50 protein-coding genes, 1 pseudogene and 1 riboswitch (2 of these 52 running past the window's edge) are annotated in these 56970 nt (G+C 67.0%); of the genes and pseudogenes, 23 read left to right on the plus strand and 28 right to left on the minus strand.

Going from position 1 to position 56970, the window contains the following annotated elements; translation table 11 throughout:
• The 4 genes from uvrC to B2J86_RS08255 form a co-directional block, all read right to left on the minus strand.
• Positions 1-1821 carry the 5' portion of an excinuclease ABC subunit UvrC gene (gene uvrC, locus B2J86_RS08240; protein ID WP_173025202.1) on the minus strand. It extends 144 nt beyond the left edge of the window, so 1821 of the gene's 1965 nt are visible here — the first part of the coding sequence; it begins with the start codon at positions 1819-1821; its stop codon lies beyond the left edge, outside the window.
• Between the two features lie 126 nt (positions 1822-1947).
• A complete protein-coding gene (locus B2J86_RS08245) occupies positions 1948-2943 on the minus strand; it encodes a tripartite tricarboxylate transporter substrate binding protein (protein ID WP_169635638.1) in 996 nt (331 codons plus the stop codon).
• A gap of 28 nt (positions 2944-2971) precedes the next feature.
• Positions 2972-3958 (minus strand): hydroxymethylglutaryl-CoA lyase, encoded by a 987-nt coding sequence (locus B2J86_RS08250; protein WP_173025203.1) that lies wholly within the window; start codon positions 3956-3958, stop codon positions 2972-2974.
• Positions 3955-5181, minus strand: coding sequence for a CaiB/BaiF CoA-transferase family protein (locus B2J86_RS08255; protein WP_169635636.1), 1227 nt, complete (start codon positions 5179-5181; stop codon positions 3955-3957). Before B2J86_RS08255 ends, B2J86_RS08250 begins: the two co-directional genes overlap by 4 nt.
• Positions 5182-5326: 145 nt before the next feature.
• On the opposite strand from B2J86_RS08255, the gene B2J86_RS08260 reads away from it, so the two are divergent.
• The 3 genes from B2J86_RS08260 (at position 5327) to efp (ending at position 8054) form a co-directional block, all read left to right on the plus strand.
• Positions 5327-6226 (plus strand): LysR family transcriptional regulator, encoded by a 900-nt coding sequence (locus tag B2J86_RS08260; RefSeq protein WP_169635635.1) that lies wholly within the window; start codon positions 5327-5329, stop codon positions 6224-6226.
• Entirely contained in the window at positions 6223-7359 is a 1137-nt protein-coding gene (earP, locus tag B2J86_RS08265) for an elongation factor P maturation arginine rhamnosyltransferase EarP (RefSeq protein WP_173025204.1), read from the plus strand. Before B2J86_RS08260 ends, earP begins: the two co-directional genes overlap by 4 nt.
• Before the next feature lie 140 nt (positions 7360-7499).
• Entirely contained in the window at positions 7500-8054 is a 555-nt protein-coding gene (gene efp, locus B2J86_RS08270; protein WP_169168279.1) for an elongation factor P, read from the plus strand.
• Positions 8055-8131: 77 nt separating this feature from the next.
• Here efp and B2J86_RS08275 read toward each other — a convergent pair.
• Positions 8132-10215, minus strand: a pseudogene (locus tag B2J86_RS08275) (FAD-dependent oxidoreductase).
• A 114-nt stretch (positions 10216-10329) separates the two neighbouring features.
• Positions 10330-11520: a PLP-dependent aminotransferase family protein gene (locus tag B2J86_RS08280; RefSeq protein WP_173025205.1), complete on the minus strand. Its 1191-nt coding sequence runs from the start codon at positions 11518-11520 to the stop codon at positions 10330-10332.
• Positions 11521-11667: 147 nt separating this feature from the next.
• On the opposite strand from B2J86_RS08280, the gene B2J86_RS08285 reads away from it, so the two are divergent.
• The 3 genes from B2J86_RS08285 (at position 11668) to B2J86_RS08295 (ending at position 13691) form a co-directional block, all read left to right on the plus strand.
• The gene (locus B2J86_RS08285) at positions 11668-12096 is read left to right on the plus strand and encodes a hypothetical protein (protein ID WP_169635632.1); all 429 of its coding nucleotides are present in this window, start codon (positions 11668-11670) and stop codon (positions 12094-12096) included.
• Positions 12097-12186: 90 nt separating this feature from the next.
• Positions 12187-12825, plus strand: a complete 639-nt coding sequence (gene nth / locus B2J86_RS08290) for an endonuclease III (RefSeq protein WP_173025206.1) — start codon at positions 12187-12189, stop codon at positions 12823-12825.
• 95 nt (positions 12826-12920) lie between these two features.
• Entirely contained in the window at positions 12921-13691 is a 771-nt protein-coding gene (locus tag B2J86_RS08295) for an alpha/beta fold hydrolase (RefSeq protein ID WP_173025207.1), read from the plus strand.
• Positions 13692-13766: 75 nt separating this feature from the next.
• Here B2J86_RS08295 and cynR read toward each other — a convergent pair whose 3' ends face one another.
• A complete protein-coding gene (gene cynR / locus B2J86_RS08300; RefSeq protein ID WP_169168274.1) occupies positions 13767-14678 on the minus strand; it encodes a transcriptional regulator CynR in 912 nt (303 codons plus the stop codon).
• Positions 14679-14827: 149 nt separating this feature from the next.
• On the opposite strand from cynR, the gene B2J86_RS08305 reads away from it, so the two are divergent.
• From B2J86_RS08305 to B2J86_RS08320, 4 genes are all read left to right on the plus strand, one after another.
• Positions 14828-16006, plus strand: a complete 1179-nt coding sequence (locus tag B2J86_RS08305; RefSeq protein WP_169635630.1) for a muconate cycloisomerase family protein — start codon at positions 14828-14830, stop codon at positions 16004-16006.
• 115 nt (positions 16007-16121) lie between these two features.
• Positions 16122-16397, plus strand: a complete 276-nt coding sequence (gene catC, locus B2J86_RS08310; protein WP_169168272.1) for a muconolactone Delta-isomerase — start codon at positions 16122-16124, stop codon at positions 16395-16397.
• A 41-nt stretch (positions 16398-16438) separates the two neighbouring features.
• Complete coding sequence (locus B2J86_RS08315; RefSeq protein WP_206042548.1) at positions 16439-17428, plus strand: tripartite tricarboxylate transporter substrate-binding protein; 990 nt, start codon at positions 16439-16441, stop codon at positions 17426-17428.
• Positions 17429-17471: 43 nt separating this feature from the next.
• Positions 17472-18386 (plus strand): dioxygenase, encoded by a 915-nt coding sequence (locus B2J86_RS08320; RefSeq protein ID WP_169635629.1) that lies wholly within the window; start codon positions 17472-17474, stop codon positions 18384-18386.
• A 197-nt stretch (positions 18387-18583) separates the two neighbouring features.
• On the opposite strand, the gene B2J86_RS08325 is transcribed toward B2J86_RS08320, so the two are convergent.
• Positions 18584-19378, minus strand: a complete 795-nt coding sequence (locus B2J86_RS08325) for an IclR family transcriptional regulator (RefSeq protein WP_169168271.1) — start codon at positions 19376-19378, stop codon at positions 18584-18586.
• Positions 19379-19493: 115 nt separating this feature from the next.
• Between B2J86_RS08325 and B2J86_RS08330 the strand changes: the two genes are divergently transcribed.
• From B2J86_RS08330 to B2J86_RS08350, 5 genes are read left to right on the plus strand one after another with little or no spacing between them, the layout of a single operon-like run.
• A complete protein-coding gene (locus B2J86_RS08330) occupies positions 19494-20942 on the plus strand; it encodes a carotenoid oxygenase family protein (protein ID WP_371736297.1) in 1449 nt (482 codons plus the stop codon).
• A gap of 3 nt (positions 20943-20945) precedes the next feature.
• On the plus strand, positions 20946-22718 hold the full coding sequence (locus tag B2J86_RS08335; RefSeq protein ID WP_173025209.1) for a class I adenylate-forming enzyme family protein: 1773 nt from the start codon (positions 20946-20948) through the stop codon (positions 22716-22718).
• 2 nt (positions 22719-22720) lie between these two features.
• Positions 22721-23566 (plus strand): alpha/beta fold hydrolase, encoded by an 846-nt coding sequence (locus B2J86_RS08340; protein WP_371736299.1) that lies wholly within the window; start codon positions 22721-22723, stop codon positions 23564-23566.
• Positions 23567-23586: 20 nt separating this feature from the next.
• Positions 23587-25056 (plus strand): carotenoid oxygenase family protein, encoded by a 1470-nt coding sequence (locus tag B2J86_RS08345; protein WP_173025210.1) that lies wholly within the window; start codon positions 23587-23589, stop codon positions 25054-25056.
• 21 nt (positions 25057-25077) lie between these two features.
• Entirely contained in the window at positions 25078-26334 is a 1257-nt protein-coding gene (locus tag B2J86_RS08350; RefSeq protein WP_254068007.1) for an acetyl-CoA acetyltransferase, read from the plus strand.
• A gap of 257 nt (positions 26335-26591) precedes the next feature.
• Here the strand turns inward: B2J86_RS08350 and B2J86_RS08355 are convergent, their stop codons facing one another.
• Both B2J86_RS08355 and B2J86_RS08360 read right to left on the minus strand, forming a co-directional pair.
• On the minus strand, positions 26592-27575 hold the full coding sequence (locus tag B2J86_RS08355) for an SDR family NAD(P)-dependent oxidoreductase (RefSeq protein WP_173025211.1): 984 nt from the start codon (positions 27573-27575) through the stop codon (positions 26592-26594).
• Between the two features lie 38 nt (positions 27576-27613).
• Positions 27614-28018 (minus strand): limonene-1,2-epoxide hydrolase family protein, encoded by a 405-nt coding sequence (locus B2J86_RS08360; RefSeq protein WP_169635624.1) that lies wholly within the window; start codon positions 28016-28018, stop codon positions 27614-27616.
• Between B2J86_RS08360 and B2J86_RS08365 the strand changes: the two genes are divergently transcribed.
• Positions 28004-28906 (plus strand): IclR family transcriptional regulator, encoded by a 903-nt coding sequence (locus B2J86_RS08365; protein ID WP_173025212.1) that lies wholly within the window; start codon positions 28004-28006, stop codon positions 28904-28906. The genes B2J86_RS08360 and B2J86_RS08365 overlap by 15 nt on opposite strands.
• Before the next feature lie 126 nt (positions 28907-29032).
• On the opposite strand, the gene B2J86_RS08370 is transcribed toward B2J86_RS08365, so the two are convergent.
• The 14 genes from B2J86_RS08370 to B2J86_RS08435 form a co-directional block, all read right to left on the minus strand.
• Positions 29033-30085, minus strand: coding sequence for a porin (locus B2J86_RS08370; protein WP_173025213.1), 1053 nt, complete (start codon positions 30083-30085; stop codon positions 29033-29035).
• 30 nt (positions 30086-30115) lie between these two features.
• Positions 30116-31093, minus strand: coding sequence for a tripartite tricarboxylate transporter substrate binding protein (locus tag B2J86_RS08375; RefSeq protein WP_173025214.1), 978 nt, complete (start codon positions 31091-31093; stop codon positions 30116-30118).
• 323 nt (positions 31094-31416) lie between these two features.
• Positions 31417-32553, minus strand: coding sequence for a nicotinate-nucleotide--dimethylbenzimidazole phosphoribosyltransferase (gene cobT / locus B2J86_RS08380; RefSeq protein ID WP_173025215.1), 1137 nt, complete (start codon positions 32551-32553; stop codon positions 31417-31419).
• Between the two features lie 9 nt (positions 32554-32562).
• Positions 32563-34077, minus strand: coding sequence for a cobyric acid synthase (locus B2J86_RS08385; RefSeq protein ID WP_371736302.1), 1515 nt, complete (start codon positions 34075-34077; stop codon positions 32563-32565).
• 52 nt (positions 34078-34129) lie between these two features.
• On the minus strand, positions 34130-35050 hold the full coding sequence (locus B2J86_RS08390) for a patatin-like phospholipase family protein (protein WP_169168259.1): 921 nt from the start codon (positions 35048-35050) through the stop codon (positions 34130-34132).
• A gap of 144 nt (positions 35051-35194) precedes the next feature.
• Positions 35195-36289: an aminotransferase class I/II-fold pyridoxal phosphate-dependent enzyme gene (locus tag B2J86_RS08395; protein WP_254068008.1), complete on the minus strand. Its 1095-nt coding sequence runs from the start codon at positions 36287-36289 to the stop codon at positions 35195-35197.
• A complete protein-coding gene (gene cbiB, locus B2J86_RS08400; RefSeq protein WP_173025216.1) occupies positions 36282-37325 on the minus strand; it encodes an adenosylcobinamide-phosphate synthase CbiB in 1044 nt (347 codons plus the stop codon). Before cbiB ends, B2J86_RS08395 begins: the two co-directional genes overlap by 8 nt.
• Before the next feature lie 39 nt (positions 37326-37364).
• Positions 37365-37934 (minus strand): cob(I)yrinic acid a,c-diamide adenosyltransferase, encoded by a 570-nt coding sequence (gene cobO / locus B2J86_RS08405; RefSeq protein ID WP_173025217.1) that lies wholly within the window; start codon positions 37932-37934, stop codon positions 37365-37367.
• Between the two features lie 61 nt (positions 37935-37995).
• Positions 37996-38778, minus strand: a complete 783-nt coding sequence (locus B2J86_RS08410; protein ID WP_173025218.1) for an ABC transporter ATP-binding protein — start codon at positions 38776-38778, stop codon at positions 37996-37998.
• 20 nt (positions 38779-38798) lie between these two features.
• Positions 38799-39872: an iron ABC transporter permease gene (locus B2J86_RS08415; protein WP_169168256.1), complete on the minus strand. Its 1074-nt coding sequence runs from the start codon at positions 39870-39872 to the stop codon at positions 38799-38801.
• Positions 39869-40777 (minus strand): ABC transporter substrate-binding protein, encoded by a 909-nt coding sequence (locus tag B2J86_RS08420; protein ID WP_173025219.1) that lies wholly within the window; start codon positions 40775-40777, stop codon positions 39869-39871. The genes B2J86_RS08415 and B2J86_RS08420 overlap by 4 nt, the downstream gene beginning before the upstream one ends.
• Positions 40777-41361: a bifunctional adenosylcobinamide kinase/adenosylcobinamide-phosphate guanylyltransferase gene (locus tag B2J86_RS08425; RefSeq protein ID WP_169168254.1), complete on the minus strand. Its 585-nt coding sequence runs from the start codon at positions 41359-41361 to the stop codon at positions 40777-40779. Before B2J86_RS08425 ends, B2J86_RS08420 begins: the two co-directional genes overlap by 1 nt.
• Positions 41358-42752: a cobyrinate a,c-diamide synthase gene (locus tag B2J86_RS08430; RefSeq protein WP_371736305.1), complete on the minus strand. Its 1395-nt coding sequence runs from the start codon at positions 42750-42752 to the stop codon at positions 41358-41360. The genes B2J86_RS08425 and B2J86_RS08430 overlap by 4 nt, the downstream gene beginning before the upstream one ends.
• On the minus strand, positions 42749-44632 hold the full coding sequence (locus tag B2J86_RS08435) for a TonB-dependent receptor domain-containing protein (protein WP_169635498.1): 1884 nt from the start codon (positions 44630-44632) through the stop codon (positions 42749-42751). Before B2J86_RS08435 ends, B2J86_RS08430 begins: the two co-directional genes overlap by 4 nt.
• A gap of 79 nt (positions 44633-44711) precedes the next feature.
• Positions 44712-44952: riboswitch (cobalamin riboswitch) on the minus strand.
• Positions 44953-44988: 36 nt separating this feature from the next.
• Between B2J86_RS08435 and B2J86_RS08440 the strand changes: the two genes are divergently transcribed.
• The 3 genes from B2J86_RS08440 (at position 44989) to B2J86_RS08450 (ending at position 46633) form a co-directional block, all read left to right on the plus strand.
• Positions 44989-45213 carry a DUF904 domain-containing protein gene (locus tag B2J86_RS08440; protein ID WP_169168314.1) on the plus strand — a complete coding sequence of 75 codons (225 nt, stop codon included), beginning with the start codon at positions 44989-44991 and terminating at the stop codon, positions 45211-45213.
• Positions 45210-45551, plus strand: coding sequence for a cell division protein ZapA (locus tag B2J86_RS08445; RefSeq protein WP_169168251.1), 342 nt, complete (start codon positions 45210-45212; stop codon positions 45549-45551). The genes B2J86_RS08440 and B2J86_RS08445 overlap by 4 nt, the downstream gene beginning before the upstream one ends.
• Positions 45552-45817: 266 nt before the next feature.
• Positions 45818-46633 carry a sulfite exporter TauE/SafE family protein gene (locus B2J86_RS08450; protein ID WP_169168250.1) on the plus strand — a complete coding sequence of 272 codons (816 nt, stop codon included), beginning with the start codon at positions 45818-45820 and terminating at the stop codon, positions 46631-46633.
• On the opposite strand, the gene B2J86_RS08455 is transcribed toward B2J86_RS08450, so the two are convergent.
• From B2J86_RS08455 to hemN, 4 genes are all read right to left on the minus strand, one after another.
• Positions 46620-49091: an EAL domain-containing protein gene (locus B2J86_RS08455; protein WP_371736308.1), complete on the minus strand. Its 2472-nt coding sequence runs from the start codon at positions 49089-49091 to the stop codon at positions 46620-46622. The two genes, B2J86_RS08450 and B2J86_RS08455, sit on opposite strands and share 14 nt — an antisense overlap.
• Complete coding sequence (locus B2J86_RS08460; RefSeq protein WP_371736310.1) at positions 49088-50386, minus strand: HD-GYP domain-containing protein; 1299 nt, start codon at positions 50384-50386, stop codon at positions 49088-49090. Before B2J86_RS08460 ends, B2J86_RS08455 begins: the two co-directional genes overlap by 4 nt.
• 114 nt (positions 50387-50500) lie before the next feature.
• Positions 50501-51235 (minus strand): sulfite exporter TauE/SafE family protein, encoded by a 735-nt coding sequence (locus B2J86_RS08465; RefSeq protein WP_169635495.1) that lies wholly within the window; start codon positions 51233-51235, stop codon positions 50501-50503.
• 5 nt (positions 51236-51240) lie between these two features.
• On the minus strand, positions 51241-52623 hold the full coding sequence (gene hemN / locus B2J86_RS08470) for an oxygen-independent coproporphyrinogen III oxidase (protein ID WP_169168247.1): 1383 nt from the start codon (positions 52621-52623) through the stop codon (positions 51241-51243).
• A 263-nt stretch (positions 52624-52886) separates the two neighbouring features.
• Between hemN and B2J86_RS08475 the strand changes: the two genes are divergently transcribed.
• The 4 genes from B2J86_RS08475 to B2J86_RS08490 all read left to right on the plus strand — a co-directional run.
• Positions 52887-53549: a helix-turn-helix domain-containing protein gene (locus B2J86_RS08475; RefSeq protein ID WP_254068016.1), complete on the plus strand. Its 663-nt coding sequence runs from the start codon at positions 52887-52889 to the stop codon at positions 53547-53549.
• 158 nt (positions 53550-53707) lie between these two features.
• Complete coding sequence (locus B2J86_RS08480; protein WP_169168246.1) at positions 53708-54025, plus strand: SWIB/MDM2 domain-containing protein; 318 nt, start codon at positions 53708-53710, stop codon at positions 54023-54025.
• 318 nt (positions 54026-54343) lie between these two features.
• Positions 54344-56503: a TonB-dependent siderophore receptor gene (locus B2J86_RS08485; protein ID WP_254068017.1), complete on the plus strand. Its 2160-nt coding sequence runs from the start codon at positions 54344-54346 to the stop codon at positions 56501-56503.
• A 29-nt stretch (positions 56504-56532) separates the two neighbouring features.
• A protein-coding gene (locus B2J86_RS08490; RefSeq protein ID WP_173025223.1) for a Fe2+-dependent dioxygenase crosses the window boundary here: on the plus strand, positions 56533-56970 show its 5' portion. Its footprint extends 252 nt past the window's final position; only the first 438 of its 690 coding nucleotides appear in the window; its start codon is at positions 56533-56535; the stop codon falls past the right edge of the window.

The following is a 56970-nucleotide window of genomic DNA, read 5'->3' on the forward strand; positions in this document are numbered from 1 at the left end:
GGCGATCTCTTCGAGTTGGCCACCGCCCACGCGCACCTTGGCGCGCTGCGCGCGCATGCCGGTGATGGCGAAGCGGTGCGCCTCGTCGCGGATCTGCGCCACCAGCATCAGCGCGGCCGAGTCCTTGCCCAAGTAGACCTTTTCGCGCCCGTCGGCAAACACCAGCTCCTCGAGGCCCACCTTGCGGCCCTCGCCCTTTTCGACGCCGACGATGCGCGACAGGTCCAGGCCCAGCGCAGTGAACACTTCGCGCGCCATGCTGACCTGGCCCTTGCCGCCATCGACCAGCACCAGGTCGGGCAGGCGCGCCTGGCCCGGTGCCGGTTCGGCGCCGCCGGCCTCGCGTTGCGCCTCGGCCACCTTGCTGTAGCGGCGCGTGAGCACCTGGCGCATGGCAGCGTAGTCGTCGCCGCCGGTGATGCCTTCGATCCTGTACCGGCGGTATTCGCTGCTCTGCATCTTGTGCTGCGCAAACACCACGCACGACGCCTGCGTGGCCTCGCCGGCGGTGTGCGAGATGTCGAAGCACTCGATGCGCAGCGCGTCGAGGTCTTCCTGCGGCAGGTCGAGCGCCTCGGCCAGGGCGCGCGTGCGCGCCTGCTGCGAGCCCTCCTCGGAGAGCAGGCGCGCGAGCTGCAGGCCGGCGTTCTGCTGCGCCATGTCGAGCCAGGCGCGGCGCTGCCCGCGCGGCTGGTGCACGGCGTGCACGCGCACGCCGCTTTGCTCGCCCAAGGCGTCGAGCAGCGCGCGGTCCACGGGCTCGCTGGTGACCAGCGTGGGCGGCACCGGCACGGCGATGTAGTGCTGGGCGATGAAGGCTTCGAGCACCTGCGCCTCCACGCTGCGCGCGGCCGCAGCCTCTGCCGCGTCCGTGCCGTCGTCCGGCCCCTCGGGATGGAACACGGCCGCGGCATCCTCGACATGCACCGGAAAGTACGCGCGGTCGCCCAGGTGGCGGCCGCCGCGCACCATGGCCAGGTTGACGCAGGCGCGCCCGCCGCGCACCTGCACGGCCAGGATGTCCACGTCCTTGTCCGAGGCGGTTTCGATCGACTGCTGATGCAGCACGCGCGAGAGCGCCGTGATCTGGTTGCGCAGCTCGGCCGCCTGCTCGAATTCGAGCCGGTCCGAGTGCGCCATCATGCGCGCCTCGATCTGCTGCAGCAGCGCCTGCGTCTCGCCACGCAGCAGCGCTTCGGCGTGTGCCACGTCCTGCGCGTAGGCCTCGCGCGAAATCAGGCCCACGCAGGGCGCGGTGCAGCGCTTGATCTGGTAGAGCAGGCAGGGCCGCGTGCGGTTGGCAAACACCGTGTCCTCGCAGGTGCGCAGGCGAAACACCTTCTGCAGCAGCAGGATGGTTTCCTTCACGGCCCAGGCGCTCGGGTAGGGGCCGAAGTAGCGTTGCCGCTTGTCGATGCCGCCGCGGTAATAGGCCAGGCGCGGATAGGCCTGCCCCGGCGCATCGCCCGTGCCGTCCCGGGCGGCCACGCCGGTGATCTTCAGGTACGGGTAGCTCTTGTCGTCGCGAAACAGGATGTTGTAGCGCGGCTGCAGCGACTTGATGAGGTTGTTTTCGAGCAGCAGCGCCTCGGCCTCGGAGCGCACCACGGTGGTCTCCATGCGCGCGATCTTGCCGACCATGTGGCCGGTGCGCGTGCCACCGTGGCTCTTCTGGAAATAGCTGGACACGCGCCGCTTGAGGTTGAGCGCCTTGCCCACATACAAGAGCGCGCCCTGGGCGTCGAAATAGCGGTACACGCCTGGCAGCGGCGGCAGCGCGGCCACCTGTGCCAGGAGTTCGTCGGAATGCACGTCGGACATGGTGCGTATTGTGGCCGCGTGCCCGCAGCCCATGCGCGGACCAAGTCCATCAGCTATTGAATCAATAGCTGCAAGCGCTTGTGTGGCAAGCGCTGCAGGCTTAAAAGACCCGAAATCCCGGCCGCATCAGTCGGCTTCGATCTTCGACGCCTTGACCACCGTGGTCCAGCGCGCCAAGTCGGACTTGACCTTGTCGCCCAGTTGTTGCGGGTTCTGGTAGTCGGCCGTGGCGCCCTGCTCCTGCACCTTTTGCTTGAACGCCGGCTGGTTCACCACCTTGCCGATGTCGGCGGTGAGCTTGTCGATCACCGGCTTGGGCGTGGCCGCCGGCGCGAACACGGCAAACCACGAGGTCGCATCGACCTGCGGGTAACCGGCCTCGGCCGTGGTCGGCACCTCGGGCAGGCTGGGCAGGCGCTCCTTGCTGGTGACGGCCAGCACGCGCAGCTTGCCCGACTGGATGTGCGGCATGAAGGGCGGCGCCGTGCCGAAGGTCAGGTCCACCTGGCCACCCAGCAGATCCTGCAGGGCCGGGCCGGTGCCCTTGTAGGGCACGTGCATCATCTTCACGCCCGCCTGTTGCTCGAGCATGGCGCCGGTGACGTGCTGCAGCGAGCCATTGCCCGACGAGGCATAGTTGAGCTTGCCCGGGTGCGCCTTGGCGTAGGCCACGAGCTCGGCCATGGTCTTGATTGGCAGGTCGGCGCGCAGCACGATAATCTGCGGCGCCGAGATCACATTGGCCACGGGCACAAAGTCTTTTTGCTCCCAGGGCGGGGTCTGCTTGCTGACGATCGGCGAAATCACGTGGTAGCCCGAGTACTGCATCAGCAGCGTGTAGCCGTCGGGCTCGGCGCGCTTGACGACCGAAGCCGCGATGTTGCCGTTGCCGCCGCCCTTGTTGTCGGCCACCACCGACTGGCCGATCACGGGGCCGAGCGCCTGCGCCAGCATGCGCGCCGACAGGTCGGTGGTGCCGCCCGCGGCCGTGGGCACTACCATGGTGATGGGCTTGGCCGGGTAGGCCGCCGGCTGCGCCCAGGCGCCGCTGCTGGCCAGGGCCGCGCCGCCGCCGAGCACCGCGAACATCAGGGTGTTGAATTGTTTTCGGGTGGTTTTCATGGTTTGTCTCCTGGTTAAGGTCAAAAAATCAGGTCGCGCTGCGCGCCAGCGCGCGCTCGCGGATCTCGGCAAAGCCCGCGGGCACGGCGTGCAGGTCCAGGCGCCGGCCGGCTTTGACGATCTGGCTCGGAATGTCGTGGCCGATGAGGGCCGGCAGCCGCGCCGCCGCGGCGATCACCAGAGCCTCGTCCAGCCCGGTGTCAAAGTCCATCAGCGCCAGCGCATGGGCCACCTCCTCGGTGCACACGTTGCCGGTGGCACCGGGCGCATAGGGGCAGCCGCCGAGGCCGCCCAGCGAGGTGTCGAACAGCGTCGCGCCGGCATCGATCGCAGCCAGCACATTGGCCAGGCCCATGCCGCGTGTGTTGTGGAAATGCAGGGTGAAGCGCACTTCGGGCCAGCGCGCGCGCGCCGCCGCCGTGAGCGCGGCCACCTGCGCGGGGTAGGCCATGCCCGTGGTGTCGCACAGGGTGACACCGGTCACGCCCAGGTCCACGAAACGCTGGACCCAGGCAAACACCTCGCTCTGCGCAACGTCGCCCTCCATCGGGCAGCCGAACACGCACGACAGCGAAATATTGAGCGCCACCGGCGCGCCCTGCGCGGCGGCCACCACCTGCGCCAGCGCCGCGAACGACTGCTCGCGCGTCATGCGCAGGTTCGCCAGGTTGTGCGTGGCGCTGGTCGACATGACGAGGTTGAGCTCATCGGTGCGCGCCTCGATCGCGCGCTCGGCGCCGCGCACATTGGGCACCAGCGCGCTGTAGACCGTGCCCGGCCGGCGCTCGATCTCGCGCATCACGATTTCCGCATCGCGCAGCGCGGGGATGGCGCTGGGCGAGACAAAGGCCGTGACCTCGATCTTCGACAAGCCGGCCTGCGACAGCGCGTTCACGAGCGCAATCTTGTCGGACGTGGGCACGAAGGCCTGCTCCATCTGCAGGCCGTCGCGCGTTCCCACTTCCTGCAGGTGGATGCGCCGCCGCGCCCCCTGCCACACCGTGCTTGCGGTCATGCCACCACCCCCTTTTCGCGCAACAGCGCAATCTGTGCGGGCGTGAGCCCGGCTTCCTGGAGCACCGCATCGGTGTCGTCGCCCAGGTGCGGCGCGCTGCTGCGGATGCGGCCCGGCGTGGCCGAGAGCTTGGGCACGATACCCGGCACCTCGATGCGGTGGCCGTCGCGCGTGGTCTGCTGCAGCAGCATGCCGCGGGCGCGGTAGTGCGGGTCCTCGGCAATGTCCTTGGCCGTGTAGACCTTGCCGGCGGGCACGCGCGCGGCACCGAGTGCGTCCAGCACCTGCTGCACCGTGCGCGGCGCGCTCCAGGCGCCGATGGCGGCGTCGAGCTCTGCCACGCGGGCCACGCGGCCAGCGTTGTCGGCCAGGTCGGCGGCAGCGCCCAGGTCGGGGCGGCCAATGGCCTCCATCAGGCGTTTGAAGATGCTGTCGCCGTTGCCGGCGATCAGCACCCAGCCGTCACTGCACGGGTAGGCGTTGGACGGCGCGATGCCCGGCAGCGCGCTGCCCGCGGCCTCGCGCACCGCGCCAAAGGCGCTGTACTCGGGGATCAGGCTCTCCATCACGTTGAACACCGCCTCGTGCAGCGCCACGTCGATCACCTGGCCCTGCCCGCCGTTGACCCTGCGGTGGTAGAGCGCCGTGAGCACGCCGATGGTGCCGTGCAGCGCCGCCAGCGTGTCGCCGATCGACACACCCACGCGCACCGGCACGCGGCCCGGCTCGCCCGTGAGGTGGCGCAGGCCGCCCATGGCCTCGCCGATGGCACCAAAGCCTGGCAGGTCGCGGTAGGGGCCGGTCTGGCCGTAGCCCGAGATGCGCAGCATCACCAAGCCCGGGTTGAGCTGGTGCAGCGCCTCGGGCGACATGCCCCAGGCTTCGAGCGTGCCGGGGCGGAAGTTCTCGATCAGCACATCGGCCTCGGCGATCAGCTGGCGCGCGATGGCCTGGCCCTCGGGCTGGCGCAGGTCCAGCGCCAGCGAGCGCTTGTTGCGCGACTGCACCTGCCACCAGACGGAGGTGCCGTCCTGGATCAGCCGCCAGTTGCGCAGCGGGTCGCCCCCGCCCGGGGCCTCGATCTTGACCACGTCGGCGCCGAACTCGCCCAGCGTCTTGCCGCAAAAAGGGCCGGCGATGAGCTGGCCCATCTCGACCACGCGCACGCCCTGCAGCGCCGATGGCGCCACGGCGCCCGCACCTGCCTGTGGCTGGGAATCCATGGAATGTGTCTCCTGTCATGCTGGGGCGCCGCACGGGCCCCGGTTCGTCTGGCGGGGCATGTTGCCGGCATCGCCGCCAAACGCAAAACGCTGTTGCACGACGCTGCCATCGCAAACCGGCATGGCCAGCCGCTACCATGCGCGCATGAAACTCGACCCGCTCTCCCTGCGCCTGTTCGTCGCGGTGATGGAAGAAAACACCATCGCTCGCGCCAGCGCGCGCGAGCACATCGCCGCCTCGGCGGCCAGCCGGCGCCTGTCCGAACTCGAAGGCGCCCTGCGCGTGGAGCTGTTCACGCGCAGCAACCGGGGTGTGGAGCCGACGGCCGCCGCCTACGCACTGCTGAACCTCGCGCGCGGCGTGCTCAACGACATGGACGGCATCGCCAGCCAGATGCGCGACTACGCCTCGGGCACGCGCGGCCATGTGCGCGTGGTGGCCAACATCTCGGCCATCACGCAGTTCCTGCCCAGCGAGCTGCAAAGCTTTCTCGCGCGCCACCCGCAGGTGGACGTGCGCCTGCAGGAGCAGATCAGCAGCGCCATTGCCCACTCGGTGGCCGAGAATGCCGCCGACGTCGGCATCCTCAACGACGGCAGCTACGGCGAGCGCGTCACCCTGCTGCCCTACCGCAGCGATGAGCTGGTGCTGGTCGTGCCGGCGCAGCATGCGCTGGCGCGGCGCAAGGCGGTGCGCCTGGCCGAGGTGCTGCACCACGACTTTGTCGGCATGCACCCGGGCAGCGCCATCAACCACCAGCTCATGCGCGCCGCCGGCGAAGCCGGGCTGCCGCTCAAGCTGCGCATCCAGGTCACGGGCTACGACGCGCTGTGCCTGATGGTGGCCTGCGGCCTGGGCATCGGCGTGATGCCGCGCGGCAGCGCGCAGCTGTACCGGGGCGCACTCGCCGTGCGCACGGTGACGCTGGCCGAGCCCTGGGCGCACCGCCAGCTGGCGCTGTGCGTGCGCTCGTGCGAGTCGCTCTCGAGCGTGGCCCGCCTGCTGGTCGAACACCTGCGCGCACCGGCCGGAGCCGCGCCATGAACGCGGCCGCACCGCTGCGCTGGGACATCTTCTGCCAGGTCATCGACAACTATGGCGACATTGGCGTGTGCTGGCGCCTGGCCGCCGACCTGGCCGGCCGCGGGCAGCGCGTGCGGCTGTGGGTCGACAACGCCAGCGCCCTGGCCTGGATGGCACCCGGCGGCGCGCCCGGCGTGCAGGTCATGCCCTGGCCCACCCAGGCGCCGGCCGGCGGGCTCGGCGACGTGGTGGTCGAGGCGTTTGGCTGCGAGATCGCGCCCGCGGTGGTCGCCGCCATCGCGCAGCGGGCGCAAGCTCCCGGCGCGCCACCGGTGTGGATCAACCTCGAATACCTGTCGGCCGAGGGCTACGTCGAGCGCTGCCACGCGCTGCCCTCGCCGGTGCTCAGCGGGCCGGGCGCCGGCCTGGTCAAGCATTTTTTCTACCCCGGCTTCACGGCCGGCACGGGCGGCCTGCTGCGCGAGCCCGACCTGGCCGAGCGCCAGGCCCGCTTTGACCGCAGCGCCTGGCGCGCGCAGCACGGCCTGGCCCCCGCGGCGCTGGCGGTGTCGCTGTTCTGCTATGAGCCGGCCGCCCTACCCGCCTTGCTGGCGCTGCTGGCGCAAACCGAGGCTGAGACGGAGCAGCCCGTGCATCTGCTGACCACGCCGGGGCGCGCGGCGGCCGCGGTGCGTGCTCTGGTGGGCAGCGGTGAAGCAGATGAAAATATCCATGGAATCGGCCTCCAGCCCAATACCTTCAAGCGCGAGAAGCTATCGATTTCATACCTTCCCAGTGTGCCGCAGGCGCAGTTCGACCAGCTGCTGTGGGGCTGCAACCTCAACTTCGTGCGCGGCGAGGATTCGCTGGTGCGCGCGCTCTGGGCCGGCCGGCCCTTCGTCTGGCAGATCTACCCGCAAAGCGACCTCGCGCACCAGGGCAAGCTGCACGCCTTTCTCGATTGGCTGCAGGCACCGCCCTCGCTGCGCTGCTTCCATGTGGTCTGGAACGGCCTGGACAGCGGTGCGCTGCCGGCGCTCGACCCCGCCACGCTGGCGCAGTGGGCCGCCTGCACGCAGGCCGCGCGGGCACGTTTGCTGACCCAGGACAACCTGGTGACCCAGCTGCTGGGCTTTGTCGCCAAAAAACGTTAAAATCCAAGGCTTTGCGCCCCACAGGTCCGGCACGCACGTGCCCCTCTGGGCGCATCACCGCCGCGGAACATGCGCCGGCACGGGTGGCCCGCCAGGCCACTGGCCGGCACATTGAGCGGCCTCACCACAGGCAACATGCTATGAAAATCGCTCAAGAAATCCGCGCCGGCAACGTCATCATGCACGGCAAGGACCCCATGGTCGTCCTCAAGACCGAATACTCGCGCGGCGGCCGCAACTCCGCCACCGTGCGCATGAAGCTCAAGAGCCTGATCGCCAACTTCAACACCGAAGTGGTGTTCAAGGCCGACGACAAGATGGACCAGATCGTGCTCGACAAGAAAGAGTGCACCTACTCCTACTTTGCCGACCCCATGTATGTCTGCATGGACACCGAGTACAACCAGTACGAAGTCGAAGCCGAAAACATGGGCGACGCCCTGAACTACCTCGAAGACGGCATGGCCGTCGAAGTGGTGTTCTACGACGGCAAGGCCATCTCGGTCGAACTGCCCACCAGCGTCGAGCGCGAAATCACCTGGACCGAGCCGGCCGTCAAGGGCGACACGTCCGGCAAGGTGCTCAAGCCCGCCAAGATCGCCACCGGCTTTGAAGTGCCGGTGCCGCTGTTCGTTTCGCAAGGCGACAAGATCGAAATCGACACCCGCACGGGCGAGTACCGCAAGCGCGTCTAACACCGCTTTACGGCCCCGCAAAAAAGGCTTCCCTCGGGAAGCCTTTTTCGTTCGCGGCCGCAGCCGAGCCTGCGCCCCTACAGGCGCGCCGCCAGCCGCGCCGCCTGGTCGATCGCACGATTGGCGTCGAGCTCGCCGGCTTCGAGCGCGCCGCCGACCAGATGCACGCAGCGGCCCTGCGCCTGCAGGGCGTCGGCCAATTCGCGCAGCGGCACCTGGCCGGCACACAACACCACGCTGTCGCAGGCGATCCAGGCCGAGGCTTCGCGTTTTTCGCCGTAGGACACGAGCAGCCCTTCGTCGGCGATGCGCTCGTAGTTCACGCCGCCCACCATCTCCACCAGCTTCCTCTTCAGCGTGGTGCGGTGGATCCAGCCCGTGGTCTTGCCCAGGCCCGCGCCGAGCTTGCCTTTCTTGCGCCGCAGCAGCGTGACCTGGCGCGCGGGCGGCGTGGCCTGCGGGCCGGCGGGCGCCAGGCCACCGCGTGCCAGCGCCGGGTCGGTGATGCCCCATTCGGCCTGCCAGGCCGGCAGGTCGAGCGTGGTCGAATGGCCGCCCTCGACCAGGAATTCGGCGACGTCGAAGCCGATGCCGCCCGCGCCGATGACGGCCACGCGCTCGCCCACGGGTTGGCCATGGCGCAGCACGTCGATGTAGCTGAGCACCTTGGGGTGCTCCTGGCCGGGGATGTGCGGGTCGCGCGGGCTCACGCCGGTGGCCACGACGACTTCGTCGAAGCCCGCGAGGTCGGGCGCCTGCACGCGCCGGTTCAGGTGCAGGGCGACGCCCGTGTCCTGCACGCGCATGGCCAAGTAGCGCAGCATTTCGTGGAACTCTTCCTTGCCCGGCACCACCTTGGCCATGTTGAGCTGGCCGCCGATCTCGGGTGCTGCTTCGAACAGGTGCACCTCGTGCCCGCGCTCGGCCGCCACCGTGGCCGCGGTCAGGCCCGCCGGGCCGGCGCCGACCACGGCAATGCGCTTGCGCGCCGCAGCCGTTGGGATCGGGCGGTAGACCAGCTCGGTCTCGTGGCAGGCGCGCGGGTTCACCAGGCAGCTGCTGACCCGGTTCTGGAACACCTGGTCCAGGCAGGCCTGGTTGCAGGCAATGCAGGTGTTGATGCGGTCGGCGCGGCCCTGAATCGCTTTCTTCACGAAGGCCGGGTCGGCCAGCAGCGGCCGCGCCATCGACACCAGGTCGGCGCAGCCGTCGGCGAGCACCTGCTCGGCCACTTCGGGCGTGTTGATGCGGTTCGAGGCGACCAGCGGCGTGGCGATGCCGGCCGCCGCAAACTCGGCCTTCATCTTCTGCGTGACCCAGGCGAACGCGGCGCGCGGCACGCTGGTGGCGATGGTGGGGATGCGCGCCTCGTGCCAGCCGATGCCGGTGTTGACGATGCTCGCGCCGCCCCGGGCCACGGCCTTGCCCAGCGTGACGATCTCGTCCCAGGCACTGCCGCCGGGCACCAGGTCGATCATCGAGAGGCGGTAGATGAGGATGAAGTCCGGTCCCACGGCCTCGCGCGTGCGCGCCAGAATTTCGAGGGGCAGACGCATGCGGTGGCTGTAGTCGCCACCCCAGTCGTCCGTGCGCAGGTTGGTGGCCTGCGACAGGAACTGGTTGATCAGGTAGCCCTCGGAGCCCATGATCTCGACGCCGTCGTAGCCCGCCTCGCGCGCCTTGGCGGCGCAGTTCACAAACGCCCGGATCTGCCGCTCCACGCCACGGCTGGAGAGCGCGAACGGCGTGAACGGCGAAATCGGCGACTGCAGGCGCGAGGGCGCCACGGCCAGCGGGTGGTAGGCGTAGCGCCCCGTGTGCAGGATCTGCAGCGCGATCTTGCCGCCGGCCGCGTGCACCGCGCGCGTCACCGCCTGGTGGCGCCGCGCCCGCCCGAGGTGGCCAGCGTGCCGGCAAACAGCTTGGCCCAGCCCCCGATGTTGGGCGCAAAGCCGCCGGTGACGATCAGCCCCACCTGCCCTTCGGCGCGCTCGCGAAAGTACGCCGCCATGCGCGTGAGGTCGCGCCCGTCCTCCAGCCCCGTATGCATGGAGCCCATGAGCACGCGGTTCTTCAGCTGGGTGAAGCCCAGGTCCAGCGGCGCGAGCAGGTGCGGGTACAGGGCCTGGCCGCTGGGGGCCGTGGTTGACGCAAAGGGCATGGAGGCACTCGCAGGTTTCGGCAGGCTCAAGCGATGCCGCTCAGCCCACGGTGATCGCGACCAGGGTGGGCCGGTGCGCACGCCGGGCGGCCAGCTGCCCGCGTGCATGCGCGGTCACAGGGCCCGCGCCAGCCGCGCCGCGCCCTCGCGGATCTTGTCCACATCGGCCGTGGCGAACGACAAGCGCAGTGTGGCGTGGTCGGGCTGGGCGCAGAAGAACGGTGTGCCGGGCACGAAGGCCACGCCCTCGTCGATGGAGCGCTTGGCGAACACATTGCCATCCGCCACTTTGCCGCCCGCGCCCGTGAGGCGCGCCCACACGAACAGCCCGCCCTGGGGCTGCACGAATTCGATGGCGTCGCCGAGTTCCTTGCGCAGCGCGTCGCCCATGGCCTGTGCGCGCTCGGCATAGACCGCACGCACCTTGGCCAGCGTGGCGGGCATGCGGCCGGCCTTGAGGTATTGCGCGGCCGTGGCCTGTGCGAAGGTGCTGGTGTGCGCATCGCTGAACTGCTTGCACATGGTGGCCTTGGCCAGCAGCTCGGCCGGCGCCACCATCCAGCCCACGCGCAGGCCGGGCGAGAGCACCTTGCTCAAGGACCCGCAGTGCACCAGCAGATCGCGGCTGCCCGGCACGTTGGCCGAGAGGTTGAGCAGGCTCGGTGGCGGGGCGTCGCCGAAGTACAGGTCGCCGTAGGGGTCGTCTTCTACGATCAGCGTCTGGTGCTTGACGGCCATCTCCAGCACCTGCTTGCGGCGCGCGAGGCTCAGTGTGGCGCCGCTCGGGTTGCCGAAGGTCGGGATCAGGTAGACGAACTTGGGCTTGTGCTCGGCGATGAGCTGTTCCAGCGCGCCGGTCTGGACGCCGTCGGCGTCGATCGGCGCGCTGATCAGCTCGGCGCCGTACAGGCGAAAGCACTGGATGGTGGCCAGGAAGGTCGGACCTTCGACGATCACCTTGTCGCCGGGGCTGATCAGCGTCTTGCCCAGCAGGTCCAGCGCCTGCTGGCTGCCGGTGGTGACGATCAGGTTCTCGGGCGCGAGGTCTTTGGCGCCCTTGCTGGCCATGAAGGCGGCCAACTGCTCGCGCAGCGGCTGGTAGCCCTCGGTGGCGCCGTACTGCAGTGCCCCGCCGGGCTCTTCGCCGAGCGCCTGATTGACCGCCGCGCGGATGCCGTCCACATCGAACAGGGCACTGTCCGGAAATCCCCCGGCAAAGCTGATGATGCCGGGCTTGCCGAGCAGCTTGAAGAGTTCGCGGATGGCGGAGGTTTCGACTTTGTTCAGGCGATCGGCGAATTGCATGTGCGAGGCTTTCTATCAAGACAAAAGCGGGGCGTGGCCCCAATGGCCAACATTGTCAGCCAATTCCTGCACCCGTTCGCGCCCAACGCCGACGCACCCCGGCCGCGCTTGCGCGCACGCTGGCGGCAGCACAGTGAAGGAGCCACGATGAAATTCCCCCTGATGTACCGCGTGCTGCACGCCGGCGTAATTGCGTCGGCCGCGTTGGCACTGTTTCCGGCGGGCGCGCAAACGCCTGCGCCCGCAGAGCCAGCACCCGCCGCCACCCCGGCGGCCGGATCCATGCCCGCCGCACCCCGCGCACACGGGCCACGCCCCCGGGGCGAACGCCCCATGCACCGCCGCCACCACCACCGGGATGGCGTCGAACCCGCCAATGCCGACCGCCTCGCGGGCAGCCAGAGAAGCAGCATGACGGACTACGAACGCAATGCCCTGGCGCGCTGCGATGTCTTCAAAACGCAAGACGACCGGCGTGCGTGCGTGGAGCGCATGCACCAGCCGGCGCAGGGCAGTGTATCGGGCGGTGGATTGCTGCGCGAATACACCTATGAGGAGCCTGTCGACAGGCCTTGAGGTCCGGCGGACGCGCAAGCCTCGGTTGACCATGGGCGGGCCGGGTCAAGCTGCGCAACAATCGGGGACCTACCAGACGCCTCCCGCCCGATGAAACCTGCGCTGATCGAACCCTTCCTCGCCACCCTCAAGGCGGCCAACCCCCTGCCCAACACCGAGCTCGAGTACACCACCGTCTTCGAGTTGCTGGCCGCTGTGCTGCTCTCGGCGCAGGCCACCGACGTGGGCGTGAACAAGGCCACGCGCAGGCTGTTTCGGGTGGCGGGCACGCCGCAGGCCATCCTCGACCTGGGGCTCGAAGGGCTGGAGGGCTACATCAAGACCATCGGCCTGTACCGCAGCAAGGCGCGGCACCTGATGCAGACCTGCCGCATCCTCGTCGAGCGCCACGGCGGCCAGGTGCCGCACACGCGCGAAGAGCTCGAAGCCTTGCCCGGCGTGGGCCGCAAGACGGCCAACGTGGTGCTCAACGTGGCGTTCGGCCAGCCCACCATGGCGGTGGACACGCACATCTTCCGCGTCAGCAACCGCACGGGCCTGGCGCCGGGCAAAACGCCGCTGGCGGTGGAGCAGCAGCTGCTCAAGCGCGTGCCGGCGCAGTACGCAGTCGACTCGCACCACTGGCTGATCCTGCTGGGCCGCTATGTCTGCCAGGCGCGCAAGCCGCGCTGCTGGGAATGCCGGGTCGCGCCGTACTGCGACTACCGGCCCAAGACCCCCGCGCCCTGAACTGCGCGTTTCGGAAAGACACCAGGCCAGCGCGCGGCGGCGGCGCGTGGGCACAATACCGGCCTTTTTTCACCCCCGCCAAGAAAGCACCCGACATGCCGCAACTCCATTTCATTCAGCAGGGCCAGGGGCCCGTTGTCGTCCTGAGCCACGCCCTGGGCTGTGACCTGCAGATGTGGGATGGCGTGGCCGCGGCGCTGCAAGACCGCTACACCGTACTGCGCTACGACCACCGGGGCCACGGCCGCTCGCCTGCGACCGACGGCACCTTCACCATGGACGACCTGGCCGATGACGCTGCCGCGCTGATCCGCCAGCACGCCGCGGGCCCGGTGCACTTCGTCGGCCTGTCGATGGGCGGCATGGCGGCGCAGGCGCTGGCCGCGCGCCATCCGGGCCTGGTGCGCAGCATCACCGTCGCCAACTCCGCCAGCCACTACGACGACGCCGCCAAGACCGGCTGGGCGGCGCGCGTGGACACGGTGCTGGCGCAGGGCATGGAGAGCATCGCCGACGGCGCCCTGCAGCGCTGGTTCACGCCCGAATTCCGCGCAGACGCCCACGGCGGCAGCGCGCGCGTGGCGGCGCTGCGCGCGGTGCTGGTGGGCACCGCCCCAGCGCCCTACGCTGCCGCCTGCGAGGCGGTGGCCCGTATCGATCTGGAGGCGGGCAACCGCCTCATCGCCTGCCCTGCGCTGGTGATCGCCGGCGCGCGCGACGAGGCCACGCCACCCGCGATGTCCGAAGCCATCGCGCGCTCGATTGCGGGCGCCCAGCTGGCCACGCTCGACGCCGCCCACCTGAGCGCGGTGGAGCAACCCCAGGCCTTTGCAGACACCGTGGCGCGGTTTTTTGAACGCCTCTGAGAACTCCTGAAAGAAGAGCTGCCAGCGCTTAAGCCATAAGCGCTGGAGCCTGATTTGACCTAAATTCCGGCGCCGCTATTTCGGCGCTGCGGCCGGCACGCGGTCAGCCGGCAGGTGGTCGGCCGGCCGCAGCAGCGCCGCAAACTCCAGCGCGGCCTGCGAGCGCCCGGCTCCGCGCCGCCACAGGATGCCGGCGTGCCGCAGCATCTGCGGTGAATGCAGCTGCACGGCGTCCATGTCCGTCGCCTGGCGCGCGGCGCGCTCGGGCACGATGCAGGCCAGGTCGCCCCAGCGGCAGACCTCGATCAGGCCTTCGACCGACTCCATCTCCACCCGCACCTGCGGTGCCACGCCGGCCTGGCGCAGGCTGTCGTCGATGAGGCGGCGTGTGGCAAAGGCGCGTGGCAGCATGGCCAGCGGCACCTGCTCGAGTGCCTTGAGCGCGAGCGTGCGCCGGCCGGCCAGCGGGTGGGCGCGGTTCACCACGAGCTGCATGCGCTCGGCAAACAGCGGCTCGGTCTCGATGTCCGCGCGCTCGGTCGGGTAGAACGCGATGCCCACGTCCAGCCGCCCCTCGACCAGCAGTTCCTCGATCGGGCCCGCGCGCAGGTCGCGCACCACCACGTTGACGCGGGGATAGGCGCTGCTGAACGCCGCCACCGCAGCGGGCACCAGCGTGTGCAGGAAGGTCGGGATGACGCCCACCGTCAAGCTGCCCGACTGCAGCCCCGCCATGTCGGCCAGCGCCATGCGGCCAGCCTCGATTTCCTGCAGCGCACGCGCCGCGTAGACGCGGAACGCCGCCCCGGCCTGCGACAGCTTGAGGCCGCGCCCGAGCCGGTCGAACAGCTTGCTGCCCAGCTCGTCTTCGAGCTGGCGCAGGCCGTGCGACAGGGTCGACTGTGTGACAAACAGGTTTTGCGCCGACAGCGTGAGGTGCTGTGTCTCGGCAATGTCCAGAAAGTAGCGCAACTGGCGAATTTCCATGGCGAAGGCCCCTTCTTTCGTTCGATGGTATCGAATGATAAGTGGCAAATAAATCATTGGAGCGTTCTGTGGATTGCCCCTAATCTCGTGTTTTATCGGCCTCCCGTGCAGGGAAGGCCACTGCCACCACCCCACCGAAGGCCCCCACGATGCAAAGCCGTTTCACCATAGAGCGCCTGCAGGCACGGATCCTGGACATCCCCACGATCCGGCCACACAAGCTCTCGTTTGGCTCCATCAGCCGCCAGAGTCCGGTCATCGTGCAGCTGTGGCTCAAGGACGGCGCCTGCGGCTTCGGCGAGGCCGCCACCATCGGCGGCCCCTCGTGGAACGAGGAATCGCCCGAAAGCATCCTGCACGCCATCGACAACTACCTGGCCCCCGCCCTCCTTGGCCAGCACGGCGGCGGCTTCGAAGCGGCGCTGGCACGCATGGGCCAGGCCTGCAAGGGCAATGCCTTCGCCAAGAGCGCCGTCGAGATGGCGCTGATCGATGCCGTCTCGCGCACGCTCGGCCTGCCCGCCTGGCAGCTGCTCGGCGGCAAGGTGCACCAGAGCCTGCCCCTGGCCTGGACGCTGGCCAGCGGCGACGTCGAACGCGACCTGCAGGAAGCGCAACTGCGCCTGGAGCAGAAACGCCACCGCATCTTCAAGATGAAGATCGGCGCACGCGCCCCCGAGGCCGACGTGGCCCACGTCACGCAGATCGCGCGCGGCCTGCAGGGCAAAGCCACGCTCACGGTCGACGTGAACCAGGCCTGGGACGGCAACACCGCGCGCCGCTACCTGCCGCAACTGGTCGAGGCCGGCGTGACGTTGATCGAGCAGCCCGTGGCGCAGTGGAATGTCGAAGCGCTCAAGAACCTCACCGCCACGCTGCACGGCGCCTTCATCATGGCCGACGAGACCGTGTGCACGCCGCAGGACGCCATGATGCTGGCGCGCGAACGGGCCAGCCACGTCTTCTCGCTCAAGGTGGCCAAGCACGGCGGCCTGCTGCGCACGCGCAAGGTGGCGGCCATTGCCGAGGCGGCCGACATCGGCTGGTACGGCGGCACGATGCTCGAGACCTCGCTGGGCAGCGCCGCATCGGCGCATGTCTTTTCGACGCTCGGCGCTGCGCACCACGGCTGCGAGCTGTTCGGGCCGCAGCTGCTGGTCGACGACATCGTCGAGCGGCAGATGCCGATTGTCGATTTCGAACTGCAGCTGCCCGACGGCCCGGGCTTTGGCGTCGAGATCTCGCTGCCCCAGCTTGAACGCTTCGACCGCGCCCGCCAGGGCCTCACCGCCGTGCACGTCGACATGGCCGCACACACCCCCGTTTAATTCCTTTTCTAAATCAAGCGTGAACGCGAAGGCGAAGCGCAGACAGTACAGACGTACGGCAAGCGAAGCCGACAAAGTGCACGTTTGATTTAGCAATGGAACAAGGAGAAAACCGATGCTGTTTCTAGTTCGTATGGACGTGAACATTCCGCGCGATCTGCCCGTGGAAGAAGCCAATGAGATCAAGGCCCGCGAAAAGGCCTATTCGCAAGACCTGCAGCGCGACGGCCGCTGGAAGAGCATCTGGCGCGTGGTCGGCGAATACGCCAACTACAGCATCTTCGATGTCTCGTCGAACGACGAGCTGCACCAGCTTCTCCAAGGCCTGCCGCTGTTCCCGTTCATGAAGATCGACGTGACGCCGCTGGCGACACACCCCTCGGCCATCTGAGCCTTTCTGCAACCACTACTACTAGACCAAGAGACACAACCATGATGACGAAACGACAGACGCTGGCCCTGCTGGCTTCGGGCCTGGCCCTGACCGCCCTCCCCACGGCGCATGCCCAGGCCCCCGCAGACAACTGGCCCAGCAAGCCGATCCGCTGGGTCGTGCCCTTCCCGCCGGGCGGCGCCATGGACGCGATCGCGCGCACGCTGGGCGAGAAGGCCGGCAAGGCGCTGGGCCAGCCCTTCGTCATCGAGAACAAGCCTGGCGCGGGCGGCAACATCGGCGCCGACTACGTGGCCAAGCAGCCCGGCGACGGCTACACGATGATGATCACCTCGATCGGCATGGCCACGAACAAGCCGCTGTACGGCAAGCTCAGCTACGACCCCGTCAAGGACTTCGCTCCGGTGAGCCTGCTGGCGGTCGTGCCCAACGTGCTGGTCACCAACAACACGCAGCCCCAGGTGAAAACCGTGGCCGACGTGATCGCCGCCGCGCGCAAGGAACCCGGCAAGCTGACCTATGCCTCGGCCGGCAACGGCACCTCGATCCACCTCGCGGGCGAGGTCTTCACCTCGCTGGCCAAGGTCGAGATGCTGCACATCCCCTACAAGGGCAGCGGCCCGGCCGTGTCCGACCTGCTGGGCGGCCAGATCAACTACATGTTCGACAGCATCACTTCGGCGCGCCCGCACATCGAGTCGGGCAAGCTGCGCGCCCTCGGCGTGACCACGGCCAAGCGGTCGAGCGCCCTGCCCAACGTGCCCACCATCGCCGAAGCCGGCCTGCCAGGCTACGAAGTCTCGCCCTGGTTTGCCGTGTTCATGCCGGCGGCCACGCCCAAGCCGATCGTCAACAAGCTCAATGCCGCGCTGCTCGCCGCGATGAAAGACCCCGATGTCGCCAAGCGCTTTGAAACCATCGGCGCCGAACCCGTGGGCTCGACCCCCGAGGAGATGGCGAAGCACCTGGCGCGCGAATCCGAGCGCTGGAGCAAACTGATCACCGAGCGCGGCATCCGGCTCGACTGAGCGGACGCCCGGCTCCCTTTTCCACCCACCCAGGAGACTTTCCATGGCCGAATTCACCAAAGAGCAACTGCTCGAACGGGTCAACACGAACCACGGTGCCGAGGGCAATGCCCGGGTGCGCGCCATCACCGAGCGCATCGTCACCGACCTGTTCCACACCATCGACGAGCTGGACGTGACGGCAGACGAGTTCTGGAAGTCCATCGCGTGGTTGACCCGCATGGGCCAGACCGGCCAGTTCGGCCTGCTCACGGCGGGCCTGGGGTTCGACCGCCTGCTGGACATCCGCCAGGACGAAGCCGATCAGAAAGCCGGCCGCGCCGGCGGCACGCCGCGCGCCATCGAAGGCCCGCTGTTCGTCGCTGGCGCGCCGCTGTCGCAGCACGAGGTGCGCCTGGACGAAGGCGAGCCCGAGGGCGAGGTGTTTGTGATGGAGGGCCAGGTGCTGGACCTCGAAGGCCAACCGGTGGCGGGCGCGCTGATCGACGTGTGGCATGCCAACACGCAAGGTGGCTACTCCCACTTCTTCCCCGGCATGAAGCCCTATGAACTGCGCCGCCGCATCCAGGCCGACGCCCAGGGGCACTACCGCTTCCGCAGCTATCTGCCGCCCGGCTACGCGATTCCGCCGGGCAGCCCCATCGCCGAGCTGTTCACGGCGCTGGGCCGCCACGGCAACCGCCCCGCGCACATCCACTTTTTGGTGGCGGCACCGGGCCTGCGCACGCTGACCACGCAGGTCAACATTCCGGGCGACACCTACATCGACGACGACTTCGCCTTCGCCACGCGCGACGGCCTGATCGTCGAACTCGAGAAGAACGTGGCCCCGGTCGGCTACGAATCGCTGGGCGTCACCGCCCCGTTCACGCGCTCGCGCTTCAACTTCGTGATGCAAAAGGCTGTGAATGAGAACGAAGCCCTGCCGCTGACCCGCATGGAGCGCGTCGCCGGCTGAGCGCCTGCACACCACGGCCGCGGGAACCGCACCTGCCTACCTGCCGAACAGCCACCTTCCCCCGAAGGTGGCTTTTTTTCGTTGATGCTCCTCATTCAATAGCTGGCAGCGCTTACCCATCAAGCGTTTTGGGCATAAAACACTTGAAACCAATACCCCGCCTGGCCTGACCGGTGTGCCAGAGGCCGTCGGAGGCCTTATCCGATTTGCCTTGCCAGCGCCTGGAGCTCAGGGGCCACATCCCGCCGCAGCCAGTCCACATCCAACGCCCGGCCCTGAAACGTGCAGCTCAGTGCGGCCACTTCGAGGTTGTTGACACGGCCCAGGGGAACCGCCACCGCCTGCACGTCGGGCATCACTTCGCCCAAGGCGGTGCAACAGCCGAAGTGCGCATAGTCACGCAGGCTCTCCAACACCTTCGGGCCATAGCGCGACCACTGCGCGGGGTCCTTGATCTGCACCTGGTTGAGCAGGGCTTCGCGCGCTGCGGGGGTGCAACCCTGCAGGTAGGCCCGGCCGACTGCGGTGCCCAGAAGCGGATGGGCACTGCCCACATCGTGGGAATAGACAGCACGGTCAGACACCCGGATCACTTCGAGGTAGACCATGGACAGGCGGTCGCGGATGGCGACGGACACATTGCAACTGTGGCTTTTGGCCAGCTTCATCATCAATGGACGCGCCGCGCGGCGGAACGTGAACTGGGCCAGCAGCGGGTACCCGACGGACAGCGTCGCGGAACCGAGGCGGTATTTTCCGTAGTACTCGGTGGCGGTCAGATAGCCCAGGCACATCAACGTATAGGTGAGCCGCGACACCGTGGCCTTGGGCAGGTGCAGCATCTGCGCCAATTCGCTGTTGCCCAGGATGGGCCTTTCGGGCGAAAAGCAATGCAGCAGTTCCAGCCCGCGCGCCAGGGTCGTCGCGAATTGCTTGTCGCCCGCAAACTCCTCTAGTCCAACCGGTACCCGCCGACTGATGGTGTTTTCCATAGGTTCTGAAATAGCGATATCAAATGTGGAATATCGAAATATTAAGGCGGTTCTGAAGGCGCAGCTCCTACATTCGTTCAACGCTTCCCTGATGGAGCGCAAAAGGATGACGAACGTGGGTGCTATCACAACAGAACTGCCGGTGCACGACATTCCCGCGCTCAACGGCAACAACGCTCCGATTCAACAGGAAGACGTCTGGGACGATTTGCCGGTGATCGGCAAGGTGCCGGAGGACATGAACGGGCTGTACGTCCGCAACGGACCGAATGCCTACTTTCCCCCGACCTGGCGCTACCACGCGTACGACGGTGACGGCATGCTGCACGCCGTGCGCTTTGCCAAGGGCAGCGTGACCTACCGCAACAAGTGGATCTACACCGATGGACTGCGCGAGGAACAGGACGCAGGCGCACCGCTGTGGAAAGGCATCAAGGAGCCGCCGCGCAGCGACAGGCCGGATGCCCCGCTGAAGAATACCGCCAACACCGACGTGAAATACCATGCCGGCCACCTGCTGACCATGTGGTACCGGTCCGGCCTGCCCTATGCCGTCGATCCACACACCCTCGACACCGTGGGCCCTGAGACCTACGGGGGAGCGATCCAGCGCCTGTCGGCGCATTCGCGTCCGGACGAACACACGGGCGAGCTGATGTTCTTCGATTACGACACCAAGCCGCCGTACATGCGCTACGGCGTCGTCGGGCCCGACAGGCAATTGCGCCATGCCATCGACGTGCCGTTGGACCAGCCCGGGTTGCCGCACGACATGGCGATCACCGACAACTATTCCATCCTGCACGACTTTCCGCTGCGCCCCGACCCGCAAGCGTTGGCGTCGGGCCGCTATAAGGTGCGCTTCTTTGCCGACCAGCCGTCGCGGTTTGGCGTGGTTCCGCGCCATGGCCGTGCCGAGCAGATCCAGTGGTTTGAAGCCAAGCCCACCTACATGCTCCACGTGGTGAACGCCTGGGAGGAGGGCCGGGAAGTCGTGATGGTGGGAACGCCGTACCGCGTGCATGCGCGCGAGAGCGGCGAACCCGATGCCGAACGGCTGGAAAAAACCATCCACCAACGCCAGCGCGACTTTCAGCTCTATGAGTGGCGCTTTGATTTGCAGACAGGCAAGACCTGCGAGCGCGTCATCGACGACGTCCTCAACACCGAGTTTCCGGTGATCAACAGCGCCTACCAAGGCCGCAAGAACCGCTGGTCGTACCACGTGGTCTTCCCGCAGGGAGGGCGTGAAGAGCCACGCTTCCCCGGCCTGGTGAAGTACGACCTGGAGACCGGCGGCTACGTGGCCTACAGCGCGGGCCCGCAGTTCTTCTACAACGAGGCAGGCTTTGCCCCCCGCGACAACGCGACGTCGGAGGACGATGGGTACCTCGTCATGTTTGTCTGGAACCCCCACAGCGAGCAGTCCGAGATCCAGATCTTTGATGCCAAAGACGCCCGAATGGCCAACGGCCCGGTGGCTCGGGTGCTCCTGCCACGGCGGGTTCCGCACGGATTCCATGCCACGTACGTGAGCCAGGCAACTCTTGACAAATGGAAGTAAATAATGATCTTGGTAAGCCAGAAATCCATCGATGAGTACATGTCCAAAGGCTGGTGGGGCACGTTGACGCTTGGTGAGCATTTCCTCGATATGGCGGCAAAAAACGGCGCGGCATTTGCCGTGGCCGATCCGCCGAATCGCACCGAGCTTTTCGGTGGCGCGCCCCAAAACTGGAGCTGGGGCGCGCTGTGCGAGCAAGTCGGAGCCTTGTGTGCCGTGCTCCACGCGCAAGGGGTCGGCAAAGACGATGTGATCGTCGTGCAGCTTCCCAACTGCGTTCAGTTGCATGCGATTTACCTGGCCTGCGCGGTCAGCGGTGTCGTGGTCTCGCCGGTGCCGATGCAGTACCGGGCGCATGAGCTCGTGCATGTCGCCACAAGCACCGCGGCAAAAGGCGTCATCACGACGCAGCGGCTGGGCAAGTACCAGGCAGCGCATGAAATCGCACTGATGAAACCGCTGCTGCCCTCGGTGCAATGGGTGTGGTCCTATGGCGATGCCTCCGGTCAGCCCCTGCCCGAGGGCGTGCAAGACCTCGACATCCTGCTGCTGCAGGCGCCCGCATGGGACGACGATGGCATGCGTGCGCACATGGCGCGCATCGCTCTCACCGCCAACGACGTGTTCACCATTTGCTGGACTTCGGGCACCGAAGCGCGCTCCAAGGGCGTGCCGCGCAGCCACAACGAATGGCTGCTGGTCGGCACGTCGGTCATCGATGCCGGCCAAATGCAGCCCGGCGCACAGATGGTGATTCCGTTCCCATTTGTGAACATGGCCGGCATTTCCACCAGCCTCATCGTCTGGCTGTTGACGGGTGGCGGTCTGCACCACCACCACCCCTTCGACCTCAAGGTGTTCATCGGGCAGCTTCAAGACAACCCGACCGATTACACCGTTGCCGCCCCCGCGGTGTTGAGCATGCTCCTCAAAACCCCGGAGCTGCTCGATGGGGTGGACCTGAGCCGCCTCAAGCGCATTGGCTCCGGTGGTGGTCCGTTGGCTCCGTGGTTGGTGGAGCAGTTTGCTGCGCGCTTCGGCATCGAAGTCATCAACTATTTCGGCTCCAACGAGGGCGCTGCACTGTCGTCCACGCCCCAGGACATCCCCAACCAGCAACACCGCGCCAACTACTTTCCGCGCCTTGGCATCGACGGCTTCGCCTGGAAGGCGGTTCATGCGAACAAGGTCACCACGCGCCTGGTCGACGTGGACAGCGGAGAGGAAATCCGTGCGCCGGGCAAGGTGGGTGAACTGCGGTTCAAGGGACCGATGGTGTTCTCCGGCTACTTCAACAGCCCTGAGCTCACCGTGAATGCGTTCGATGAACTCGGCTTCTACAAGACGGGCGATCTCTTTGACATCGCGGGCGACCGTGGGCAGTACTACCGTTTTGCAGGGCGCAGCAAGGACATCGTGGTGCGGGGCGGCATGAACATTTCATGCGAGGAAGTCGAAAGCCTGCTGCTGTCGCACCCCAAGGTGCGCGAGGTCGCCGTGATCGGATGGCCCGACGACGTACTCGGAGAGAAAGTCTGTGCCGTCGTGGTGCCCAGGGATGCGACGCAGGCCCTTGAACTGGATGAGCTGGTGGCCTATCTCAAGAACGTGGGCAAGGTGGCTGCGTTCAAGCTGCCTGAACGCATCGAGACGATCGGCGAACTGCCCCGCAATCCCGTGGGCAAGGTGCTCAAGCGCGTATTGCGGGAGCGGATGCAGGCGCCCTCCACCGCAACAGCTGCCACGGGCTGCGTGGCCCACCGAGCGAAGGACTGAGCGTGGCATCTTCTCTCCACACCCCGACGGCGGCTGGACAGGTGGCCCTGGTGTTGATCCCGGGCATGTTGAACACCACGGTCATCTGGCACGGCGTGGTCGCTCGGCTCCAGGAAACCCTCGGCGAGACTGCGCGCATCCATGTTGTCGACGTGACCGTGCAATCCACCACGGTGGACATGGCCAGCGATGCCTGGCAATGCGTGCAGGATTTGCCGGCGGCAACGCCGTGCTTTGTGGCAGGCTTTTCGATGGGCGGCTATGTCGCTCTGGAAATGCTGGCCGACCAGCGCAGGCCGCTGGCAGGCGCATGGCTGGTGTCGACCTCTGCCCGCCCGGAAAGCGCCAGCACGGCGCCGTTCCGCGAGCAGGCCATCGCCGCTCTGGCAGCCGATTTCGAAGCGGCCATTCAAGGCACTGCGCGCTACGGCACCTATGGACGAGAGGCTGAACAGCTCGAGCCGCTGCTGCAGATGATGCGCGAGGTGGGCAGTGCAACCGCCATCCGCCAAACCCGCGCCATCATGCAGCGCCGCGATCTGCGCGAGCGGATCAGGGCGCTGTCGCTGCCCGTGCAGGTGCTCTGCGGCGAAGACGATCGCATCACGCCCAAAAAGCTGTCCGAAGAGCTTGCGGCACTGATCCCCGGCGCCACGCTGCAACTGGTGCCGCACGCAGGGCACATGCTTCCCTGGGAGCAGCCGGACCTCATCGCCGATGCGATTGGCCGCGCCCTCGCCGTTTCAGCGAAGAAGGGGGCCGGGGCATGGGATGTGCAGGTCCACTCCAGCCCCGCGATGGCGTCGGATGCAATGCCTGCTGCAGGCTTCGCAGCGCCCCAACCTTGACCCCACCGGACACCACTGCCATGCACACAGAAATTGTCGGACGCATTCAGCCAACCATCACGCAATGGGATTCGCCTTTCATGAGTGGCGCGTTTGCGCCCAACTACGTGGAATACACAGCGACCGACCTGGAGGTGATCGGGACCGTTCCGCAGCGCCTCAATGGGGTGTACCTGCGCAACACCCAAAACCCGGTGCACCAGCCCTTGGGCGTGCACCATGCCTTCGACGGCGATGGCATGCTGCACCAGCTGAGTTTCAGGAACGGAAAGTGCGAGTACCGCAACCGTTTCCTTCGCACCAAGGGCTTTGAAGAAGAGCACAAGGCCGGACAGGCCCTCTATGCCGGCCTGATTGACAGCCCGGAACTCGCCCAACGCGCTGGCTGGGGTGCGCGCGGCGGGCTGAAGGACACCTCGGCCACCGACGTGATCGTGCACGCGGGAACGGCGCTGACCACTTTCTACCAATGCGGGGAGCCGTACCGCTTTGATGCAAGAACCTTGGAGCCGCTGGGCGTGTCTGCCTGGGGCGCCCAGGTGCTCAAAGACAACGGAATCTCGGCACACCCCAAGGTCTGCCCGCGCACGGGCGATTTGCTGTTCTTCAATTACAGCAAGAACGCACCGTACATGCACTACGGCGAGGTGGACGCGCAGGAAAAACTGGTGCATTACGTGCCGGTCCCGCTGGCGGGTCCCCGGCTGCCGCACGACATGGTGTTCACCGAAAATTTCGCGGTCCTCGGCGACTTTCCGCTGCACTGGGACGAGTCCCTGTTGCCGCAGGGCAAACACAAACTCCGCTATGACGGTGCGAAGCCCGCCCGGTTTGCCGTGGTGCCGCGCCGGCATGCGCCGCAAACGGAGGTGAAGTGGTTTGAAGCCAGCCCGACCTACGTGCTGCACTGGCTCAACGCATGGGAAGACGGCGACGAAATCGTCATGCATGGCTACCACCAGAAGTGGCCCATGCCCCAAGCCGGCTTCGACAACAAAGGCGCAACGCTGGGCCCGGGCCGCTATGGACCGACCATCTACGAATGGCGTCTGAACATGCGCACCGGCGCGGTCGTCGAGCGCCGCTTGCACGAGCAATACCTGGAGTTCGGCATGATCAATGCCCAGTTCTGGGGCAGGCCGTACCGCTACTCGTACAACATGGTTGCCCACCCCAACAGCTTCCTGTTTGACGGCATTTTGCGCTTTGACCACACCACGGGCGCAACGCAGGAATACCGGTTTGGCGAAGGCCGCTTTGGCAGTGAATCCCCGATGGCTCCAGCCGCTGGCGCGACGGCCGAAGACGACGGTTACGTCGTGAGCTTTGTGTCCGATATGCGGGCCGATCGGTCGGAATGCGTGGTGTTGGATGCGCGCGATCTGAGCCAGGGGCCCGTGGCGCGCATCATCTTGCCCCACCGCATCAGCAGCGGAACGCATGCGTGCTGGGCAGACGCCTCTGAACTGCGCGGCGAACAGCGCGCCTGAACCCGAAATTCAATGGAGACTATGGACATGACGCAGGCTACATACGTGTTGGGCGGCTACCAGACAGACTTTGCGAAAGCGTGGTCCCGGCAAGGGCAGGACCTCTCGGACATCGTGCGCGAAACCGTGCTCGGCGCGCTGCAGGCGTGCCAGATCGCGCCTGGGGCGATCGAAAGCATCCACGTGGGCAATGCCTTTGGTGAACTTCAGCGTCAGCAAGCGCACTTGGGCTCCATGGTGGCGCAGGTGGTTCCCGCGCTGAACGGCGTCGCGGCAATGCGCCACGAAGGCGCTTGCGCGTCATCGTCGCTGGGCGTGCTCAGCGCGATGGCCGAAATTGAATCGGGGCGCTATGACTGCGTCTTGGTGCTCGGCGTGGAAGAGTTCAAGAACACCTCGGGGCACGAAGCATCGCGCAACCAGAATGCCGCGTCCTGGCAAGGTCACGAAGAGATCGACTGCCAGTTCATGTGGCCTGCAGCGTTTGGACTCGTGGCGGCCGAATACGACAAGCGCTATGGCCTGGATCGCAAATACCTCAACCGCATTGCAGAGCTGAACTACGGCCATGCCAAGCACAATCCGTTGGCACAAACGCGCAGCTGGCAGTTCAACGAACTGAGCTTCACCGACGACGATGAGGCCAATCCGCTGATTGAGCCAGGAACACGCCGCCAGGACTGCGGGCAGGTCACGGACGGCGGCGCCGCGGTGGTGCTGGCATCTGAGCGTTTTGCCAAAGAGTACGCCGCCCGCGCGGGCCAGCGCCTCGAAGATCTGGCGCGGATCACCGGTTGGGGACACCGCAACTCGGTGTTGCGGCTCAAGGACAAGTTCGAACTGAGCAAAGGTGAAGCCTACGTGTTTCCGCATGTGCGCCAAACCCTCGAGGACGCATGGCGCCGCGCGGGCATCGGCGGCATCGGCGATCTCAGCGGCATTGAGACCCACGATTGCTTCACGACCACGGAATATGTAGCCATCGACCACTTTGGCTTCACCGAGCCTGGCCAGAGCTGGCAAGCGGTGGAGGACGGCTCCATCGAGCGCGGTGGACGTTGCCCCATCAACATGAGCGGTGGCCTGATCGGTGGTGGGCATCCCGTGGGCGCGACAGGCGTGCGCATGGTGCTGGACTGCGCCAGGCAGGTCACCGGCAAGGCCGGGGCGACACAAATCCCGAACGCCCGACGCATGCAAACGCTCAACATTGGTGGGTCTTTTGGCACCGTGGTGAGCTTCGTTGTGGAGCAAGGGCAGAAAGACCGAGAGCGGTGAAATCTCTGTTGCAGCCCGCTCATCGGCGCTGCGCCAGCGGCTGCAACCACCTGACCGCTCGATGGGCGGCAGGTGCGCACAGTGCGACTGGGCTCAGGACGTTGTGCCCAGGCTGGAGAAACACAGTCCGCGCGTTGAACAATGCGCTGGACTGGGTTTGAAAAGGGCGTGAACGCCGCCCAACGGGCGCGGAGATTTCAGAGAAAAAACCTGGCTCCGACATCCATAGGGATATCGGAGCCAGGTGGTATTTATTTTCAGGCGGCTTGGCGAACAGGCTCTGGCTGGGAGGCAACTGCAGCGGCGATGCTGTCCAGCTTCCGCGCGACATCCTCGGGAGATACCGCCGGATCCGGGGTATGGGCATAAATATGGGTGTTGCGCTCTTTGCGGTCGAACCAGATGGCTTCCTTGCGGTGCTGGGGGGGCCGCTCTCGCGCCAGGTACACGATGGTGTCTGCGCCCTTGTCATGGTCACGCAATACCGATTTCAAAATCGCGACAAAGCGTGGCATGGAGCGGTTGACGCTGGCGGTGTCGACCCAGCCGGGGTGCATGGCATAAAACCTCTGGTTCAGATGGGATTGTTTCTCGCGCCAATATCCCATCACCATGACCTGTGCACGCTTGGCCAGGCCATAGGCCCGGGGGCCCATATAGCGGGCCGGATCGGTGATGTTCAGGTCGTCAACCACCATGCGATGGTTGTACATGCCGCCTGAAGCGACCTCGATCACGGTCGCGTCATCCTTGAGGATTTTGTTATCGAGCAGACTTTTTACGAGAATGTGATGGCTGAGGATATTGGTCACAAACGAGAATTCCATTTTCTCGTCGGTCAGCACCATTTGGTGCTTTTGAATTCCCACATTGTCGATCAGAACATCCAACCGCTGGCCAGATTCCCGAATTTTTTCGACCAGCGCATACACCTCGCGGGTTTTGGAAAAATCGGCCGTCAGATAGGTGACAGACACAGGCGATTGAACGCTTTGCGCAAAGGCCTGCAACTTGGCAGGATCGCGGGCAACGCAAATAACGTGCGCGCCGCCTTCGGCGCCCTTGCGTGCCGCAGCCGCGCCGATTCCTTCCGAGCCACCGGTCACCAGCCAGGTCTGGCCCTCAAATTTGTTGGGGCGATTCTTCCAGAAAATGCTCCGCAGGTGATATCCAATTGCGCTGTAGCTGGGAGTAAATCGGACGTAGAATTTGATGATTTTTGACAGCGGTGTTTTTGCCATTTTTTGACCCGATCAATTTGAGCTTCAGAACACAACAATTAATGGTTTGCAGGCTCTTGGACGGCGTTCAGCAATGTCGTGCGATCATAATATTCGCGCCAGTGGGAAATTTTGCTGCCGGAAAATTCAATAATCCCGGTCGTGGGGACAATGCGAGAAATCCCGTCCAGCACGATCTCATCCTCGCGCTCAACAAAAAGAACACCGTTCGCCACCCCAATAGTGCGAATATTCAGTTTTACACTTTTGTTGGGTTTTTCCGTCTTGCGCACACGCTCAAAGAAATTTTCTCGCCCGATGCAGGGCGTCAGCATGACGGAGTGTAAAATGCCGTCTTCCGCCATCAGGTCAGCACACGCTCTCCAGTCCTTTTTCTCCCAGCCGTCCTTCATGGCCATGAAAACACTGATTTTCATTTCGTCGCTGATTTGCGGTTCCGTCATGTCTTCTCCTTCAGGTTATGTTCCAATTTAAAAGAAGAGCCGGATGCTGGACGCTCTTCTTCATGCCGATTCATTACATTCGCATCGCGCAGCTTTCACAACTTGAAGTCATTGAATTTCCCAATGGATGAGAAGAAACCGGCTGTCCTGGGGACGCAAAGCGCCAGCAAAGTACTGCGTTTGCTGAGGATCGTGGGCGCGCAACATGCCAAGGGCATTCGCCTCAAGGACCTGATCGAAGCATCGCAAATCGACAAATCCACGGTGCACCGACTCTTGCTGTGCCTGCTCGAGGAAGGTTTCGTGGAAAAAATCGGTTCGTCCAAAAGTTACCGTCTGGGCATCGAAACCCTGCAGTGGGGATTCTCTTCTGCGGGCATGGACGCGCTGTCGGAAAAATTCCGGCCCACGTTGATGCGCCTGGCGCGCATCACCGACGACGCGGTCTTCCTCATGGTCCGAAGTGGAGACTATGTGGTGTGCCTGAGCCGTGTGGAAGGCGACCACACGACCCGCGCCTATGTGGTCGAGGTCGGGGTGCGGCGGCTGCTGGGTGCCAGCGCGGCGGGTATCGCCATGCTTGCCAAGCTGCCCGACGAAGAAGTGAACGCCCTGCTGGCAAGGCACGAGGCAGAGTACATCCGGCACCAGTACCCCATCGCGGCACTGAAGAAACTGGTGATGCGTGCGCGCGTGCAGGGCTACTCGGAAGTGTCCGACGCCCGGATCGCTGCCGATGGGCTGGGCTGTGCCTTCCCCATGACGGACAACACCTGGGCCGGCCTGAGCATCGCTGTGGCGCAACACCGCTCCACCCCGGAGCGGCTCAAAGAACTATCTCAACTGCTGCTGGACGAGGTTTCGCGGGTGGCGGCCGGGCTGGTTTAACTGGCACGCGCAACCGGAAGGCACAGGCAAAAAGCCCTTCAGCACCCATCGGAGGGCTGAAGGGCACATGTCACTAGCCTGTTCAGAATTGGATGGCCGCCCGGGCGGCCACCGCGCCGGATGGCGTCAGAAACGGTGGCGGATACCCAGCGACACACCCGACTGGTTCTTGGAGCCGACTGCCAGTGTGCTGAGCGCCGCGAAGTTGAGCCCCCCATTTTTTGCATACGCCGCCCCGCCGTAGAGGTCGGTGCGCTTCGACAACGCGTAGATCGCTTGCAGCGTGAGCTGCTGTTGACGCGGTTGGTTGCCTGCGCCGGCGCGCTGCTTGATGTCATCCAGGTAGTACGCGGCATTGAGCGTCAGGGCACCGGTCGCTTGGTAGTTCACGCCAAGCCAGTAGAAATCATCGCGCAGCGCGATGCCCCCCGCAGCGTCCTTGCTCTCGCCCCAGCGGTAGCCGGTGGACAGGCGTACCGCGGGTGTGAACTGGTAGGCCGCGCCGAGTGCCACCTTGCGTGCACGCGAGTGGGCTCCGTTGACGTCGGCGCCGTTCTGCTGGTCGAACGCCAGCGTGGCCATCAGATCCTTGTTGGCATAGCTGAAATGTCCCCCCCATGCAGCGCTTGCGGACGTGGAGGACGTTTGCTCGCCAAATGCGTAGTGCACTTGCGCGCTCAAGGCGTCCGCATTGAAACGGTATTTGACGGAGTTGTCGTTGCGCAGGCCGCCCAGCAGGGGGCTGAACGGTTCGTAGGCGCCAGCGTAGGCCAGCGGGACGATGAACAGCAACGCGTCAAACAACGATGTGTACTGCCGGCCCAGCGTCACACGGTGGTTGGCGCTTTGCAATCCGACAAAAGCGCCGCGATTGAAAAACTTGGCGGCATCCGCATTGGTGCCGGTGTCGGAATTGAACCCATGCTCCAAGGTGAAAATCGCTTTCAAACCACCGCCCAGGTCTTCCACGCCGCGAAAACCCACGCGCGGCCCTTGCAAGCCAGAGTTGCTCATGCGCAGCAGGGACGCGGACTCATTGCCTCCTTTGGGCTGGTGATTCACATACTCGATATTCGTATCAATGATCCCGTACAGGGTCAGTTGGGACTGAGCCCAGGCGGCGGGCGCCAATGCCAGAATGGCAAGTGGCCAGGCTTTTGCAAATTTATTTTTGGTCATTATCGGTCTCCTGATGGTATTGGAATGATTTTATATTTCGATGCCACTGTCTTTGATGAGGCGCCCCCAACGTGCATTCTCTTCACTCAGCTGCTTTTGAAAGTCTGCTGTCGACTTGCCTCCCGCCACATAACCCAAATCCTTGAATCGCGATTGAATTTCCGGAAGATTCATGATCTTGATGGAAACTTCGCGAATGTTCTGGATGATTTCAGGCGGGGTATTCTTGGGCACAAAGAACCCCGCCCAGGTCGGTAATTCAAAACCCGAATACCCTTGCTCGGCCAATGTGGGAATGCTGGGCGTCAGTGGAGAACGCTCCGTGCCGGTGACCGCGATGAGTTTGATTTTTCCGGTCGGTATCAGGGCATTCAGCGTCACCAGGTCCAGAATTGTCATGGTGATTTCACCGGACGCCAGCGCCATGCTGACCTGGGCCGAACCTTTGTAGGGAACATGTAGCATGTCCAGGTTCGAAACCTTATTCAACTGATTGCCAAGGATGTGGGAGGTAGACCCATTTCCAATCGAACCATATATGTGGGTCTTTGGATTGGCCTTGACTTCCTTTACCAGTTCCGTGAAATTATTGGCACTGGTCTTCTGGGTGCTGACGGCAATCCACAAGGGGCTCTTGATCAAATCCACCACAGGCTTGATGTCATTGAACGGATCGTAGGGCAGCTTGTTGAAGAGGTAATAAGTCTGCAGTAGCAATGGGATGGTCAGCAGGATGGTATTGCCATCCGGCTTTGCCTTGGCAACAAAATCCGTACCAATGGTTGTGCTGCCGCCCGGCTTGTTTTCGACAATGATGGTGCGACGCATCTCCGTCGCCATCTTTTCTGCGAAAATGCGCCCCAAGACATCGCCGCCACCGCCGGGCGCAAATGGCACCACAATGCGCATCAACGCATTACTTTGAGCCCAAGCGTGACCGCCTGAAAATACGGCGGCCCCTGCCCCGGCTAAAACCTTGGTGAACTGCCTGCGGCTCAAATTCGGCATTTTTGTCTCCAATTGATCAATATCAAAGTAACTACCCAGTAGAGGTGTATGCGTAACTGAATTTAGGTGCAGCTGTTCTTCTGCAGCGCAGGAAAAACAGGGTTTTCTCACCCCTTGGGATTACTCGGGGTATCTACTAGGTGGAACGGAGGATGTGGCAAGGGCGGAGCCAAAAGTGGCGTGCGACAGCGGCCCACCTGCAAGGTCGGCAGAGGCACTCCTCCCGCGCACTGCGGCCCCCAGCGTCGGCAGACCGCGCCGTCCTCAGCCTCCGCAAACGGCAGAACTGCGGCGTGCGGGCGATTGCACGGCCAGTGCAGCGCTCATCCGCCACCCTCCGCCGGGAACTGCAGCGCAATGGCAATCCCTGCGGCGATGGGCCGGGGTGGCGTCACGGCGCAGGCCCGCTCCGAGACCCCCGCCGCATCAAAGCTGGCCATTTCGCGCAGAACTGCGCAGGCCGACTGCAAGAGCGGCCAGGCCAGCGCCGCGCCCGAGCCCTCGCCCAGACGCAGGCCCAGGTCCAGCAGCGGCCGGGCCTGCAGTTGCGCCAGCAGATGCGCATGGCCCGGCTCGGCAGAGCCGTGGGCGAACACGCAGCGCTGCAGCACGTGGGGCTGCAGGCGCGCGGCGACCAGCACGGCGGCGCCCGTGATGAAGCCATCGACGACGATCACGCGGCGCTCTGACGCGGCCTGCAGCACGGCGCCCACGAGCGTGGCGACCTCGAAGCCGCCCAGGGCCGCAAGGGCGTCGAGCGGTTCGACGGCGCGTTCATTGGCCGCCAGCGCCTGCGCCAGCACGGCGCGCTTGCGCGCCACGCCCGCAGCGTCCAGGCCGGTGCCGGCGCCAGTGCAGTCCTCCAGCGCAACGCCGCACAGCCGCGCGAGCAGCAGAGACGCCACCGAGGTGTTGCCTATGCCCATTTCGCCGAGCAGCAGGGCATTGCCGCTCAATCCGCGCACGACCTCCCGGCCGTTGTCGATCGCCTGCGCGCACTGCGCAGCGGTCATAGCGGGGCCGGTGGACGCATCCTGCGTGCCGCGCGCCACCTTGCGCAGCAGCAGTTGCGGCTGGCCCGGCGCAGCGGCGCGCGGGGCGATGTCGCGCGCCACGCCGCAATCGACCACGGTGAGCGCCAGGCCGTGCTGGCGCGCCAGCACGCTCACGGCGGCGCCGCCGGCCAGAAAGTTCTCGACCATCTGCCAGGTCACGTCGCTCGGGTAGGCCGAGACGCCGCGCGCCGCCAGGCCGTGGTCGCCGGCGCAGACCAGCATTTGCGGGTGTTCGAGCTGCGGCGCCTCGCTGCCGAGGATCTGGCCGAGGCGCAGCGCCAGTTGCTCGAGGCGGCCCAGCGCGCCCAGGGGCTTGGTCTTGCGGTCGATGCGGTGCTGCAGGCGCGCGCTCAGCGCGGCGTCGTGCAGGTCGGGGATGCTGGGAATCGTGCAGGTGAGGGACATGGAAAGCATTCAGCGGTGGATCAGGGATTGCAGGACGCCGGGCGCAAAGTGCGCCTCCAGCGCATCGGCCAGGCCGTCGAACACGGCGTCGAGCGTGCGCACGGGCGCGTCGCCCGGTGTGGAAAACAGGGCCTGCAGCGCGGCCGGGTCCTCGAACAGGCCGTGCAGGTACAGGCCCAGCACGTTGCCGGCGCGGTTCTGCCAGGCCAGACCTGGAATCGCTTCGCGTGCCACGTCGCCCGCAGCCGCCATGGCGGTGTGCTGCGCGGTCTGGCCGTGGTGGATTTCGTAGCCTGCCACCTGCACGCCCGACAGCGCCGCCCACGGGCCGGCCGCGAGCGCGCCAAAGCGCGCCTGGGTCTGGCGTACCGTCTTGGCGGGCTCGAACACGGTGACCAGCGGCAGCAGGCCGAGGCCCGGGCCGTTGCCGTCGATGCCGTCGGGGTCGATCAGCGCCTCGCCCAGCATCTGCAGGCCGCCGCACACGCCCAGTACGGCGCCGCCGCGCGCGGCGTGGGCGGCAATGGCGCTGTCCAGGCCCTGCGTGCGCAGCCAGGCCAGGTCGGCCGCCGTGGCCTTCGAGCCGGGCAGCACGATCCAGTCGACACCGGCCACGTCGGCCGGACTGCGCGCCCAGCGCAGGCGCACGCCGGGCAGGTTCTTGAGCGGCTGGAATTCGTCCAGGTTGCTGATGCGCGGCGTGGCGATGACGGCGATGGTGGTGTGCACCGTGCCGCCCGTGCTGCTGCGGTCGTCGAACACGCCGTCTTCCTCGGGCAGGCCGTGCTGCCACCACATCGGGATGGTGGCGACGGTGGGCACGCCGGTCAGCGCTTGCAGCATCTGCGGCGCGGGCGCCAGCAAGGCGGCGTCGCCGCGGAACTTGTTGAGCACAAAACCGTTGATCAGCGCACGCTCGTCCTCGGGCAACAGCGCCCAGGTGCCGTACAGGTGCGCAAACGCGCCGCCGCGGTCGATGTCGGTCACCAGCAGGCAGCGCGCCTGCGCATGGCGCGCCACGCGCATGTTGACGATGTCGCTGGCGTGCAGGTTGATCTCGGCCGGCGAGCCGGCGCCCTCGATCACCACCACGTCGTTCTCGGCGCGCAAGACGTCGAGCGCGGCGGCGATCTGCGGCCAGACCTTCTCGCTGCGGCCGCGCCAGGGCAGCGCCGTGAGTTCGGCGCTCACCTGCCCCATCAGCACGACCTGGCTGTGCGTGTCGGCCTCGGGCTTGAGCAGGAGCGGGTTCATGCGCACCTCGGGCGTGGCGCGCGCGGCCAGGGCCTGGAAGTACTGGGCCGATCCGATCTCGCCCAGCTGGCCGTCAGGCCCCACCACGACGCGCGCGTTGTTGCTCATGTTCTGCGCCTTGAAAGGCGCCACCTTCAGGCCCTGGCGCCCGTACCAGCGGCACAGCGCGGTGGTCAGCCAGCTTTTGCCCGCGCCGCTGGTAGTGCCCAGCACCATCACGCAGCGCGCGGGGCCGGGGGTCGTCTTGTGGAAGGGTGCGGTGGTGGTCATGGGTTCATGGTGTGAGCGGCGGCGCGGCTTGCCGGGCGGCGCCAGGCGGGTGTCAGGCCAGCAGCCCCCGGATCATCGGCAGCGCCAGTTCGGTGGCGCGCTCGCCTTCGTCGATGGCACTGGCGCCGCGGTGGAAGTCCATGGCCCCGAGGTCGGGCAGGCGCGGGCGGATCATCGCGTCGGCCGGCTCGCCGGCCAGGCGGCTCTGCGTGATGCGCACCTGCATGATGTTCAGGCTCGCGCTCATCACGCCCAGCATGGACGGCATGGCAGCGGACTTTGGCGTTCCGTTGAAGGGCCACATGCGGGCCAGCAGCGCCTCCAGCCGGCCGCTGTGCGTCAAGGCCGTGGCCTGCTTGACCTGCTCGGCCTCTTTCTCGGAGGCCGCTTTCTGGAGGGGCGGACGGCGCCGCGTCACCAGCTCCCAGTTCAGGTCGACCGCGATCACGATGTCGGCGCCCATGGCGCGGCACAGCGACACGGGCACCGGGTTGACCAGGCCGCCGTCGACCAGCAGGCGACCATCGTGCTGCGCCGGGGTGAAGAGCCCGGGCAGCGCGATCGAGGCGCGCACCGCGTCGATCACCGGGCCCTCGCGCAGCCAGACCTCGCGGCCGCTGGCCAGGTCGGTGGCCACGCAGCCAAAGGCCTTGGGCAGCTGCTCGATGCCGGGGTCGTCGTACTGCGAGCGGAAAAAATGCGCCAGCTTGCCCCCGGCCATCAGCCCGCCGCCGAGCTTCCAGTCGAGCAGGCCCACCACCGACTGCCACTTCAGGCCCCGCACCCAGGGCTCCAGGCGCCCGTGTTCGCCGGCGGCATAGGCCGCGCCCACGAGCGCGCCAATCGACGTGCCGCAAACGATGTCGGGAGCTATGCCGGCGCGCTCGAGCGCGTTGATCACGCCAATGTGCGACCAGCCGCGCGCCGAGCCACTGCCGAGCGCCAAGCCGATGCGGGGGGGTTTGGGTTGCAAAAGGGTTCTCCTGATCAGACGTTCTGAGGGGGCTTGCGAAGGCGGCGGCCGAGTGGCCCGTTGGCAGGCTGGGCAGTGGCCTGAATTTACCGCGTACGCTGCGCGGACCGCGCCCACCGCCCGGTGTTGGGACCGCGCCAGGCCTCAGCGCCCCTTCCCAGCCAGCCACGCCCAGCGCAGCGCGTCCTGCGACGCCGGAGGCAGCACGCCCAGGCGCACGGTGCCGGGCAGGCCGAACGAGCGGCAGTCGCGCACCTGGATGCCGTGCGTGCGCAGGTGCCGCACAGCGGCCTGCACACCAGCCGCGGGAACCTGGGCACAGAAATAGTTGGCCTGACTGCCAGTCACCACGGCCCAGCCGAGGTCGGCGCACAGCGCCTGCTGGCGCGCCTTCCAGTCGCGCAGCACGGGCAGGCAGTGGGCCAGCCAATGCTGGGTGGCGGGATCGGCCCAGCAGTCCAGCAAGGCGACGCCGTGCGCGCCGACGAGCCACGATGGCGCCAGGGCATGGAGCGCGGCCACATCGGCGTCCGCACCGGGCGGCGCAATCGCGTAGGCGGCGCGCACGCCGGTCAGGCCCAGCGCCTTGTTGGGCGTCCAGAACTGCCACGTGGCCAGGCCGGTGTCCGGCACCTCCCAGGCGCGGGGGCCGGCAACGCCGTGTCCGGTGTGCAGGCGCAGCGGCGCATAAGCGCAGTCGAGCACGCGCAGGGCACCGGCCGCCGCGTGTTCGGACGCCCCAGAGCGCGCGCCGCGCCACGCGGCCCATGCCGGGTCGGCGCCGCCGAGCGGACTCGACGGATCGCACGCCCAGTGCAGGCCGGCTGCGGCGTGGCCGGCGTCAGCCGGCCGCAACAGCCGCAGGCCGCGCGCCTGCGCCGCCTGGGCGTAGTCGCCATAGCTGTGCGCCGGCAGCGCCACGGCGCGCACGCCGCGCTGCGCCGCCAGAGCGGTCACGCGGTGGATGAACTCGCTGGCGCTGGCGGCCAGCACGATGCGCGCCGGCGCCACGCCGTGAAAGGCCGCCAGGCGCGCGCGCAGGTGGGTGTAGGCCGGGTCGGGGTAGCGCGTGGCGTCGGCCTGCTGCACGGCGGCGAGCGCCTGCGGGCACGGGCCGCAGGCGTTGCTGTTGGTGGAGAAGTCGTGCCGCGCCGCACCCAGCGCGTCGGGGCCGCCGTGCACGGGCTGCGCTGGGGCCAGCGCGCCGGGCATGTCGGGTTCTTGCGCCAGATCAGCCATGGTGCAGCATCCCAATAACTATCAAAACAAGAGCTGTCAGCGCAAGCAGGACAAGCGCTAGAGCCACTTTTGACACCAATGCTTGCGCCCGCTGCGCATCGCCTTGCGTGGGCGCACGCCCGGTCGCGTGCAGGCAGTACGCGCCCGGCTTGGACAGGCGCACGCCGAGCGCCAGCGCCATCGCCGCCATCGGCCAGCCGCTGTTGGGCGAGGGCGTGCGCCGCGCCTCGCGCGCCAGCGCACGCAGCGGCACGCCGCCGGCGGCCAGGGCCAGCAGCAGCGCGGTCAGGCGCGCCGGCAGCCACGACAGCGCGTCGTCGGCGCGCGCGGCCCATTTGCCGGCCCACTGCCAGTAGCGCCCGCCGCGCAGGCCGGGGTAGCCCCACATGGCGTCGGCGGTGTTGGCCAGGCGGTACAGCGCGGCGCCCGGCAGGCCGAGCAGCACGAACCAGAACAGCGGCGCGACCACCGAGTCGTTGAGGTTCTCGGCGAGCGACTCGATGGCGCTCTGGCGCACCTCGTCGGCACTCAACTGCGCGACGTCGCGGCTGACCAGCCAGGCCAGCCGCGCACGCCCGGCGCCGAGCGATTCTCCCAGCGCCGCCTCGACGGCGCGCACCTCGCTTTGCAGCAGCGCCAGCGCCAGCAGCGGCTTGAGCAGCAGCCCCAGCAGCAGCGCGGTCAGGCCGCAGCGCGCCGCGGCCTGCAGCGCACCGGCGGGCGGCACGGGCACCCAAGCGCCCAGCACGGCCGCCTGCAGCAGCACGGAAACGACTAAAACCATAGCAGCCAGCGCAGACCAGGCAAGGGCTGCAAGCCAAAAACACTTCCAGTCACGGCCCGTGGCGGCGGCCGGTGCAATGCGCTGGTCCAGTGCGCCCAGCGCGCGGCCCATCCACACGACCGGGTGCCAGCGCGCGGGCGGCTCCCCCCAGCGCGCGTCCACCGCCAGCGCCACCAGCAGCGCCAGCAGCACGCAGGCGGCGCCCGGCAGCGGCTGTGCGGCCAGCGGGTGCAGCAGCGCAAATAGGTCCATTCAATGCCTTGGGACGACGGCGGGCTCGTTCATGCCGTCTCAGTCCTCGATGCCGCGCTGCGCCGGAATGCCGGCCTGGAAGGCGTGCTTAACCAGCGCCATCTCGGTCACGGTGTCGGCCAGTTCGATGATCTCCGGCGGGCAGCGCCGGCCCGTGAGCACCACGTGTACGTCCTTGGGGCGGCTGCGCAGCGTCTCCAGCACGGGTTCGAGCGGCAGCCAGCCATAGATCAGCGGGTAGGTGATTTCGTCGAGCACAACCAGGAAATGCCCGCCCGCGAGGATCGCCGCGCGCGCCTTCTCCCAGCCGTCGCGCGCGAGCTGCGCCGAGTGCTCCAGGTCCTGGCTCTTCCAGCTGAAGCCGTCGCCCAGGCCCTCGATGGGGATGCCGATCTGTTCGAACATGCGGTGCTCGCCAAAGCGCGCCGTCGGCACCTTCATGAACTGGAAAATCTTCACGGCCTTGCCACGCCCGTGCGCGCGCAGCGCCAGGCCGAACGCGGCCGTGCTCTTGCCCTTGCCGTTCCCGGTGTGGACGATGACCAGGCCGCGGCGTTCGCCCTCGGGCTTGTCGTAGGGCTTGGCTTGGGGTGGGGTTTCAATCTGCATCGGGGACTCTCCAAAAAACAGCGGGCGCACGCACGGCCAAGGCCGGCGCCGCCCCAAAAAATCAGGGCGGTGCGCCCGCGCTCTGCAGCTGGGGCAGCGCCACCCACTGCCCGGCGACCGCATGGATCGCAATGCGCTGGTCGAACACGCGCTCGAGCGCGCGGTGCGTGGCCGCATCGCCCGCCGCGCCATGGTGCTGCACGCGCCCGCCGGCCAGCACCACCACGTCGTCGGCGTGCAGCGCCATCGACAGCTCGTGCAGCACGCTGACCACCGTCGTGCCCTGCGCCGCGAGCGCGCGCGCCAGCAGCAGCCAGTCGGCCTGGTGCGGCGGGTCGAGGTTGGCCAGCGGTTCGTCCATCAGCAGCACCTGCGCCTGCACCGCAAGGGCGCGGGCCAGCAGCACGCGCTGGCGCTCGCCGCCCGAGAGCTGGCCGAGCGCGCGCGCGCGCCAGTCCCAGGCCTGCGTCGCGCGCAGCGCCTGCTCGACCGCGGCGTGGTCGGCGCGGCCCGGCGGCGCCATCCAGCCCTGGTGCGGCAGGCGCCCGAGCATGGCGACGTCGTACACCGTGAGGTCGTCGGCCGCGCTTTCGTTCTGGCCCAGCCACGACAAGGCGCGCGCGCGCTCGCGCCGGCTCCAGGCGTGCAGCGGGCGGCCGAGCAACTGCACCGGGCCGCTGCTCGGCAGCAGGCCGGCCAGTGCCTTGAGCAGGGTCGATTTGCCGGCGCCGTTGGGGCCGACGATGCTGGTCCAGCGGCCTGCGCGCAGCTGCAAGTCCACGCTGTGCAATACCGGCTTGCTTCCGAGGCTGACGCTTACCTGGCTTGCACTGAAAGCCATCATTTCAGGAGTATTCCGAGCGCTCACAGCAGCCCCCCGGGCGCCGTGCGCCGGTGCATGAGCCACAGCAGGTAGCCGCCGCCGAGCACCGCCGTGAGCACGCCCACGGGCAGCTCTTGCGGCGCGACCAGGCCGCGCGCCAGCAGGTCGGCCGCGCACAGCAGCACGCCGCCCATCAGGCTCGAGAGCGCCATCAGCCGCCCATGCGGCACCGACACCGCCGCGCGCACCAGGTGCGGCGCGGCCAGGCCGACGAAGGCCACCAGCCCGGTCTGCGCCACGGCCGTGCCGGTGGCCAGCGCGATCACCGCCACCAGCGCGGCGCGCAGCGGCGCCAGCGGCAGGCCCAGGCTGAGCGCCGTGGCTTCGCCGAGCGCCAGGCCGTCGAGCGCGCGCGCCAGCGCCCACGCCGCCATCTGGCACAGCGCCCACACCGCCGCCATCAGCGCGCAGGCGCTCCAGCCGACAAAGCCGGTCGAACCGAGCAGGAAGGCCTGCATGGCCTGCAGCGAATCGGGCGACAGCAGGAGGATCAGCGAGGTGAATGCACCGAGCACCACGCCCACGATCACGCCGGCCAGCAACAGGCGCAGCGTGTGCTGCACGCCGCGCGCCAGCGCCAGCGTCAGCAGCACCGCCAGCACCGCGCCCACAAAAGCCGCACCCGTCAGGCCCAGGCGCACCAGCCAGTGGCTCGAGAACACCGACACCGGCGCACCGCCCGCCAGGCCGGCCACGCCGCCCACCAGGGCCAGCGCGAGCGCGACGCCCAGCGAAGCGCCCGAGGCGCTGCCGAGCAGGTACGGATCGGCCAGCGGGTTGCGGAACAGCCCCTGCGCCACGGCGCCGGCCAGGCCCAGCAGCGCGCCGGCCATCCAGGCGCCGAGCGTGCGCGGCAGGCGGATCTCCCAGACGATCTGCTGCGCCATGGCGCGCACGGACGGCTCGGCGTCGCGCCCCCACAGCGCTGGCCAGAGGTTTTCGAGGCCCGTGCTGCCCACGCCCGTGCCCAGCAGCACCAGCAGCAGCGAAACCAGCAGCAGGCCCAGGGCCAGCCAGCCGCCGCGCCCGGCGCCCCCATGGGCCGCGCGCTTCATGGCCGCACCGCCCCGGGCGGCGCCTTGCGCGCCAGGCACTGCGCCATCAGGCGCGCGGCCTCGGCCATGCGCGGGCCGGGGCGGATCAGCACGTCGCTCTGCGCGGCGTCGAACACGCAGATGCGCTGCTCGCGCACGGCGCGGATGCCCTGCCAGCCCGGGCGATCGGCCATGCCTCCGGCGCTGCGCGCGCCGACCATGATGAGGTCGGGGTTGGCGCGCACCACGAATTCTGGGTTGAGCTTGGGGAAAGGCCCGAGCTGCGCGGGCACGATGTTCTGCGCACCCAGACGCGCCAGCGTCTCGCCGATGAACGAGGTGGTGCCGGCGCCATATGGGGTGGGGCTGACCTCGTAGTACACGCGCGTGCTGCGCACGGTGGACGGCAGCGATTGCGCCGCGGCGGCCACGCCGGCATCGATCGCGCGCCAGACCTGCTGCGCATCGGGCACGGCGAGCAACTGCCCCAGCTTGCCGAGCACGCGCTGCACGTCGGCGTGGGTCTTGGGCTCGAGCGCGACCACCGTGAGGCCCAGCGATTCGAGCCGCGCAATGGCGCGCGACGAGGTGGCAGCCAGCACCACGTCCGGGCGCAGCGCGACGATGGCCTCGATGCTCGGGTCGATGCCGCCGCCCACCTTGGGCAGGGCCTCGACGCTGTCCGGCCAGTTCGAATAGCGGTCGACCCCCACCAAGCGCTGGCACTGGCCGAGCGCGCACACGGTTTCGGTCAGCGAGGGCAGCAGGCTGACGATGCGCTGCGGCGGCTGCGCCAGGTGCACGGCGCGGCCCCGGTCGTCGGTGAGCTGCACCGGCTGTGCGTTCGCCAGCGTCGCCATGGCCAACAGCAGCACCAGCAGGACGGCCACCACCGCGACGATGCGCAGCACAGGGGTCGGTTTCATCAGAGGGATTCCTTCAAGCTCAGTGGCAGGCCCGCCGCCATCAGTGTGACGCGGCTGCAGGCGTGCGCCACCTGCTGGTTCAGTGTGCCCAGCGCATCGACAAAGGCGCGCACCTCGCGCCCGAGCGGAATGACGCCCAGGCCGATCTCGTTGCCCACCAGCACCACGGGCCCGGGGGCCTGCTCCAATGCTTCCAAAAACAGAGCTGCCTGCGCTTTCCAGCCGTGCGTTTGCGCCTGTTTTGGCTCCAAATCGGGGGCCGGCATGGTCCAGTTGGTCAGCCACAGCGTCAGGCAGTCGATGAGCACCAGCGTGCCCGGCGCGCTGTGCCGGCACAGCGCGGCGGCCAGGTCGAGCGGCTCTTCGAGCGTGTGCAAGCCGGGCACGCGCGCGGCGCGGTCGCTCTGGTGGCGCGCGATGCGCGCGCGCATCTCGCCGTCCCAGGGCTGGGCCGTGGCCAGCAGCAGCGCGCGGCGATCGGGCGCCTGCGCCAGCCAGTGCGCGGCCAGCAGCTCGGCGCGGCGCGACTTGCCGCTTTTCTGGCCGCCCAGGATGAGTTCGCTGCGGGCCATCGACAGGGTCATGGGGCCTCCGCCACCACCGGCCCGCCCAGCAGCGCCGCCACGGCAGCGGGGCTGGAGGGGAACCAGGCGTGGAAGTAACTGGCATGGATGCTGCCATGCCGGTACAGCGCCTCGCCCGCGCCGGGCGCGCTGGCCTCGCCAGGCCGCGCCGTGCGGGCCACTTCAGGCGCGCCACTGGCCAGCGTCGAATAATGGAACGTGTGGCCGCGCAGCACCTGGCCGCCCCAGTCGAGCTGCTGCGGCCCGAGCCCGGCCAGGCGCCGCTGGAGGGTCGCCGCGCCGGGCAGCAGTCCCCACAGCGGCTGGCAGGCGCCGTCGGCCTGCGTGATGGATTCGCACAGCGCCATCATGCCGCCGCATTCGGCCCACACCGGCTTGCCGGCAGCCACATGGGCCTGCAGGCTGGCGCGCAGCGGGGCGTTGGCCGCGAGCTGCTGCGCATGCAGTTCGGGGTAGCCGCCAGGCAGCCACAGCGCGTCGCAGGGCGGCAGCGCGGCATCCATCAGCGGCGAGAAAAACACCACCTGCGCGCCCATGCGCCGCAAGCAGTCGATGTTGGCGTCGTAGATGAAGCAGAACGCCGCATCGCGCGCCACGGCCACGGTGCGGCCCTGCAGCAGCGGGGCTTCGGGCGCATCGGCGGCTGGGTCAGGCGCCGCAAAATCCACCGACCAGCGCGCCTGCCAGTCTGCCAGCGCCATCTGCCCGAGCGGCGTGGCGGCCAGCGCGTCGGCGGCGGCGTCCAGGCGCGCCATGCCGTCGGGCAGCTCTTGCGCGCTGACCAGGCCCAGGTGGCGCTCGGGCAACAAGCCCGCAGCCTTGCCGGCCTGGGGGCCAGCGGCGCCGTCCACCGACACGCGCACCAGCGCGCCCAGCCAGGGTGCGCTCTCGCGCAGGCCGTCCTCCAGCATCTGCGCGTGGCGGCTGCTGGCCACGCGGTTGGCCAGCACGCCGGCCCAGCGCAGGCCGGGCCGGTAATGCTGCAGGCCGAACGCCAGCGCACCGAAGGTGCCGGCCATGGCCGAGGCGTCGACCACGGCGAGCACCGGCAGGCCCAGGCGCTCGGCCAGGTCGGCGGCGCTGGGTGCACCGTCGAACAGGCCCATCACGCCCTCGACCAGGATCAGGTCGCACTCCTGGGCGGCGGCGTGCAGGCGCGCACGCGCGTCGGCCTCGCCGGTCATCCACAGGTCGAGCTGGTGCACCGGCGCGCCGCTGGCGAGCTGGTGCCAGTGCGGGTCGAGAAAATCGGGTCCGTACTTGAACACGCGCACGCGCCGGCCTTGCCGCGTGTGCATCCGCGCCAGCGCCGCCGTGACGGTGGTCTTGCCCTGGCCCGAGGCCGGGGCCGTGACCAGCACGGCCGGGCAGCGCGCGGATGGCAGGCTCACAGCTGCGGCGCCCACTTCAGGCCGACGAAAAGCGTGCGGCCCGGGGTCACATAGGTGCGGGCCAGTTCGTAGACCTTGTCGGACAGGTTGTCGACCCGCGCCAGCAGCGTGAATTCGCGCGCCACGCGCTTGCTGGCGTAAAGGCTGACGAGGCCATAGCCGCCGAGCACGTTGGTGTTGGCGGCGTTGTCGAAGCGCTGGCCCGATGCCTGGACTTCGGCACCCAGCGTCCAGCCCGCCACCAGGGTGTCGGCGCCGAAGGTGGCGTGGTGCTTGGCGCGGCGCGCCACCAGCTTGCCGGTGTCGAGGTCGCGCGGGCGCTGCCAGTCGATCGAGCCGCGCAATTGCACGCCCGCGAGCTTGTAGGCGCCCGCGAGCGTCACGCCCTTGTATTCCGCGCGCGCCGTATTCTCGTAGCAGCCGAAGCTGCTGGCACACGGGCCGGGGGCACCGAAGCTGATCAGGTTCTGCACGCGGTTGCGGTAGGCCACCACCGAGAAGCTGTTGCTGCCCTGGGCCCAGCGCAGACCCAGTTCGGCATTGCGGCTGCTCTCGGGCACCAGTGTGGCCACGCCGTACTCGCTGAAGCGCTGGTACAGCGTGGGCGCACGGAAGGCCGTGCCCGCCGAGGCCGTCGCGCGCCACGCCGGCGTGAGGGCGTAGCCGTAGGCCACGCTGCCTGTGCCCTTGCCGCCAAACTCGCTGTCGGAATCGTGGCGCACATTCAACTGCAGCGTGTGGCCGCCCGCGTTGAAGCCATATCCCAGCGCCAGCGCGTCCTGCGAGCGCCCCTGGTCGATGGGCGCGTTGACCAGGTGGTCCTCGCGGCGCTCCAGCGCGGCGGTGAAAAGGTGCGCGCCCACGCGGTATTCGTTCTGCCACAGGTAGCCACGCAACCGGGTCTCGGTCAGGTAGGGCGAGGGCGTGGTTTCATAGCGGCTCATCGAATCCGTAACGGACAGACGCGAATTGAAGGCCTCGGTCCACTGCGCCGACCAGGTCAGGCCCGCCGTGCGCATGCGGTTGTGGTTGCGGTCGTCCACCGGGGAGGGCGACACGTCGAAGCCCGACTCCAGCCGGTTGGCCACCAGCGTGGCGTCGAGCCGGTGGCGCGCATTGACCTTGAACCCCAGCCGCGCATGGCCCGCCGTAGAGGAATAGCCGTCTCTGTCGGGGTTGTGGCCGGCATTGTTGCGGATGTCGTAGCCATCGCTTTGCTCGCGCGTGATGCCCAGCGCATAGTCGAACGCGCCGCCCTCGCCCGCGGAACCGCTCACGCCCGCCTCGATCCTGCGCAGGTTGTCGGTGCCTAAGCCGATGCCCACGTAGGGGGCTGCCGGGCCTTCGCCCTTGCGCGTGAACAGCTGGATCACGCCGCCGATGGCGTCCGAGCCATACACGGCGGCGGCCGGGCCGCGCAGCACCTCGATACGGTCGATTTGCGACAGCGGGATCTGCTCCCACACCGCGCCTCCCGTGGACTGCGAGTCCACGCGCACGCCGTCGATGTAGACCGCGGTGAAGCGCCCCTCGGCGCCTCGCAGGAACACGTTCGACGCGTTGCCCACGCCCCCGCTGCGCGAGATCTCCACGCCGGGCAGGCGTGCGAGCACGTCGACCAAGCCGGTGGCGCCGCTGTTGTCGATCGTTTCGCGGTCCACGATGGACACATCGGCCACCAGGTCGGACAGTGGCTGCGCTGTGCGCGTGGCGGTCACCACGGTCTCGCGCAGCGCGGGCACATGGGTGTTTTGTGCCAACTGCACGGGCGCGGGCTGCTGCGCCAAAACAGGCAGCGCAGCCGCCACGGCCAGGGCCAGAACAGCGGGACGCAGGCAGGCAGGTGCGGCACGGCGCGCACGGATGGAAGAAATCGTCATGGGATGCAGGTCAACAAAAAAACCCGTGCCGGCTTCCCCGCCGGCATGTGGGCGATACGGCTGCGGCGCCCAGGAAGGCGCGCGCAACCACGGTGTTGGCCGGTATCCGGGCTGGCGGAGCACCCTCCACAGCCTTCCCAGGCGCTTGTTCAAGGCGCCCAGTGGCATGTGTGTGGAGAGAGAATCGGGGTGGATTCGTCCGCTGACCGTTGCGGGGGCAGCGCAGGCTCGGCTGCACCGCGACCGGTACCTCCTTCCTGCTTCCCGTTGAACTGCAGCGTGTGAACCACGCCGCGAGCACCAACGCCGGCGATTTTACGGCGCTTTGCGCGGCCCACCCTACAATTGGCTGCAGCATGGACTCCACGCCCCCCACCCACCCCATTGAACAGATTGCACAGCGCGTCGAGCGGCTGCTGCAACAGCACGCGGAACTGCAGCGCAGCAACGAACTGCTGTCTGCCCAGGTTGCCGCCCTCAGCCAGGAACGCGATTCGCTGAAGTCGCGCCTGAAAGCCGCCCGCGCCCGCGTGGACGCCTTGATCGAACGCCTGCCGCCCACGCCAAAGGATGCCGAATGAAGCAAATCGAGGTGCAGATCATGCAGCAAAGCTACCTGCTGGGCTGCCCCGAGGGGCGCGAGGCGCGCCTGCTCGAAGCGGTGGAGCGCGTGGACACCGCGATGACCCGCATCCGCGACGCCGGCAAGGTGCGCGCGCGTGAGCGCATCGCGGTGCTGGCCGCGCTGAACATGGCGTTCGAGCTGGCCGACCACGAAGCGCAGAGCCTGACCTCTGCGGCGGCCACGGCTACGCCCCCCGCTGCTGCCTCCAACCCGGACGGATGCGACATGCAGCAACTGCGGTCGTTGGTGCAGCGCCTGGACCAGGCGCTGGGCGAGCAGGGCAAGCTGCTCTAGCCCTGCCATGCGGCGCGCAAGCGCCTACAATGGAGGTGTCTGCGGTGCTGCCGGGCTTTATATTTCCTTGAACCAATGCTCATTGAGCACGGGCTTGGTACATCGCCCGGTGAGCGTGATCATCTCGCGTCAGATGAACCCAACGCCTGGCTGCCCTCGCCCACCTGAACCCCCGGTTCAGGATGCCGGTCCGGTGGCATTCGCAGACACCTTTTTCTCTACAGCGCGCCCCCAGGGCGCGCTGTTTTTTTGAAGCGTACCTCTCCATGCTCAGCACTCTCCTGATCGTCCAGCTCGCCGCCCTGGGTCTGACCACCGGATTCTTGGCCGGTCTGCTCGGCATCGGCGGCGGCATGCTGTTGGTGCCCTTCCTGACCTACCTGCTGGGCCTGCAGCAGGTGGCGCCCGGTCTGGCGGTCAAGATGGCCATTGCCACGTCCATGGCCACCATCATGTTCACCTCGATTTCCAGCGTGCGCGCCCACCACCGGCGCGGCGCGGTGCGCTGGGATCTGGTGTGGCGCCTCGCTCCGGGCATCGTCGCGGGCGGCATGCTGGCGAGCCTGGGGGTTTTTGCGCTGCTCAAAGGCTCGTTCCTGGCCCTGTTTTTCGGCCTGTTTGTCAGCTTCTCTGCATTCCAGATGTTTGTGGACCGCAAACCCGCCCCCACGCGGCAGATGCCCGGGGCCGGTGGCCAGGTGGCCGCGGGCGGCGTGATCGGCTTTCTGTCGGGGCTGGTGGGCGCGGGGGGCGGCTTTGTCAGCGTGCCGTTCATGGCCTGGTGCAATGTGCCCATCCACCACGCGGTGGCCACCAGCGCGGCACTGGGTTTTCCGATCGCGCTGTCGAACGTGGTGGGCTACGTGGTCGCGGGGCAGTCTGTGCCAGGGCTGCCGCCGGCGTCGTTCGGCTATGTCTGGCTGCCCGCGCTGGGGGTGATTGCATCGTGCAGCGTGTTGACAGCACCTTTGGGCGCACGGGCTGCGCACCGGCTGCCGGTCAAGCAGCTCAAGCGCGTTTTTGCGAGTTTGCTGCTGGGACTCGCCGCTTACATGCTCTGGAAAGGCCTCATGGCAGGCTGAGGGGCAACCCAGCCACCGCGTGGCCCTGCGGCAGCCCCTTCTTGAAGGCCGCAGCCTTGAGCAAATGCCCGAAATCGGCGGCAGTGACCGCGGGGGAGTACAAGAACCCCTGGTAGTGGTCGCACTGCAGTTGCTGCAGCACGGCTCTCTGCGCTTCGGTTTCCACGCCCTCGGCCACCACCTGCATGCGCAAGGCGCGCCCCATGTGGGCAATGGCGGTGACGATGGCCAGGTCGCCTTCGTCGTTCGGCAGACCGCGCACAAAGGACTGGTCCACCTTGAGCTTGCGGATGGGCAGCTTCTTGAGGTAGGCCAGACTCGAATACCCTGTGCCGAAATCGTCGATAGCCAGGGCCACGCCCAGCGCCGCAACGGCAGCCAGGCGCTGCGCCGCCTCTTGCGCGTCCTGCAGCAGGATCGACTCGGTCAGTTCCAGCTCCAGCAAGGATGGCGGCAGCGCATACAGGGCCAAGAGATGGGTCAGGCGCTCGACAAAGTCAGGCTGGCGGAACTCCAGCGCCGACACGTTGACCGACACCGGAAGCGGCGTGCCCGCATGCATCCAGCGCGCCGACTGCTGCACGGCCTGCGCCAGCACCCAGGCCCCCAGCGTGACGATGTAGCCCGACTCCTCGGCCAGCGGCACAAAGACGCCCGGCGAGATGGGCCCCAGCTCGGGATCGGTCCAGCGCAGCAGGGCCTCGGCGCCCACGATGCGGCCCGACTCCATGTGGATCTGTGGCTGGTAATGCACGGCCATGCACTGCCGGTCGAGCGCCTGGCGCATCGCATGCTCAAGCTTCATGCGCGAGAGCAGATTGGCATTCATCTGCGGCTGGTAGAAGCCGTAGTTTCCACGTCCACGCTCCTTGACGCGGTACATGGCACTGTCGGCATGCTTGATCAGGTCGTCGAGGCCATCGCCGTCTTGCGGGTACATCGCGACCCCCATGCTGCACTGGATCGAAAACCCCATGCCATCCAGCGTGAAAGGCCGGCGCATCTCATCGAGCATGCGCCGCGCGACCATCTCGGCCACGTCGGCATTGCCACCATGCAGGTAGACCAAAAACTCATCGCCACCGAGGCGGCACAGCATGTCCGCCTGGCGCAAGCAGGATTGCAGCCGGGCCGCGACCAGTTGCAAGACCCGGTCGCCAAACGCATGGCCCAGCGAGTCGTTGATGACCTTGAACCTGTCCAGGTCCAGAAACAGCACGGCAAAGCGTGCCGCTCCGGGCAGCGACGATCGCAGCACATCTTCCACGCGCCGCGACAGCAATAGCCGGTTGGGCAAGCCGGTCAGCACATCGCTGTAAGCGAGCTCATCGATGCGTTTTTGCGCGGCATGCTGCTCGGTGAGGTCGCGCATGAAGCCAATGCTTTGCTTCAGGCTCCCGCCTTCGCCGCGCAGCGGCACCCACGACAGGTGGACGGCGCAGCCCGCACCGCTGGCACGCGCAACCACCAGATCGCCACGCCAGACGCCGTCACCCTGCCACTGTGCCAGTGCCTGGGACAGCAGGCGTTCACCGTTCTCGCGGCCAAAGAGTGCAGCGACAGCGCTCCCCTGCAGCTGCTGCGCCCCACTCCCGAGCAGGCGCTCGCACGCCGGGTTGAGGCGCAGCAGACGGTGCATGTCGTCGGCGATGAAAATCGCATCGGGGCTGCAGTCGAACACCGTGGACGCCAGCCGCAGTCCCGCCTGCGCCTCGACCTCGTCCGTGATGTCCCGGAATGAATAGACCCGGCCCATGACGGTGCCGCGGTGCATTTGCGGCACACTGCGCCGCTCCAGCACCTGGCCGCTGCGCAGCAAGAGGATGTCGCTGCTGTGCTCTTGCGGCGCATGGGCGATGGCGCTCAAACGTTCCAGATAGACACTTGGGTCGAGCACGCCCTCGGCCATGAAAGCGTGCACGGCCGCATCGTTGCGCTGCATGAGCAGGCTCTGCGGCATGCCCCAGATGCAGGCCAGCCGCTGATTGAAGGCGCGCACACCGCCGGCCAGGTCGCACACCAGCATGCCGTCGGCAGCAGAGTCCAGGGTGGCCCGCAGCTGTGACAGCAAGCTCTCCAGCTCGCGCTCCGTGGCTTGCTGGGCACTGCAGTCGCGCATGGTCATGAGCAATGCCGCGCCAGGTTCAAGCATGGCGAACGCACCCACCTTGCGCTCCACGGACACCAGGGCTCCATCGGCGCGCAGCAGGCTGGAGAAAGAATGGATGCCCTGCGCCAGGACATGCGACGGTTCGGCCCAGAAACACTGGTCCTCAGGCGTTGCCGCCAGGCGCATGACCGAGATGCCTTTCAAATCGCCGCGCGGCATGCCCACCAGGCGCGCGGCGCTCAGGTTGGCAAAAAGAAGCGTGCGGGATGGCACGTCCACCACCCAGACGGCCTCCTGCAAGCCGTCGAAAGCCGACTGCCACAGGGCATCGCGTGCCGTGGCACTCACAGATCCGCTCCGTGCGAACCCGTGTCCACGGCTCTGTCAAAGAAGTAGCAAATGCGCTCCCGCGGCGACAGATAGTCGAGCGCCGCACGTGGCAGTTGCGCGGGCTTGAGACTGCGTCGGATGCCCAGCTCGGGAACGCTTTCGAGATCGAGTACCGGCGCCTGGCCCTGGGGCACGCGCGGATCGTGCACCATCACCTTGGGACGCAGCGGGCGCGAGGAATTGACGGAAAGCACGATGGCAAACTGGTCGTTGACCAGTTGCACGATGGAGCCTGGTGGATACACCCCCATCATGCGGATGAAAGCCCCCAACGTGACTGCTTCGAATTGGCCCTTGAACTGCGCAAACAGCACCGACAGTGCTTCATGGGGCGTCAGCGCATCGGCCGCCCGCGCAGGGTTGCACAGGCCATCGTAGCGGTTCACCAGGGCCAGGATGCGCCCCGCCTTCCCCATGTCGTCGCCCAGCAGATGCAATGGGAAGCCGCTGCCATCGGCCATCTCGTGGTGCTGTGCGATGGCCGTCAGCACGGCGCTGGAGAAACCCATGCGCTGCGCCAAGGCCACCGACTTGCCCACATGCGACTGGTAAAGCGCCAGTTCGGCGGCAGACAGGATTTCGGGTGTCCAGACGCCCTTTTGGCGCAGGTGCATCTTGCCCAGGTCATGGAGCAGTGCCGCCAGCCCCAAATCCTGAAGCTCCTCAGCGGCCATGCCCTGCGCCTTGCCCAGCAGCAAACTGAGCACCATTACGTTGACCGGGTGCAATGCGCTGCGCTCACCCACCCCCTCAGAAAGGAGACGGATGACGGAATCGCCGCTGTGCAGCAGCGCATCAACACACTCTAATACCAATTCCCGACTGGTGTCGCGTGCATAGCTGATGTTGTCGGCAGCCGCAGCCACCAGCGCGCAGTAGCGCTGGGTCGCCACCATGAAACGCTGATCGCAGCGCGCGAGGCTTTGCCGGTACGCGCTCGGGCCGCTCGCCTGTGCCGAAGGGTCTACAGCGCCAGCGATGGGCGAGGACACCTGAGCTTCTGGCATTGCGTCGCCGCGTTCGAGGCCGGCGGAACCCACTTTTTCTAAGACATTCTCGTTCGGGAAAAGGTCGCCTTTTTCAGGAAAATACCGCACCTTCTCGAGCCCGAGGCTGCGAAGTGTATCGATCTGCGCTGAAGATGAAATCCGGAAACTGCTCACCGGAAAGGGATGGTGCATCCAGCCGATGTCAAGCTGGACAAACATGCCAACGCGCAGCTGAGCGGGATCGATAAGGAGGGAATTTTTCACTTCGGGGTGCCTGACGTCGAGGATTACACCCCACACGGTTTGGCCGCCATTATGGGTGTCATCTTGTAACGCTACCACAATGCGAGCATGCATTGTGCACGCCCTGCAGCCGCGCTAGCGGCACCACAGAGAAGGGCGATACACCAGGTCCATCCATAAAGCCCAGCTGGCCACGCCGCACAGCGCCACGCCCGCCAGCCGCGTGCCCCAGCTGGCGCGCGCGGCGTTAAGGCGCGCGCGCAGGCGCAGCCACAGCCAGGGGCCTGTCACCAGCCACACGCCGCTGCCGACGGCAAACAGCGCCATGGACAAAGCCCCCTGCAGGGCACCGCCACTGAGCGCGGCCACCAACAAAGCCGAATACAGCAAGCCACAAGGCATGAGCGCCCACGCGAACCCGGTCACGAACACCCCTCCGGGAGCGGCCACCACGGGGCGCACGCGCGCCCACACGGCGCGACCCGCGTCTTCCATCCACGCAGGCTGGCGCGCCTGCACCACCATCATCAGCCCCCAGGCCAGCACGGCGACGTGCAGCAGCGTCCAGACCGGGCGCAAGGCCATGGTCTGCTGCGTCATCCAGGCCAGGCTCTGCATCGCCATGGCCGCCACAGCCCCCGCGCTCGCATAGCCCGCCAAACGGCCACCATGGTAGGCCCACAGACGCCGGGCCTTCCCGCCCCTGCGCATCCACTGCAGCGGCTGCACGGTGCGCGGCTCGCTGGTCTGTGCCACATCCTCGCGGCCCATACCGGTCACCGCGCTGCAGGGGGCAGCACACATGGCAAGGCAGTGGGGCCCACCCACGAGCCCCATGACCAAAGCAGTCCAGGCGATAGAAGCAATCATGAACCCTAAATGATGCGCGAAAACCGCGCCCGGTTGCGGTCGGCCTGCAAGTACCTGTCAAACACGATGGCGATTCCGCGCACGAAGTACCAGCCCATGGGCGTCACCTCCACACCGTCGTCGCTCATGCGCACCAAACCCTGCCCGGCCATTTCCTGCAGCTGCTCCAGTTCAGCGGCAAAATACTGCCGGAAATCCAGCAGCCAGGCCTGCTCCATCGGCTCAAACAGGATTTCGCCCTGGCACATCAAGGCCATGATGGCAGCGCGCCGCACCAGATCGTCGCGCGAGAGCGCCAGGCCGCGCACGATCGGCAGCTTGCCCTGGTTGAGGCAGTCGTAATACTCATCGAGCGTCTTGGCGTTCTGGCTGTAAGTGGCGCCCACGCGGCCGATCGCGGAAACCCCCAAGGCGATCAGATCGCAGTCGGGCTGCGTGCTGTAGCCCTGGAAGTTGCGGTGCAGTCGCCCCTGGCGCTTGGCCACGGCCAGGGCATCTTCGGGCAACGCAAAATGGTCCATGCCCACATACACATAACCCGCCTGGCGGAAGGCTTCAAGCGAGCGCGACAGCATGGCCACCTTGGCCGACGCCATGGGCAGATCGGCCGAGATGATGCGGCGCTGCGGCTTGAAGCGCTCTGGCAGGTGCGCGTACGCGTACAGCGCAATGCGGTCGGGACGCAGCTGCGCGACCTGCGCCAGCGTGCGGTCGAACGACTCCGGTGTCTGGCGCGGCAGGCCATAAATCAGGTCGACATTGACCGACTCGAAACCCAGGGCCCGGGCCTCCGCCACCAGCGCAAACACCTGCTCCGCAGGCTGGATGCGGTGCACGGCCTTCTGCACTTCCGCATCGAAGTCCTGCACACCGAAGCTCAGGCGGTTGAATCCCAACTCGGCCAGCAGCGCCAACCGGTCCGCGTCCACCGTGCGCGGATCGACCTCGATCGAATACTCGCCGCCCGGCGCAAACGTGAAGCTGCGCCGCAGCATGGCCATGAGTTCGCGCAGGCCCGCGTCGGACAAAAACGTGGGCGTGCCCCCGCCTAGGTGCAGCTGGCTGACCACCTGCCCCCCCCCGCAATGGGCCACATGCAAGTCGACCTCGCGGCTCAGGTAACGCAGGTAGACATCGGCACGCTCTGGGTGTTTGGTGATGATCTTGTTGCAGGCGCAGTAGTAGCACAGCGACTCGCAAAAGGGAATGTGCACATACAGCGAGAGCGGCAGCGCCTTGCCCGCAGCGCCGAGACGGCGTTGCTGCAAGGCAAGCACGTACTCATCTTCCCCAAACGCCTCGACAAAGCGGTCGGCCGTGGGATAAGAGGTGTAGCGCGGCCCGGGGACGTCAAACCGGGTGAGCAATTCGGGGGTAACAGCGGTCATGGAAAAAGCCTTCCTAGCGAACCAGCACACTGTGCAACACGGAAGCGCCCCTGTCCTTGACTTTGATCAAGGGTGTCTGCCGGGGTGGATGGTTCATAATTTGACCCATGTCAGACGCACCCTCCACCCGCACCGCCCTGGCGTCCCCAGCTTCGCCCTCCGACACTGCGCATGGGACGCACCACAGTGGCAGCATTCCCATCCAGGTGACGCCCCAAGCGCTCAAGGTGGTCTGCTCCAACTGCAACCTGCGCGAGCTGTGCATGCCCATGGGCTTGAACGATGCGCAGCTGCAGCGCATCGATGAAGTGGTGGCGACACGCCGCAAGGTCAAGCGCGGTGCCACGCTGTTTCGCAACGGCGAGGAGTTCACCTCGCTGTATGCAATCCGCACCGGGTTCTTCAAAACCTGCGTGGCCACCGAGGACGGGCGCGATCAGGTCACGGGCTTCCAGATGGCGGGCGAGATCATCGGCCTGGACGGCATCGTCAACGACCAGCACACCTGCGATGCCGTCGCCCTCGAAGACGCCGAGGTTTGCGTCATGCCTTTTGACCGCATTGAGGAGCTGTCGCGTGAAGTGACTGCGCTGCAAAGCCATGTGCACAAGATCATGAGCCGCGAAATCGTGCGCGAGCACGGCGTGATGCTGCTGCTGGGCAGCATGCGCGCGGAAGAGCGCCTGGCCGCTTTCCTGCTCAACCTAGTGCAGCGCCTGCACACGCGCGGCTTCTCGCAGTCCGAGCTGGTGTTGCGCATGACGCGCGAGGAAATCGGCAGTTACCTGGGCCTCAAGCTCGAGACCGTGAGCCGCACCTTCTCCAAATTCGTCGAGGAAGGCACCATGGAAGTCAAGCAGCGCCATGTGCGCATCATCGACCCCGATGCGCTCAGGCGCCTTGTCAATCCGCAAAACTGCGGCTGATGAGCGCCTGCGCTGCGCTTATGCAAGACTGCAACAAGGCGACGCAAAAAAAGCCCCTGTCCGCTTGGAAAGGCGTTTTTTTCCCAGTAGCATCACCGGGCCAGTGGAGAAGCAGGTTTTCGCTGGTTCAATGACCACCCTAAAAAGGAAAACCCAACATGGCAACTGCAAAAAAAGCCCCGGCCCAGGCCGCCGCTGCTGACAAGGCCGCCGCTCCCGCCAAGAAGCGCACCCCCAACGCAGCCTTCATGAAGGCCCTGACGCCCAGCCCCGCCCTCGCCGCCGTGGTCGGCAATGCGCCGCTGCCGCGCACCGAAATCATCAGCAAGCTGTGGGTCTACATCAAGGCGCACAACCTGCAGGACGCCGCCAACAAGCGCATGATCAATGCCGACGCCAAGCTCAAGGAAGTCTTTGGCAAGCCCCAGGTGTCGATGTTCGAGATGGCCGGCCTGATCGGCAAGCACGTGAAGTAAGTCAGGCAGCTGCACTTTTTCTTCCAAGCCGGCTTAGGCCGGCTTTTTTTCGCCTGTGCTTCCGGTCCGCTGTGGTTTTTGCGACCAATGCGAATGAGAATGCATTTCATTTGATTTATCATGGCGTGCTTGTCGAAGCACAGCCAGTTTCCCAGCCACTGCCTCGCGTTCCCTGCTGACACCCTTGCGGTGTCGGTTGTATTTTCAAACCCGACGGAGGCCAGATTGGCACAACCACGCGCACAGCGCCGCAACCCCGCACTGCATTCCCCGCAGCCCCCCGCCCCCCTTTCCACAGCGTCGCCTGCCGACAAGGCCATGCTGCCCCTGGGCGCACTGATGCTGGCCGCGTCCGTGGGCAGCTGGGCGCAAACCACCGAGACCGCCACGCCCACTCTCTCGACCGTCACCGTGCACGGCAGCGCCGAGATCCAAAGCAAGGACACGCTGCGCGCCAAGAAGACCACCGTGGGCAAGGGCAACCAGGACATCCGCGACATCCCCCAGTCCGTGACGGTGTTCACCGAAAAGCTGATGAACGACCGCAACCAGGACGACTTCCGCGACGTTCTGCGCACCACGGCGGGCGTCACGTTCCAGGCGGGCGAGACCGGCGAGGAAGACGTGCGCCTGCGCGGCTTCTCGCTGGGCCAGGCCGGTGACATCTACACCGATGGCATGAAGGACGCACCGCTGTACGAACGCGACACCTTCAACCTCGACCGCGTCGAGGTGCTCAAGGGTTCGGCCTCCATGCTGTTTGGCAAGGGCTCGACCGGCGGCGTGGTCAACCAAGTCAACAAGGCGCCGCTCCTGATCGACCAACACGAAGCCTCGTACACCCTGGGCACGGGCAAAGAGCACCGCCTCACGGGCGACTTCAACTGGAAGACCGGCGAGAACGCAGCGCTGCGCCTCAATGCCATGGTGCACAGCGCCGACAATTTCGGCGCCAAGCAGGACAAGCGCGGCATTGCGCCCACCTTCAGCTGGGGCATCGGCACGCGCGACGAGTTCTCGGTCGGTCTGTACTACCTGGATGTCCAGGGCCGCCCCAACTACAACCACCCGTGGATCAGCGACAACGGCAAGATCGTGCCCACCTTGCCGGCCAGGAACTACTACGGCCTGGCCAGCGACCACCTCAACACCTCGTCGCAGTACCTGACCCTGGGCCACATCCACCGCTTCGGCGACGGCGGCGAACTGCAGACGCGCCTGCGCCACGGCCAATACGAGCGCGACCTGCTGGCCAGCGCGATCCGCTTTGGCTCGCCCATCACGTCGCTCGACCAGATCAACGCCAGCACGCCGCTGACGCGCGCATCCAAGGGCCGCATCGGCGAAAGCACGATGACGCAGATCCAGAGCGACTACACGAATTCGTTCCACTGGGGCGGCAAGAAGCACGACATCCTGGCCGGCGTCGACTACTACCACGACGACGCCCACCGCAACTCCAGCTATGCCAACCCGGCCGGTAATTCATCGGCCACCAACGGTCTGGGCACTTTCGTCGGCACGCCCAACAACGGCGCGTCGGCGCCCGATGCGCGCGCGCCAGTGGCCTTCAACACCTTCAAGGCCCAGAACATCGGCCTGTACGTGCAGGACACGATGGCGCTGACCTCCACCGTCAAGCTGGTCGGCGGCCTGCGCTACGACCAGTTCAAGGCCTCGTACCGCAACGCCAGCGGCGCCTTGAGCGACGAAACCTCCGACGGCCTGTGGAGCCCGCGCGTGGGTGCGCTGTTCCAGCCCAACGAGCTGGACTCCTACTACCTGTCCTATGGCTCCTCGTTCAACACCTCGGCGGACACCTACCAGTTCGGCAACGTGAGTGCCAGCACCGGATCGCTGGCCGACACGCCACCTGAAAAAAGTCGCAACATCGAGATCGGCGGCAAATGGGAGCTGTTCGAGCGCCGTGCGCTGCTGGGGGTGGCCGCGTTCTACAGCGAAAAATTCAACGAGCGCAACACCGACCCCGACAACCCGGGCTACCTGCTGTCGGGCAAGCGCCACGCCGCTGGTACGGAGTTCAACTTGGCAGGCCGCATCACGCCGAAGTGGGACATCTTCCTGAACCACACCTGGATTCCCAACGCCAAGATCGACAGGAGCACCACGGCCCTGGCGGCCAACGGCGGCGGCGCGCAGGTGCAAGGCGACCGCCCGGGCCTGACCCCCAAGCACAGCGGCAGCATCTGGAGCACCTATGTCCTGACACCGCAATTGCGCGTGGGTGCCGGCCTGACCTACCGTGGCAAGCAAAACCCCGAGGGTGCGCGCACCCTGGCGGCGAGCGGCTTTGCCACGGCCGACGCCATGGTCGAGTACAGCTTCGACGACAAGACCACGCTCAAGCTCAACGTCAGCAACCTGACCAACAAGCTCTACGCCGACACGCTGTACCGCGGCTTCTACGCCCCGGGCGCTGCGCGTTCGGTCCAGCTGACGCTCAAGACGCGCTTCTAAACCCTGCCCCCACCTGTTGCGGACCCACCATGTTCTTGCACCTCAAAAACATTCTCACCCCCGAAGAGGTCCAGACCGCCCGCGCCCTGCTGGGCGCCGACGCGCCCTGGATCGATGGCCGCAGCAGCGCCGGGGGTCAGGCCCTGACGCAGAAACGCAACGAGCAACTGGCGCAAGACAGCGCGCCATCGCACGAGCTGCGCGCGCTGGTGCTGGCGGCGCTGCAGCGCGACGCGCTGTTCTTTTCCGCCGCGCTGCCCAAAAAGATCTTCAACCCGCTGTTCAACCGCTACAGCGGCGAGAGCAATTTCTACGGCGCCCATGTCGATGGCGCCGTACTGCGCTCCAAGGCGCCCGAGCAATGGGTGCGCAGCGACATTTCCTGCACCCTGTTCCTGGCCGGGCCCGAGGAATACGAGGGCGGCGAACTGCGCATCCAAGATGCGCACAGCGAGCGCCACGTCAAG

It is taken from the genome of Acidovorax sp. SRB_14, from assembly GCF_012932145.1.
GTDB lineage: Bacteria > Pseudomonadota > Gammaproteobacteria > Burkholderiales > Burkholderiaceae_C > Simplicispira.

Coding starts and splice junctions, on each gene's coding strand:
- B2J86_RS08245 (WP_169635638.1), bottom strand. CDS start 2,943: ATGAAAACCACCCGAAAACAATTCAACACCCTGATGTTCGCGGTGCTC.
- B2J86_RS08250 (WP_173025203.1), bottom strand. CDS start 3,958: ATGACCGCAAGCACGGTGTGGCAGGGGGCGCGGCGGCGCATCCACCTG.
- B2J86_RS08255 (WP_169635636.1), bottom strand. CDS start 5,181: ATGGATTCCCAGCCACAGGCAGGTGCGGGCGCCGTGGCGCCATCGGCG.
- B2J86_RS08260 (WP_169635635.1), top strand. CDS start 5,327: ATGAAACTCGACCCGCTCTCCCTGCGCCTGTTCGTCGCGGTGATGGAA.
- earP (WP_173025204.1), top strand. CDS start 6,223: ATGAACGCGGCCGCACCGCTGCGCTGGGACATCTTCTGCCAGGTCATC.
- efp (WP_169168279.1), top strand. CDS start 7,500: ATGAAAATCGCTCAAGAAATCCGCGCCGGCAACGTCATCATGCACGGC.
- B2J86_RS08280 (WP_173025205.1), bottom strand. CDS start 11,520: ATGCAATTCGCCGATCGCCTGAACAAAGTCGAAACCTCCGCCATCCGC.
- B2J86_RS08285 (WP_169635632.1), top strand. CDS start 11,668: ATGAAATTCCCCCTGATGTACCGCGTGCTGCACGCCGGCGTAATTGCG.
- nth (WP_173025206.1), top strand. CDS start 12,187: ATGAAACCTGCGCTGATCGAACCCTTCCTCGCCACCCTCAAGGCGGCC.
- B2J86_RS08295 (WP_173025207.1), top strand. CDS start 12,921: ATGCCGCAACTCCATTTCATTCAGCAGGGCCAGGGGCCCGTTGTCGTC.
- cynR (WP_169168274.1), bottom strand. CDS start 14,678: ATGGAAATTCGCCAGTTGCGCTACTTTCTGGACATTGCCGAGACACAG.
- B2J86_RS08305 (WP_169635630.1), top strand. CDS start 14,828: ATGCAAAGCCGTTTCACCATAGAGCGCCTGCAGGCACGGATCCTGGAC.
- catC (WP_169168272.1), top strand. CDS start 16,122: ATGCTGTTTCTAGTTCGTATGGACGTGAACATTCCGCGCGATCTGCCC.
- B2J86_RS08315 (WP_206042548.1), top strand. CDS start 16,439: ATGATGACGAAACGACAGACGCTGGCCCTGCTGGCTTCGGGCCTGGCC.
- B2J86_RS08320 (WP_169635629.1), top strand. CDS start 17,472: ATGGCCGAATTCACCAAAGAGCAACTGCTCGAACGGGTCAACACGAAC.
- B2J86_RS08325 (WP_169168271.1), bottom strand. CDS start 19,378: ATGGAAAACACCATCAGTCGGCGGGTACCGGTTGGACTAGAGGAGTTT.
- B2J86_RS08335 (WP_173025209.1), top strand. CDS start 20,946: ATGATCTTGGTAAGCCAGAAATCCATCGATGAGTACATGTCCAAAGGC.
- B2J86_RS08345 (WP_173025210.1), top strand. CDS start 23,587: ATGCACACAGAAATTGTCGGACGCATTCAGCCAACCATCACGCAATGG.
- B2J86_RS08350 (WP_254068007.1), top strand. CDS start 25,078: ATGGACATGACGCAGGCTACATACGTGTTGGGCGGCTACCAGACAGAC.
- B2J86_RS08355 (WP_173025211.1), bottom strand. CDS start 27,575: ATGGCAAAAACACCGCTGTCAAAAATCATCAAATTCTACGTCCGATTT.
- B2J86_RS08360 (WP_169635624.1), bottom strand. CDS start 28,018: ATGACGGAACCGCAAATCAGCGACGAAATGAAAATCAGTGTTTTCATG.
- B2J86_RS08370 (WP_173025213.1), bottom strand. CDS start 30,085: ATGACCAAAAATAAATTTGCAAAAGCCTGGCCACTTGCCATTCTGGCA.
- B2J86_RS08375 (WP_173025214.1), bottom strand. CDS start 31,093: ATGCCGAATTTGAGCCGCAGGCAGTTCACCAAGGTTTTAGCCGGGGCA.
- cobT (WP_173025215.1), bottom strand. CDS start 32,553: ATGTCCCTCACCTGCACGATTCCCAGCATCCCCGACCTGCACGACGCC.
- B2J86_RS08385 (WP_371736302.1), bottom strand. CDS start 34,077: ATGACCACCACCGCACCCTTCCACAAGACGACCCCCGGCCCCGCGCGC.
- B2J86_RS08395 (WP_254068008.1), bottom strand. CDS start 36,289: ATGGCTGATCTGGCGCAAGAACCCGACATGCCCGGCGCGCTGGCCCCA.
- cbiB (WP_173025216.1), bottom strand. CDS start 37,325: ATGGACCTATTTGCGCTGCTGCACCCGCTGGCCGCACAGCCGCTGCCG.
- cobO (WP_173025217.1), bottom strand. CDS start 37,934: ATGCAGATTGAAACCCCACCCCAAGCCAAGCCCTACGACAAGCCCGAG.
- B2J86_RS08410 (WP_173025218.1), bottom strand. CDS start 38,778: ATGATGGCTTTCAGTGCAAGCCAGGTAAGCGTCAGCCTCGGAAGCAAG.
- B2J86_RS08415 (WP_169168256.1), bottom strand. CDS start 39,872: ATGAAGCGCGCGGCCCATGGGGGCGCCGGGCGCGGCGGCTGGCTGGCC.
- B2J86_RS08420 (WP_173025219.1), bottom strand. CDS start 40,777: ATGAAACCGACCCCTGTGCTGCGCATCGTCGCGGTGGTGGCCGTCCTG.
- B2J86_RS08425 (WP_169168254.1), bottom strand. CDS start 41,361: ATGACCCTGTCGATGGCCCGCAGCGAACTCATCCTGGGCGGCCAGAAA.
- B2J86_RS08435 (WP_169635498.1), bottom strand. CDS start 44,632: ATGACGATTTCTTCCATCCGTGCGCGCCGTGCCGCACCTGCCTGCCTG.
- B2J86_RS08440 (WP_169168314.1), top strand. CDS start 44,989: ATGGACTCCACGCCCCCCACCCACCCCATTGAACAGATTGCACAGCGC.
- B2J86_RS08445 (WP_169168251.1), top strand. CDS start 45,210: ATGAAGCAAATCGAGGTGCAGATCATGCAGCAAAGCTACCTGCTGGGC.
- B2J86_RS08450 (WP_169168250.1), top strand. CDS start 45,818: ATGCTCAGCACTCTCCTGATCGTCCAGCTCGCCGCCCTGGGTCTGACC.
- B2J86_RS08465 (WP_169635495.1), bottom strand. CDS start 51,235: ATGATTGCTTCTATCGCCTGGACTGCTTTGGTCATGGGGCTCGTGGGT.
- hemN (WP_169168247.1), bottom strand. CDS start 52,623: ATGACCGCTGTTACCCCCGAATTGCTCACCCGGTTTGACGTCCCCGGG.
- B2J86_RS08475 (WP_254068016.1), top strand. CDS start 52,887: ATGCCCATGGGCTTGAACGATGCGCAGCTGCAGCGCATCGATGAAGTG.
- B2J86_RS08480 (WP_169168246.1), top strand. CDS start 53,708: ATGGCAACTGCAAAAAAAGCCCCGGCCCAGGCCGCCGCTGCTGACAAG.
- B2J86_RS08485 (WP_254068017.1), top strand. CDS start 54,344: ATGCTGCCCCTGGGCGCACTGATGCTGGCCGCGTCCGTGGGCAGCTGG.